Source organism: Pseudomonas tensinigenes, assembly GCF_014268445.2.
Lineage (GTDB): Bacteria > Pseudomonadota > Gammaproteobacteria > Pseudomonadales > Pseudomonadaceae > Aquipseudomonas > Aquipseudomonas tensinigenes.
The window spans coordinates 1,047,501-1,105,171 of sequence record NZ_CP077089.1; the positions used below are offsets into that span (position 1 = coordinate 1,047,501).

The window sequence follows — 57,671 nt, forward strand, 5'->3', positions numbered from 1 at the left end:
GGGTATGGCTGTTCGCCATTTAAAGTGGTACGCGAGCTGGGTTTAGAACGTCGTGAGACAGTTCGGTCCCTATCTGCCGTGGACGTTTGAGATTTGAGAGGGGCTGCTCCTAGTACGAGAGGACCGGAGTGGACGAACCTCTGGTGTTCCGGTTGTCACGCCAGTGGCATTGCCGGGTAGCTATGTTCGGGAAAGATAACCGCTGAAAGCATCTAAGCGGGAAACTTGCCTCAAGATGAGATCTCACTGGAACCTTGAGTTCCCTGAAGGGCCGTCGAAGACTACGACGTTGATAGGTTGGGTGTGTAAGCGCTGTGAGGCGTTGAGCTAACCAATACTAATTGCCCGTGAGGCTTGACCATATAACACCCAAGCAATTTGCTGACCTGAAAAGGCACCAGATTGCGGTGTGTGAAGACGAAACGAACCGAAAGTTCGACTGCACTTAAAAAAGCAGCACAAAACACCGAAAGCCATCACATACCCAATTTGCTGAAGCGAGGCCACTTGGCCACGACTCAGTACCCGAATTTCTTGACGACCATAGAGCGTTGGAACCACCTGATCCCATCCCGAACTCAGCAGTGAAACGATGCATCGCCGATGGTAGTGTGGGGTTTCCCCATGTGAGAGTAGGTCATCGTCAAGATTAAATTCCGAAACCCCAATTGCGAAAGCAGTTGGGGTTTTGTTTTGCCCGCAGGAAAGTTCTTACAGCATTCACAGGCGCCGTCCGGCTGTCACAACCTGCCGACAATGCTAAGGTTCTGCCCTGGCTTTCGTACTTTCCAAGGAATCCTTTATGCCGGACGCTCAGTCCCTCAACGCTGCATTCATGGTGGTCCAGAGCAACAGCCTGGACGAACTGCGCAGCCTTGTGATCAGCATCATGCGGCGTTATCCGCTGGCTCCCCTGGAAAACGAAATAGCTCTGGTGCAGAGCAACGGCATTGCCCAATGGCTAAAATTGGCCTTGGCCGAAGATCCTGAGGAAGACGACCTTGGCGGTTGCGGTATTGCCGCAGCGATTGATGTGCAACTGCCGGGCAGTTTCATGTGGCAGTTGTACCGCATGGTACTGGGGCGAGATGAAATCCCTCCCAAATCCCTGCTCGATAAAGCCCCGCTGACCTGGCGCCTCATGCGCCTGCTCCCTCAGGTCATTGATCGCCCGCATTTCGAGCCGTTGCAACGCTTCCTTACCCATGACACCGACCTGCGCAAGCGTTATCAATTGTCCGAACGATTGGCGGATCTGTTCGACCAGTATCAGGTGTACCGGGCTGACTGGCTTGAAGACTGGGCCGAAGGTCGGCATCAGTTGCGCAATGTCAGAGGTGAAGTAAAACCATTGCCCCCGACCAGTTGCTGGCAGGCGGAACTGTGGCGTGCGCTGCTGGATGACGTTGGCGAACAGGGGATGGCACAGAGTCGTGCCGGCGTTCACCAACGGTTCATCGAGCGCATCAACAATCTTGCCGAAGCTCCTGCGGGATTGCCTTCGCGAGTGATCGTTTTCGGTATTTCTTCGCTGCCAGCCCAGGTGCTTGAAGCACTGGCCGGGCTTGCGCGTTTCAGTCAGGTCCTGCTGTGTGTTCACAACCCGTGCCGCCACCACTGGGCCGATATTGTCGCCGACAAGGATTTGCTGCGGCACCAATACAAGCGGCAATCGCGCAAGACTGGAATGCCCACAGTGCTGGACCCTGATGCACTGCATCAACACGCTCATCCACTGTTGGCTGCATGGGGTAAACAAGGTCGGGACTACATCAACCTGCTCGACAGTTATGACGATCCCAATAGCTATCGGGCGGCTTTCCGCGACGGCCGCATAGACCTGTTCAGCGAAACTCAACCACACAATCTGCTCAATCAACTCCAGGACGACATTCTCGAGTTGCGCCCACTCAATGAGACTCGCGAACACTGGCCTGTAGTCGATCTGGTACAAGACGAGTCGATCCGTTTCCACATTGCCCACAGCGCTCAGCGTGAAGTCGAAATACTGCATGACCAGCTTCTGGCGCGGTTCAGTGCCAACCCGGATTTGCGTCCTCGCGATGTGATCGTAATGGTGCCTGACATCGATAGCTACGCCCCGCATATCCGCGCGGTGTTTGGTCAGCTTGACCGGCAGGACGAGCGGTTCATCCCCTTCACATTGGCGGATCAAGGGCAACGTGGTCGTGATCCACTGCTGATCGCAGTCGAACACCTGCTTAAGCTTCCCGAAAGCCGTTTTCCGGTCAGTGAAATCCTCGATTTGCTTGACGTTCCTGCACTTCGCGCTCGTTTCGGTGTGGAAGAACGCGACCTGCCAACACTGCACCACTGGATCGAGGGTGCCGGCGTGCGCTGGGGGATGAACGCCGAGCAGCGCGCGGGTCTGGGTTTACCTGACGAGCTTGAGCAGAACAGCTGGCATTTCGGTCTGCGCCGCATGCTCCTGGGCTATGCCGTTGGCAGCGCCAGAGCGTGTGAAGGGATCGAACCTTATGATGAAATCGGCGGTCTCGACGCCGCACTGATCGGGCCGTTGGTGGCTCTGCTCGATGCCTTGGAACTCGCCCATCAACAGCTCACTCAGCCTGCTCAACCCAAGGAGTGGGGGTATCGATTGCAAGCGCTGATGCAACTGTTCTTCAAAGCCAGCAACGAGCATGACGACTACTTGTTGACCCAACTCGAAGAGCTACGTGAGACCTGGCTGGAAACGTGCGAGGCAGTAGGCCTGGCGGATGAGCTACCACTGACTGTGGTTCGTGAAGCCTGGCTCGCGGGTCTGGATCAGGGGCGCTTGTCTCAGCGCTTTTTGGCCGGCGCCGTGAATTTTTGTACGCTGATGCCCATGCGCGCCATTCCATTCAAACTGGTCTGCCTGCTGGGTATGAACGACGGCGATTATCCCCGCGCGCAGCCGCCGCTGGATTTCGACCTCATGGGTAGCGACTACCGCCCGGGAGATCGTTCCCGGCGCGAAGACGACCGCTATCTTTTGCTTGAAGCGCTTTTGTCTGCGCGCAACCAGTTGTACATCAGTTGGGTTGGTCGCAGCATCCGCGATAACAGTGAGCGACCGGCTTCAGTGTTGATCGGCCAATTGCGCGATCACCTCGCAAGTGGCTGGCGATTGCTCGACGAAAATCGCGATCTGCTGAGTGCCATTACGCAAGAGCATCCACTGCAGCCATTCAGTGCGCGCTATTTTCATGAAGGAGATCACCTGTTCAGCTATGCCAGTGAATGGCAGGTTCTGCATCAACCGCATGAGTCTCAAAGCGAAGCACAGTTACTCAGCCCTTATGTACAAGAGGAGCCGCTGAGCCTGGCTTTGTTGCAGGACTTTTTACGCAACCCGGTCCGGCACTTTTTCACCCAGCGCCTCAAGGTTTATTTCGAGGCTGCCGAAGCGCCGCTAGCCGACGAAGAACCCTTCGTGCTGGATGCATTACAGCGTTACACGCTCAGCGACAGCTTGCTCGAAGCCGCTCTCAGGCAACCGGACAATGTCGATCAAGCACTGACAGCCCAGGCCCGGCGTCTGCAAAACAGTGGTCTGTTGCCAATGGCCGGGTTTGGCGAGTGCCTGCAACGTGAGCTGATCGAACCTTTGCCGGACTTGCTACAGCGTTATCAACAACTGCTGGCACTCTGGCCTACCCCTTTGAGCAGTGCGATGCCGGTCAACCTTGAATTGCAGGGCTTGCGTCTTGAAGGCTGGCTCGCGGGTTTGCACCAGCGCGCTGACGCAGGCCTGTTGTCGATCACGACCATTCCCAACAGTATCGGCTCAATCAAAAGCCGCAAATGGCATCGGCTGACCAAACCTTGGGTTAATCATTTGGTGGCCTGCGCCAGCGGACTTTCGCTGACGACAGCATTGGTCGCCAGCGACGATACATTGCTGCTTGAACCCATGGAGCCAGCACGAGCGATACGTTTCCTTGGTGACTTGCTCCTCGCTTGGCAGGCAGGCATGCGACAGCCACTGCCGATCGCGGTAAAAACCGCTTTTGCGTGGCTTTCCCAAACCGATCCGCTGAAGGCCGAAGCGGCAGCGCGTAAAGCCTATGAAGGTGACGGCCAGACCAGCGAAGGCGAGCGCCGTGAGAGCCCCGCGTTGTCCCGGCAATACGCCGACTTCGATGCATTGCTTGCAGATGAAACATTCTCCGGTTGGTGCGACGCGTTGTATCGCCCTCTGCTTGAAGCACCATGGCGTTCACTGTCCACTGAAGGGGCTCGCGCATGAGCACAAAAACACCCCTCGCACTGGCCTTTCCGCTACAGGGCAGTCAGTTGATCGAAGCCAGTGCCGGTACCGGCAAAACATTCACCATCTCAGCTTTGTATCTGCGACTTATTCTTGGGCACGGTGGCGAGTCGAGCGGCTTTGGTCGTGAATTGCTGCCACCACAGATTCTCGTCGTGACCTTCACCGATGCCGCGACCAAGGAACTGCGTGAGCGCATACGCACGCGTCTGGCTGAGGCAGCTCGATTCTTTCGTGACGAAACACCTGCCCCTGACGGGCTGATTGCTGAGCTGCGCGATCAATTCGAACCACAGCAGTGGCCCGGTTGTGCCAACCGCCTCGATGTCGCTGCGCAATGGATGGACGAGGCCGCTGTTTCGACCATCCACAGTTGGTGTCAGCGCATGCTCCGTGAACATGCGTTCGACAGCGGCAGCTTGTTCACCCAAACACTGGAAACCGATCACAGCGACTTGCTCGGAGAAGTGTTGCGCGATTACTGGCGGCTGTTCTGTTACCCGATGCAGGGCGATGCCTTGAGTTGGGTTCGCAGCAACTGGGGTGGGCCAGCAGCGTTGTTGCCTCGCGTGCGCGGTCTGTTCGCCAGTGAGCGCGACAGTGACGAGGGCAAGGCTCCGGCAGAGTTGATCGAGGAGTGCCTGCAAGAGCGCCGTGCGGCATTGATCGAACTGAAAATGCCCTGGCGCCAATGGGCAGACGAGTTGCTCGCCATCTGTCATCAAGGCGTCACTAGCAAAACCGTCGACGGGCGCAAAATGCAGGCACGTTACTTCGAACCGTGGTTCGAAAAGCTCAAGGCATGGGCTGAAGACGAGTCTCTGGAGCAACTGGATATCGGCACCGGTTTCACCCGACTGACCCCCGACGGCATGGCCGAAGCGTGGAAAGGTGAGGCCCCGAGCCACCCGGGTCTGGATGCCATGCCGAAACTCAAGTCGAGCCTCGATGCACTGCCCACTCCTGATGCCGCTGTGCTGCAACATGCCGCCAAATGGGTAGGCGCACGCTTTGAAGAAGAGAAGCGGCGTCGCGCCGAGATGGGCTTCGACGACATGTTGTTGCGCCTTGATGCAGCTTTGCAATCCGACGGTGGAGAACGTCTTGCGACGTTGATTCGCGAGCAGTTCCCGGTCGCGCTGATCGATGAGTTCCAGGACACCGACCCGGTGCAGTACCGAATCTTCGAGAGCATCTATCGCATCGAAGACAATAGCCCCGAGACCGGCCTGTTTCTGATCGGTGATCCTAAGCAGGCGATCTACGCCTTCCGCGGTGCAGACATCTACACCTACCTGCGCGCACGTCAGGCTACCACTGGCCGACTGCATACACTGGGCACTAACTTCCGTTCCAGCCATGGCATGGTCAACGCGGTCAATCATGTATTCGCACGTGCCGAGTCCCGAGAGCAGGGACGCGGCGCGTTTTTGTTCCGCGAGAAAAACGGCGACAACCCGGTACCGTTTCTTCCTGTCGAATCTCAAGGTCGCAAGGAACAACTGCAAGTTGCCGGGCAAGATGTCGCGGCGCTGAATATCTGGCATTTGCCTGCCGACCAGCCACTGTCCGGCGTGGTCTATCGCCAGCAATTGGCAGCCGCGTGCGCCAGCGAAATCACCGCGCGGCTCAATGGCGGGCAAAGCGCTGACGCGGGGTTCGTGCAGGATGGCAAAGACTTCAGAGGTCTGAGGCCGTCCGACATTGCGATTCTCGTGCGCGACGGCAAAGAAGCCCAGGCCGTACGCAGTGAACTCGCCGCCCGCGGCGTGCGCAGTGTTTATCTGTCGGACAAGGATTCGGTTTTCGCGGCGCAAGAGGCTCATGACCTGCTGTCCTGGCTCAAGGCCTGTGCCGAGCCGGATGTCGAACGTTCCCTGAAAGCCGCGCTGGCCTGCATCACCCTGAACCTGCCATTGGCAGAGCTGGAACGTCTGAACCAGGACGAACTGGTGTGGGAAACCCGGGTCATGCAGTTCCGTGGCTATCGCGAGCTATGGCGCAAACAAGGTGTACTGCCGATGTTGCGCCGCCTGCTGCATGACTTCCACCTGCCGCAAACCTTGATGAGACGCACAGATGGTGAGCGTGTACTGACCAACCTTTTGCACCTGTCGGAATTGATGCAGCAAGCGGCTGCGGAGCTGGACGGGGAACAAGCGCTGATTCGTCATTTGGCCGAACTGCTGGCAGTGTCCGGTCAGGCTGGCGAAGAGCAGATTCTACGTCTGGAAAGCGACGAGCAACTGGTCAAAGTCGTGACCATCCACAAGTCTAAAGGTCTGGAATATCCATTGGTGTTCTTGCCGTTCATTTGTTCGGCGAAACCCGTGGATGGCAGTCGATTGCCACTGCATTATCACGACGCCGAGGGCAAGGCTCAGATTAGCCTCAAGCCGACTGCCGAGCTGATCGCGCAAGCCGACGATGAGCGTCTGGCTGAAGACCTGCGCTTGCTCTACGTTGCTCTGACTCGCGCGCAGCACGCCTGCTGGTTGGGCGTAACGGACCTCAAACGCGGCAATAACAACAGTTCGGTGCTGCACCTTTCGGCACTGGGTTATCTACTCGGCGGTGGTGTATCTCTGGGTGAGTCCAGCGAACTGAAGCGCTGGCTTCAAGACCTGCAACAAGACTGCCCGGCCATCCACATCGATGAAATGCCGCAACCCACCGACGAGCATTACCAGCCGCCACGCAATGACGCCGTGCTGAGCGCCACGCTGTTGCCCAAGCGCAAGGCCAGTGAAAACTGGTGGATCGCCTCCTACAGCGCATTGCGCATCAGCGACGTATTGAGTGTCGGCAGCGATGAAGCGCCGGACAGCCCGCAAGCGCAAAAACTATTCGATGATGAGCGCCTCGATCCCGACGCCCCGCGAGAAATTATTGCCGGTGGCGCCGATATCCATCGCTTTCCTCGTGGCCCCAATCCAGGAACGTTTCTTCACGGTTTGCTGGAATGGGCCGGAGATGACGGCTTTGCCGTTACCCGCGAGGCGTTGGAGGATGCGATTGCCCGACGCTGTAACCTGCGTGGCTGGGAAGGCTGGATCACCACCCTGAGCGACTGGCTGCAGCACCTGCTCAAATCGTCACTGCCGATTGCTGGCGGGCAACTACCGGTTGTTCTTGAGCAACTGAAGCAATATCGGGTCGAGATGGAGTTCTGGTTCGCCAGCCATAAAGTCGATGTCCTCAAACTCGACGAACTGGTGCGTCAGCACACTCACAGGGGCGTGGCCCGTGTGGCGGCAGAACCAGTGCAACTCAACGGCATGTTCAAAGGCTTCATCGACCTGACCTTTGAACACAATGGCCGTTACTACGTGGCCGATTACAAGTCCAACTGGCTCGGCGTGGATGATCTGGCCTATACCGAGCAGGCCATGGAGCAGTCGATCCTCGACAACCGTTATGACCTGCAATACGTGTTGTACCTGCTGGCGTTGCATCGCCAGCTCAAGGCCCGGCTGCCTGATTATGACTACGACCGGCATGTCGGCGGGGCGTTGTATCTGTTTCTGCGCGGTACTCGCGCCGATAGTCGCGGTGTCTATTTTGTACGTCCGCCCCGTGAGCTGATCGAGCGTCTCGACCGGATGTTCCAAGGCAAACCCGAACCCAAGACCGAGCCCGCCTGGGAACAGGGAGTCCTGCTATGAGCCGCACCTTTGCCGATCTGCTCCCTACGCCGCTGGCTGCTGACAGTCTGTCGAGGTTATCGCCCCTGACCAGCGCCGACGACCTGTTGATATTGCTGACCCGGTGGGTCGAGCGCGGCTGGTTGCGTGCGCTGGACAAAGCGTTTGTCGGGTTCCTGCACGAACTTGAACGCAACACGGATCCGCTGGTGTTGCTTGCTGCTGCCCTGACCAGTCATCAACTTGGCCACGGTCATGTCTGTCTCGATCTGTATGAAACCCTGAAAGCGCCCGACTTCGCTCTTTCGCTGCCCCCCGAAGGGGACGTGCAAGGTGGTGTCTTGTTGCTACCTTCGCAATTGCTCGAGGCGCTCGATGGTGCTCACTGGTGCAAGGTTCTAGCGGGCAGCTCTCTGATCGCGCTGGCGGCGGATAGCAGCGATTCAGCACAACAACGCCCGTTGGTGTTGGCGGGCAAACGCCTGTATCTGCGACGCTACTGGGCCTACGAGCGGCGCATCGATACGGCATTGCGTCAGCGTCTGCAGCAAGTCGAGCCGACGCCGGACGATCTGCCGCAGCGCTTGAACGAGCTGTTCGGATCAGCGAAAACGGGTGAGGTGATCGACTGGCAGAAACTCGCCTGCGCCCTCGCAACTCGTGGCGCTTTCAGCATCGTCACCGGCGGTCCGGGCACCGGCAAAACCACCACCGTGGTGCGTTTGCTGGCCCTGCTTCAAGCGCCTGCGGTTGCCACCGGTCATCCGCTGCGAATTCGTCTGGCGGCACCGACGGGCAAGGCCGCGGCGCGGCTGACCGAGTCCATCAGCCAGCAAGTGCAGTCGTTGGAAGTCAGCGAAGCGGTGCGGGCGAAAATCCCTTGCGACGTCACCACCGTGCATCGCCTGCTGGGCAGCCGTCCCGGCACCCGACACTTCCGTCACCACGCCGGCAATCGCTTGCCGCTGGATGTGCTGGTGGTCGACGAAGCCTCGATGATCGACCTGGAAATGATGGCCAACCTGCTGGATGCCTTGCCACCCCATGCACGACTGGTCTTGCTGGGCGACAAGGATCAACTGGCCTCCGTGGAAGCCGGCGCGGTGCTGGGGGATTTGTGTCGAGACGCCGAGAGTGGCTGGTACAACCCGCAGACCCGACGGTGGCTGGAGTCGGTCAGCGGTGAGTCGCTGCAGGACAGTGGCTTGCATGAAGACGTCGATGGCACCCACCCGCTGGCCCAGCAAGTGGTGATGCTGCGCCACTCCCGGCGCTTCGGCGAGGGCAGTGGGATTGGTCAGCTCGCGCGTCGGGTCAACCAACAGTTGCCGGATGAAGCGCGCCAGTTGCTCACGGCCGGGCACTATGACGATGTGTATTCGCTGCCGCTCAAGGGCGAGCACGATCACACGCTGGAGCGACTGTTGCTGGAGGGGCATGGCGACGGCCCACAAGGCTATCGCCATTATCTGAGCGTGCTGCGTGATCAGCGTCCACCCTCGGGCCGGCCACTCGAACATCCGGACTGGGTCATTTGGGCCCGTGAAGTCTTGCAGGCGTTCGACACTTTCCAGTTGCTGTGCGCCGTGCGCAAAGGGCCGTGGGGTGTCGAAGGTCTGAATCAACGCATCACCGCCGCGCTGCTCAAAGCACGTCTGATCGAAAATGATCAGCAATGGTACGAAGGCCGCCCGGTATTGATGACTCGCAACGACTACGGTCTGGGTTTGATGAACGGCGATATCGGCATCGCCCTCAAGCTGCCCGAGCGTGAAGGCCCTGACGCAGGCAAACCGGTGTTACGCGTGGCTTTCCCGCGCAACGACGGCCAGGGCGGCGTTCGCTTCGTATTGCCAAGCCGCCTCAACGATGTTGAAACCGTCTACGCCATGACGGTGCACAAGTCCCAGGGCTCGGAGTTTGCCCACACGGCGCTGATCCTGCCGGATGCCTTGAACCCGGTACTGAACAAAGAACTGATCTACACCGGCATTACCCGGGCTAAACATTGGTTCACCTTGATCGAATCCCGCTCCGGCGTGTTTGAAGAAGCGGTGCAGCGCAGGGTCAAACGCCTGAGCGGGCTGATGCTGGAACTGGAGGAGGGCGCCGCGCCTCGGGGGTGAAAATCCAGACGATTGGCGGCGTTTACTGACCAACCGGTCAGAGGTCGCTGTCTCGCTGGTGTTTCACTGCTGTGCTATCGTTGCGGCATCATTTCGCTACGATCCAAGAGAATCCTTGCATGAAGGTGTCTGTCTGGGCGACAGGGCGCGTAGTTGTCTGCAAGCACGCGTTGCTTGTTGTTCTGCTCTGGTTGTTGACGGGTGCGGCTTTCGCGCAACCACAAGCGCCGACAGGCATGGCCGAACAGCGGGCCAAATCTGTCACGCAGGTAGTTCTTGGCATTCTCAGCTACGCGCGCTGGCCGGTTGAGCCGGCGCAATTGCGCCTGTGCATCGTCGGCCCCACCGAATACACCGACGACCTGGTCAAAGGCACCACGCAAGCCACCGGCCGGCCGGTCGCCGTACGTCGCCTGCTGGCCGACAACCCGGCCATCGTCAGCGAATGCGATGCGGTGTACATCGGCAAACTCACGCCCGATGAACGCACTCGCTTGTTCGCTTCGCTGATTGGTCATCCAGTACTGAGCATCAGTGAAGGTGGCGATCAATGCACGGTCGGTAGCCTGTTCTGTCTGCGCGTTGGCGATGAGCAAGTGTCCTTCGAGGTCAATCTCGACTCCGTTGCCCGTAGCGGCGTGCGCATTCACCCCAGCGTGCTGCAATTGTCGCGTCGCAAATCGGCGGCGCCATGAACCTGTTCAGATCGAATAGCCGCCCAACGCTGGGTTCGGTCATTGGCCGAGGGCATTTGACGGTCGCGCTGGTGGGCGTGGCGATGGCCAGTGTTTCGCTGACGTTGCTCGGCGTACTGGCATTACGGGTGTACGCCGATCACAACCTGCACTTGATCGCCCGTTCGATCAGCTACACCGTGGAAGCCGCGGTGGTGTTCAACGACAAGTCGGCCGCCAATGAATCGCTGGCGCTGATTGCTTCCTCCGAAGAGGTCGCTGACGCCCAGGTGCTGGACAGCCAAGGGCAACTGCTCGCGCATTGGCAACGCCCGGAAAACGGTTTGTTCTCTGAGCTGGAAATGCAGATCACCCGCGCCCTCCTGGAAAAACCCATCAGCCTGCCGATCGAGCATCAGGACCGTGAAATCGGTCGTGTGCTGCTCACCGGCCATGGTGGCAGCCTGATGCGCTTTCTGCTCAGCGGTCTGGCGGGGATCATTCTCTGTACCGCTATCAGCGCCTGGGTGGCGCTCTACCTGGCGCGCCGGCAGTTACGCGCGATTACCGGTCCTCTGCGCAGTCTGGCGAATGTGGCCCACGCCGCGCGCAGCGAACGAGCGCTGGATCGCCGCGTGCCGCCAGCGCAGATCGCCGAACTCGACAACCTCGGCAATGACTTCAACGCCTTGCTCGATGAACTGGAGTCGTGGCAAACCCACCTGCAAAACGAAAACGAAACCCTCGCTCACCAGGCCAGTCACGACAGCCTGACCGGTCTGCCGAACCGAGCGTTTTTCGAAGGGCGCTTGATCCGCGCGTTGCGCAATGCCAGCAAACACGATGAACGTGTTGCCGTGTTGTTTCTCGACAGTGACCGCTTCAAAGGCATCAACGACAACTTTGGCCACGCGGCGGGTGATGCGGTGCTGGTGGCGGTGGCCAACCGCGTTCGTGCGCAATTGCGCGAAGAGGATCTGGTGGCGCGGCTGGGCGGTGACGAGTTCGCTGTTCTGCTCACGCCGCTGCACAAGGTCGAAGATGCCGAGCGCATTGCCGACAAGATCCTCGCCAGCATGGACATGCCCATCGCGCTGCCGGGCGACACCAGTGTCGTGACCTCGCTCAGTATCGGCATTGCGGTTTTTCCCGATCATGGTGTCACGCCGGGGGCCTTGCTCGATGCCGCCGATGCGGCGATGTATCAAGCCAAGCGTCTGTCGCGCGGCGCCCAATTCACGGCCGGGGCGGAGCACCTGGTCGATTCCGTTCAAACCAGGAGCTGACTCTCGTGTTCACACTGTCCATTCGATCTTTTTACGCTGTGCTGTTGATGGCCGTACTGGCCCTGACCGGTTGCCAGACCGCCCCGCAAAAAGGCCTGACCCCGGCGCAAGTCGCGGTCCTCAAACAACAGGGCTTTGAACTGACTGACGAGGGCTGGGAGTTTGGCCTGTCCGGCAAAGTGCTGTTTGGCAGCGACGTCGAAAGCCTGAACCAGCCAAGCACCGAGATCGTCGAACGCATCGGCAAGGCCCTGCTGGGTGTCGGCATCGAGCGCGTGCGCGTCGATGGCCACACCGACGCATCGGGCAAAGAGACGTACAACCAGCAACTGTCCCTGCGCCGTGCGAAAAGTGTCGCCAACGTGCTGGGCACGGTTGGTATGAAACAAGAGAACATCCAGTTGCAAGGCCTGGGTAGCAAAGAACCGGTGGCGTCCAACGATACGGCGGCCGGTCGCACCGAAAACCGCCGGGTTTCGATTGTGGTCAGCGCCGACTAGTCGGCGAACTGCATCTCGCGGGTTTGCCCCATTAGCAGACCCTGATTACGCTCGGTCACCTCACGAATGTAATCCCACAACAAAGTGATCCGTTTCAACTTCCTCAGATCCTCCCGGCAGTACATCCAGAACTGCCGGGTAATATCGATTTCCTCCGGCAACACGGGCAGCAGGCGCGGATCCTGCGCGGCGAGGAAGCACGGCAGAATCGCCAGTGAGCGCCCTTGCTGCGCCGCGACGAATTGCGCGATCACGCTGGTGCTGCGCAAGTTGGCGCTGGCGCCGGGCAGCACGTTCGCCAGGTAGAGCAGCTCCGAGCTGAACGCCAGGTCATCCACATAACTGATGAATTGATGCTTGCCCAAGTCTGCCGGGCGGCGGATCGGTGGGTGTTTGTCGAGATATTCCTGGGTCGCGTAGAGCTGCAAGCGGTAGTCGCAGAGTTTGCAGCACACGTACGGCCCGTGTTCCGGCCGTTCCAGGGCGATGACGATATCGGCCTCGCGCTTGGACAGGCTGATGAAGTGCGGCAGCGGCAGGATGTCCACCGAGATCGCCGGGTAGGCGTCGACGAAATGGCTTAGCTGCGGGGTGATGAAAAAACTGCCGAAACCTTCGGTGCAACCCATGCGCACATGCCCGGAGAGTGCCACACCGGAACCTGACACCTGCTCGCAGGCCATGTGCAATGTGCTTTCGATCGACTCGGCATAACCGAGCAAGCGCTGACCTTCGCTGGTCAGCACGAAACCGCTGGTGCGCGACTTTTCAAACAACAGCGTACCGAGTGCCGCTTCCAGCGAACTGATGCGCCGCGAAACGGTTGTGTAGTCGACAGCCAGCCGTTTGGCGGCGGTGCTGGCCTTGCGGGTGCGGGCGACTTCAAGGAAAAACTTGAGGTCGTCCCAGTTCAGCGAGCCTAGAGAGGTGATGTTTTTTTGCATGATGGACGGGCTTATATGTGCGTTCTTATTAGAAGTTTGCACATCTATACTCCAAAAACAGTCCGACAACCAATTCGTGACACACGCCTCATCTCAAGGCGAACCTTTCGCCTTGGCTCCTACGATAAAAACAAGTTTCGGAGACCAGCATGAACGCATCGCTTACGCCCAACGACACCACGGTCCAGAAGGTCAAGCTGCTGATCGACGGCGAATGGGTCGAGTCGCAGACCACCGAATGGCACGACATCGTCAACCCGGCGACCCAGCAAGTGCTGGCCAAAGTCCCGTTCGCTACCGCCGCTGAAGTCGATGCTGCCGTCAGCGCCGCCCAGCGCGCCTTCCAGGCCTGGAAACTGACCCCGATCGGCGCACGCATGCGCATCATGCTCAAGCTGCAAGCGCTGATCCGCGAACACTCCAAACGCATTGCCGTGGTCCTCAGTGCCGAGCAGGGCAAAACCATTGCCGACGCCGAGGGCGATATTTTCCGTGGCCTGGAAGTGGTCGAGCACGCCTGCTCCATCGGCAGCCTGCAAATGGGCGAATTTGCCGAAAACGTCGCCGGCGGCGTTGATACTTACACCCTGCGCCAGCCGATCGGCGTATGCGCCGGCATCACGCCGTTCAACTTCCCGGCGATGATTCCGCTGTGGATGTTCCCGATGGCCATCGCCTGCGGCAACACCTTCGTCTTGAAGCCTTCGGAACAGGATCCGCTGTCGACCATGTTGCTGGTCGAACTGGCGATCGAGGCCGGCGTTCCGGCGGGCGTGTTGAACGTGGTTCACGGCGGTAAAGACGTGGTCGATGGCCTGTGCACGCACAAGGACATCAAAGCCGTGTCCTTCGTCGGCTCGACTGCGGTTGGCACCCACGTTTATGACCTGGCCGGCAAGCACGGCAAACGCGTGCAATCGATGATGGGCGCGAAGAACCACGCCGTGGTGCTGGCCGATGCCAATCGCGAACAAGCGCTGAATGCGCTGGTCGGCGCCGGTTTCGGTGCGGCCGGGCAACGTTGCATGGCCACTTCGGTGGTGGTGTTGGTCGGCGCGGCGAAACAATGGCTGCCGGATCTGAAAGCGCTGGCGCAGAAACTCACCGTCAACGCCGGTAACGAGCCGGGCACCGATGTCGGCCCGGTGATCTCGAAGAAAGCCAAGGCACGAATTCTCGATCTGATCGAAAGCGGCATCAAGGAAGGCGCCAAGCTGGAACTGGACGGTCGCGACATCAAGGTGCCGGGTTACGAGCAAGGCAACTTTGTCGGCCCGACCCTGTTCTCGGGCGTGACCACCGACATGCAGATCTATACCCAGGAAATCTTCGGCCCGGTGCTGGTGGTGCTGGAAGTCGACACCCTTGATCAGGCGATTGCGCTGGTCAACGCCAACCCGTTCGGCAACGGCACCGGCCTGTTCACCCAGAGCGGTGCAGCGGCGCGCAAGTTCCAGACTGAAATCGACGTTGGCCAGGTCGGCATCAATATCCCGATTCCAGTGCCGGTGCCGTTCTTCAGCTTCACCGGTTCGCGCGGTTCGAAACTCGGCGACCTCGGCCCGTACGGCAAGCAAGTGGTGCAGTTCTACACGCAGACCAAAACGGTCACGGCGCGCTGGTTCGATGATGACAGCGTCAACGACGGCGTGAACACCACCATCAACCTGCGCTGAGGAATCGATCATGAAAATCGCATTTATCGGTCTGGGCAACATGGGCGCGCCGATGGCGCGCAACCTGATCAAGGCTGGCCACTCGCTGAATCTGGTCGATCTGAATAAAACCGTGCTGGCAGAACTGGAGCAACTGGGTGGCAACATTCGCGCTTCGGCCCGTGAAGCCGCCGAAGACGCCGAACTGGTAATCACCATGCTGCCGGCGGCTGTGCATGTGCGCAGCGTCTGGCTCGGTGAGGACGGTGTGCTGGCTGGCATTCGCCAAGCTGTTCCAGCGGTGGATTGCAGCACCATCGATCCGCAGACGGCCCGCGATGTAGCGGCCGCTGCGGCGAAACAAGGCGTGGCCATGGCCGATGCACCGGTCTCCGGCGGCACGGGCGGTGCGACCGCCGGCACGCTGACCTTTATGGTTGGCGCCACCCCGGAACTGTTCGCCACCCTGCAACCGGTGCTGGCGCAGATGGGTCGCAACATTGTGCATTGCGGTGAAGTCGGCACCGGGCAGATCGCCAAGATCTGCAACAACCTGCTGCTGGCGATCTCGATGGTCGGCGTCAGCGAGGCGATGGCACTGGGTGATGCGCTGGGTATCGACACGACTGTGCTGGCCGGGATCATCAACAGCTCGACCGGGCGTTGCTGGAGTTCGGAGATGTACAATCCGTGGCCGGGGATTGTTGAAACGGCGCCGGCATCGCGCGGTTATACCGGTGGTTTTGGTGCCGAGCTGATGCTCAAGGATCTGGGCTTGGCGACCGAAGCGGCGCGTCAGGCGCATCAACCGGTGGTGCTCGGCGCGGTGGCGCAGCAGTTGTATCAGGCGATGAGTCAGCGTGGGGATGGCGGGAAGGATTTCTCGGCGATCATCAACAGCTATCGCAAGCCTGCAATAGAAGGACAGCGCTGAACAAATTGTGGGAGCGAGCCTGCCCGCGATGACGGCGGTCGCTTCAACTACGAAGTGACTGACCGTACGCTTTCGCGAGCAGGCTCGCTCCCACAGGGGATTTGCGTATATCAGACATTGTTTGCCGGGAAATCACGTCGGGTGATCTCCCGGCTTTTTTGCATCAGGCAAACACGAAATATTTGCGCACGGTCTCGACCACTTCCCACGTGCCCTTCATGCCCGGCTCAATCACGAAGATATCGCCAGCACGCAGATGAATCGGCGCCATGCCGTCCGGGGTGATTACGCAGTAGCCTTCCTGGAAATGGCAGTATTCCCACTTCACGTATTCAACGCGCCACTTGCCCGGCGTGCAGATCCACGTGCCCATGATCTTGCTGCCGTCTTCGCTGGTGTAGGCGTTGAGGTTGACGGTGTGCGGGTCGCCTTCGAGTTTTTCCCATTTGCAGGCATCGAGTACCGGCAGCGGATGGGTGTCGCGTAGAACGGTGATAGGGGCGGTCATGTGTCGGCTCCAGACAAGGCGATCAAACGGAAGCTGCACCCTATAGCGCCGCGCCTTGGCCCAGATGTCTGTGTTCGACATTCAGATATCCATAAACGCTGCCAGGTTTTACGGATGGGGGAGTAAACCTTCCAGCAAATTCAATTAACGTCAGTACTGACCTAAAACAAAGGTTATGAAGTTATAACTATTTTACTTGTCTGGTTTTTACTTTTAGTACGTCTGTTCCGTTGCTTCCTTAGTTGCTTTCGATAGTCGGCCTGCCTGATACCGCGGGCGCCCCACCTTACCCCGTCTTTGTTAAGTAAATAAGTCGTTCACCGCACCAAGGAGGTGCGGCGTCTGTGGGGTTTTGCAGACTTTTTTCGACTTGTAAAAAAACCTTGAATAGTTCGTTGACTCTCCCCTTAAGGGCAGAGTTTAGATTCCCGCCGCGTGAGAAGTTGCTGTGGGAAAAGTTACTTTTCATAAGTCGAATTCATGAAGTAGTCACGACATATAGGGAGATAGAAATGAACAATCCATTGGACTTGGAACATGTCGTTGCCAGCACTCGCGAAATCCTCGCACAGCTGTTGGTGATGGATGCGAATGACATCGAAGAAAACAGCAGCATTGTCGAAGACCTCGGTGCCGACTCGCTGGACATCGTCGACCTGAGCTTCCAGCTGGGCCGCCAATATGGCTGCACACTGCCGAAAACCAGCGTGCTCGACCATGCAGTGGCGGTTTGCGGTGATGCCAGCGAATTTCTCGCCAACGGTCGCATTACCGAAAGCGGCAAAAGCCTGCTTGAGCAAAGCCTGAGCGCCTACACCCCGGATCAACTGAAGGCGGGCATGCAACCGGCTCAGGTGTTCGCCGCGACCACCGTGCGTAACTGGGCCAACCAGTGCCGCAATCTCTTCAACTACCTGCCGGCAACGTGCCCTGATTGCAATGCTCATCAGGCGATTCTGAACGAGCGCCAACAAGTGGTCTGCGGCGTGTGCAGTGCGCGTCTGGTGCCGGCGGATGGCGATGAAGTGTCGCGTCAATTGGTTGAGCAGTTTGTCGCCACTCACGCCAAAGAAGCGGTGTAGGAGTTCTCATGCGGGCACGAGAAGTCTATGTGAGCGGGTTCGGTCTGGTGGCGCCCATGGCGCTGGACGCTGCCACGTTGTTCGAGCGGATTTGCCGGAAGCAATCCTGTGTCCGCGAACATCCTCGGTTCAAGGCGTTGGGATTCAGCAACAGCGCTGCCGGGTTTATTGATGACGCGCAGTGGCAGCAGATCGGTGCCGGTTTCGGCGGCAATGCGGCGCTGCACCCGCGACAAAGTGTGCTGGCCGAGTACGTCGCCCGGCAGGCGCTGGAGCACGCCGGCCTGACGCCGGCAGACTTTGCCCACAGTCGCAGCGGTCTGTTTCTGGGCGCCAACAAGTACTGTGCCGACAGCCATGATCTGCAGCGGCTCAGCCGTTGCATGGATAAGGCCGGACGCGTCGACCTCGACCGTCTGCTGGACAGTCCGGCACCTTCCAGCGCGACCTTCACCCGGCGGGTCGATCAACAGACGCAACACCTGGCCGATCGGCTCGGCATTCGCGATCACATCTCGACCCATTCCGATGCCTGTGCCGCCGGCACCATGGCCATCGGCAGTGCTTACCGGGCCATCGAGCGCGGAGAGATCGATCTGGCTATTTGCGGCGCCGTCGAACTGATGGCCAACGAACTGCCTTATTACATGTTCAACAGCCTCGGCGCGCTCTGTCAGGCCGACTTGCCGGCGAGCGAACAGAGCCGCCCGTTCATGCCCGACCGTAGCGGTTTTGTCCTCAGCGAAGGCTCGGCGATGGTCATTCTCGAATCCGCTGAACACGCGCAGCGGCGCAAGGCTGCGCCACTGGGCCGAGTGTTGGGTTACGCGAATGTCTGCGAGGCGCAGAAAATGACCTCCAGCAGTCGCGACGGCAGTAAATACGAGGAATGCATGGAAGCAGCAATCGAAGACGCCGGGCTGCTGCGCAGCGCCGTGCAACACGTCAACACCCACGGCACCTCCACACAGGCCAATGACAGTTGTGAAGCGTTGGCGCTGCAGCGGTTGTTTGGCGGCTGCCAAGATTTCATGACCTTCACCGCCAACAAGTCCGCCATCGGTCATTCCCTGGCAGGCAGTGGCGCGATCGAAGCGGTGCTGTCGCTGATGAGTCTGCGTGACGGTGTGCTGTTGCCCACCCTGAATTACGACCCCGAGCGTGCCGAATACCCTTCGCTGAAGTTCTTGAGCGAGCCGGTGCGCCAGTCGATCAACGTGGTGATGTCCAACTCGTTCGGCTTTGGCGGCATCAACAGCTCGCTGGTTTTGGGGAGGGCATGAGATGAACCGAGCCATCTATCTCAATGCCGCAGCGGTGCTGAATGTGGCAGGCAGTGAATGCGCTGACTTGCTCGGCACACCCTGTGCGGCGCAACCGCTGGCATTTGACGCACAGCGTCAGGCGTTTGCATTACCGGTGCCGCGACTGGCCAGTGACCTGTTTGATCGCAAGATCCAGCGCAGCGTCGAACCGCAGGGCTTGCGCCTGTTGCATTGCGCCGCACGGCTGGCGCCAGCGCTGTCGGCGCTGCAATTGCCCGCGTCACGCATTGCCCTGACAGCGGCCATTCCTGAAGTCGACGCGCCGAGTCCTTGCTGGGATGCGGTGCAGGCGATCATCGAACAGCCGCAAAAACAACTGGCGCAGTTATTGGCCAACACACCGCCCCTGCATGCGCTGACCCTGCTCAACAGCAGCGTCATGGCCTATGTGGCTGAAGCATTGAATTGCCATGGGCCAATGGGTGGATTTTGTTCTCAGGACAACGCCGGGCTGGATGCGCTGATCGAAGCTTGCCAGCAGATTGGCGAGCGACATGCCGACGCCGCGTTGGTGGTCAGCAGCAGCCCGAACCTGACCCCGGCCCTGTATCTGCGCGAGCCCGATCAGGCGAACGAAGCGATTTTCGGTGAGGGCGCCGCCGCGCTGTTGCTGGCGTCGACACCGCCGCCGGGTGCGGCACACGCCGTGCGCATCGCCGGGTTTGCCCGTGGTTACAGCACCGATCCGCAACGGTCTGTGGCGGTGGGTCGGCGCGTGATCGACCAAGTCCTGAGTGTCGAGAAACTGCGGGTCGGCGACGTCGAGCATATCGTCGGCAATTGCGCTGACGGGCAAGTGATGAAGCTGCTCGAAGCCTTCCCGCGCGAGATTCGCAGCACCCGCGCCATGACCGGTGAACTGGGCGCCAGCGGTTTGCTGACAGAAGTCGCACTGACACTGCACCTGAGCTGTGAAGTCGCGGCGACGCCGGGCTACACGTTGCTTGTCAGCCACACTCGCGCCGGTCACTGGGGCGCATTGCTGTTGGCCAGTGAAACCATGGAGAAGCACGCATGAGTGCGACACGGATTGTGATCACCGGCATGGGCGCCGTCACCGGTTTCGGTTTCGAATGGCAGACCCTCTGGGAAAAAATGCTCGGCGCCGAACATTGCGTGCGGCCATGGCAGCCGGACGACGTGCAAGAGGCGTCGTTCGCGGTGCGTTATGCAGCGCCTGTCGACATGCGCCTGTTGCCGGAAAAACTGCACAGCCATCCGGCCTGGACGATGCCGCTGGAAAAGCGCAGCCGCTTTGGCTGGGTCGCCGCCACGCAAGCCGTCAACGACAGCGGCTTGCAGCCTGAACAGTTGCTGGGCGCAGCGGTGCTGTGTGCCTCGGGCGCACCGCAGCACATGCTCGCCGACATGCTGCTGACCGAAGCCCCGAATGGCGGCACCCCGAGCTGGTCATACCTGATGTCGCGGGCCGGGCAAGTGAATGCCGATGGCTCGCTACGCCAGAGCAACGACCGTCTGGCGCGGGTAATCGCCGACGACCTGGGCTGTGAAGGGCCGGTGATCAACATCAGCAGTGCCTGTGCCGGTGCTTCGCAAGCCATTGGCAATGCCTTTCAGATGATTCGTCGCGGAGAAGTCAGCGTTGCGCTGGCGGGTGGCGCCGACTCGGTGCTCAACCTCGACACCATGGCGGCGTTGTATCTGTTGGGTGCCGCTTCGGGCGAGCAACGCTGGGGCGCGGATCTGTGTCGCCCGTTCGATCGTGATCGCAGCGGTCTGATTGCCGGCGAGGGCGGTGGTTTCGTCGTGCTGGAAAGCCTCGAACATGCCTTGGCCCGTGGCGCCACGCCGTATGCCGAGGTGTTGGGTTTCGGCAGCAGTCTGGACGCCTACAAAGTCACCGCACCGCAACCCGAAGGACGCGGTGCGGCACTGGCGATGCAGGCCGCGCTCGACGACGCCGGGCTACGCCCGCAGCAGATCGATCTGATCAACGCCCACGGCACTTCGACACCGCTCAACGACGTTGCCGAAACCCTGGCGATCAAAAGTGTGTTCGCCGAGCACAAGCATTATCAAGCCTTGGCGGTCAGCGCCAACAAATCACAGTTCGGTCACCTGATCGCAGCCGCTGGCGCCCCTGAATGCATCGTCACCGCGTTGGCCTGCCTCAACGATCTGGTCACGCCAACGGTGAACCTGCATGACGCCGACGAACAGTGCGATCTGGATTACTGCGCCGGTCAGGCGGTCAGCCGCCGAGTGGATTACGCGCTGAGTAATTCCTTCGGTTTCGGTGGCCTCAATACCTCGCTGGCCCTTGGCAAATATCGGGAGCACGGACAATGACTGTTGCCACTGTACCTGTCGCGATCGCCGGCAGCGGCTGTGTGTTGCCCACCGGCTGGGGCGTTGAGGGTTTCTGGTCGGCGGCCCGCGAAGGGCGTAGCGCGATCTCGCCCCTGAACTCGTCGTTGTTCCACAGCGAGCGGGTCACTGCATTCGGACACATCGCTGATCGAGATCATCAACGTAGCCGTCAGGACGTTGCGCAAAACCTCCAGCGTTACTGTCCGCCGGCGGTGATCTGGGGTGTCAGTGCGGTGCGCCAGGCGTTGGCAGAAGCCGGGCTTGAACCGGGCCGCGACAGCGTGCGTTTTGGTCTCTATTGCTGCCAGGGCGGTTACACCCATCCGTCGCTCGCGTCTTACGGCGAACTGCTGCACGAGTGTCAGACCGAGACTGGTGCCGACATGCAGCGTCTGGCCAAACGCGTGTTGCAGGAGCGCGCACTCGATCCGTTCCTGGTGCTCAAGAGCCTGAGCAACGGTTTGCTCGGCGTCGTCAGTCTGGCCTTGAAGCTTGAGTGCGAATGCAACGCCTACATGCAAGGCGTGGCCGGCAATTTGGCGGCGCTGCGCGAGGCCTGCGCGGCGTTGCAAAGCGGTCGGATCGACGCAGCCATTGTGGTGGGCGCCGGCAGTGAACTGGATCCGCTGGCGCTTGCCGCACTGGCCGAGGCGGGGGTGATCAGCACCGACGGTTCGCCAAGCCTGCGTGCCTTTGATCGCCAAGGCAGTGGCGGCATTGCCGGCGAAGGTGCGGCGGCGCTGGTACTGCGCCGCGCCGATGATCTGCCGGCGGGCCCGAAAACCTGCCTGACAGCACTGTTCGCCCACCCTCGTCTGGATTCGCTGAACCTGCCGGATAAACAAGTGGATCTGCTGGTCAGCAGCGCCACTGGCGATCCGCACAAGGATGCCGATCTGGCTCGCACCCTGGCACGAACCGGCGCCGCACACATCACCAGCAGCACAGCACTGACCGGCATTCTCAGCGGTGCGCCGAGCCTGGTTGATCTGATTCTCGCCAGGCAGGCGTTGCAGGCGCAAAGCATCCCGCCGGTCAGTGGTCTGGAACAACCTGTGGCTGCGCACCTGCCGTTCGTGATCGGCGGGCCGCGCGATGCCGTGCTCCACGATTGCCTGGTGATCAACCGCGACGACAACGGTTTCAGCACCGGTTACCAACTCGAATTTCACGCGGCCGACTGACCGTCGGCATGCAACGAAACGCAGCTGATTTTTTACTCAAGGGATAGAACTGTCATGGATTACCGCGATTACGTACGGCCGAAATTCGTTGAATTGATGCAGGCCCTGGGCCTCGAATGCCAGTTCCACAGAGCGCTGGGTAGCAAACTGTTTTACCGCGACCGCCAGGGCGATGAAGTGACCGTCACCGACTTCCTCGGCGGTTACGGCGCTGCGCTGTATGGCCACAACGATCCGCAATTTGTCGAGCAACTCGTCGACCTGTTGCGCGCCGATGTGCCGTTTAACGCGCAGATGTCGGTGCGCGGTGCGGCGGGGCAGTTGGGGCGTGAACTCAGTGAAGCGTTCAACCGTGAACTGAACAACAGCGAACGCTACATTTCGACCTTCTCCAACAGTGGCGCCGAGTCGGTGGAAATCGCCGTCAAGCACGCCGAATACCGTCGTCAGAAAAACCTGCAGAAGCAATTCGACGAGCGCGATTTCGCCCTCGCCAATCTGGTCGCCAGCGACAAGGCTTACGTCGAACTGGACATCGACGATCTCGATTTGCCAGCCGGTCTGCTGCCGCAGAATCTGTCCTGCGTCACCGTGCGCCAAGTGGCCGAAGCGGTGCGTCAGCACAACCTGGCGCAGTTGCATGTCGAGCCGGTATTCCTCGCTGTGCGCGGCAGCTTCCACGGCAAACTGGTGAACACCGTTCAACTGACGTACGGCAAGCAGTACCGCAAGCCGTTCGCCCGTTTCGGCCTCAACGTCGAGTTCATCGACCCACAACAGCCACAGCAATTGCAGGAGCTGCCGGCCCGTCATATTCGTCACTGGCTGAGCCTGGAATGGAGCGGCGAAACCCTGCAGGTGCGCCGCGAAGCATTCAGTGCGATCACGGCGGTATTGCTCGAACCGATTCAGGGCGAGGGCGGGATCAACGAGTTCGCCAATGAGTTTTATCTGGGCCTGCGGCGTCTGTGCAACGAACAGCAATGCCCGCTGATCATCGACGAAGTGCAATCGGGCTTCGGCCGCACCGGCACTTTGCTGGGTGCCAGCCATTTCAACTTGCAGGGCGATTACTACTGCCTGTCGAAAGCGCTGGGCGGTGGCTTGATGAAAATCGCCGCGACGGTAATCCGCGCCAGCCACTACGAAAACGATTTCAGCTACATCCACAGTTCGACCTTTGCCGAAGATGATGCGTCCTGCCATATCGCCCTGTCGGCCTTGCGCCGTCTGTTCGAAAACGACAGCGCGATGCTCAAGGACGTGAACAAAAAGGGCGAGTACCTCAAGGCTTCGCTGCTGGAACTCAAAGCGGCCTATCCGGACGTCATCGCCGACGTGCGTGGGCGCGGCTTGCTGCTGGGCTTCGAACTGCACGACCTGACCGGCACCAGTTCGCTGGTTCAGGCATCGGCGCAGTACAACGATGCGCTGGGCTACATCATCGCCGGCTACCTGCTGCAATTCGAATCCCTGCGCGTGGCGCCGTCGGGCAGCAACGCCAATGTGATCCGACTGGAACCGCCGGTGTGCATCACCTTCGAAGAGATCGATGGACTGATCGCGTCCTTGCAGAAAGTCTGCGACATGCTGCGCCGCCGCGACGCCTTCCCGCTGGCCGCCGGAGTGTGCGCCGACAGCATCGCTGACGTGCCGGCGCGCGAGGTCAGCTTCAAGGAGAGCGAAACCCGCCCAAAGTCTGACGAGAACGTGCGTGTGGTGGCTCGCGTGGCGTTCATCAACCATCTGATTGATTCGGACATGCTCAGCGACGTCGATCCTTCATTGTCGACCCTGAGCGCTGAACAGAAACGCGAGTTCATCAAACGCATGGCCCCCGAGCGCCGTGCCGCGCCCATCGGCCCGGTGCAGATTCGCTCGAAACTCGGCACTGCCGTGGAGTTCACCCTGTACCCGCTGTGCATGGATTCCGATGCCATGGCGGCGTATATCGCCAGCGGCGATCTGCAGACCATCCGCGAAGAAGTCGGCAATCGCATCAAGGATGCCCGCGCCGATGGCTACACCGTCGCTGGGCTGGGCATGTACACCTCGATCGTCACCAACAACTGCCAGGCCTTGCAGATTCCTGACATGGCGCTGACCTCCGGTAACGCGCTGACCATCGGCATGGGCCTGGAAGCTATCGAGCAGGGCTGCAAGCAGCAAGGCCTTGAGCTGGGCGAGCAGACTGCCGCAGTGGTCGGTGCCGCCGGCAACATCGCCTCGACCTACGCCTCGCTGCTGTCGACCAGTGTCGAGCACCTGATCCTCATCGGCAGCGGCCGCGACGGTTCCCTGCGTCGTCTGGAAAAAACCGCGCAACAGATTTATGCCGAAGCCGCCCGCGCGATTCTCAAGGGCGTCGCCGAGCACGACCGTCTTGCCCGTCGCTTGCAGCAAATCGACGGTATTGATGCGCTGTTGCAGGCCCATGGCAGCAGTGCCGATCTAGGCGTGCGCGTGGCGAAACTGGTCGAAGAACGCTTGGGCGCGAACGCCTTCATCACCGTCAGCAACGATCTTGATGTGCTGAAACAGGCACGCATCGTGCTCTGCGCGGCGAACGCACCGCAGCCGTTTCTTTTTGCCGAGCACTTCGCCGAAAACAGTGTGATCTGCGACATCGCCGTTCCGCTGAACGTTGACCAGAACCTCGCCAGCCAACGCAGCGACGTGCTCTACATGCACGGCGGCATCGTGCAGACGCCGCTGGGTGATGGCCTGGTGAAAAACGTTCGCGCCTATCTCAAGCAAGGTCAGTTGTACGCGTGCATGGCCGAGTCGGTGCTGATGGGCCTGTCCGGGATGAAACAGCACTACTCCTACGGCGACATCAGCCGCGAGCAAGTGCAGCAGATTCGTGCACTGGCGGCGACTCACGGCTTCAGCCTCGCCCAGTTCAAAACCGACAACTCGCTCTAAGGAACGGTCATGCCGAATAAAGTAGCAGTGGTGACCGGTGGCAGTCGTGGCATCGGTCGGGCGATTGTCCAGACCCTGGCCGGGGCGGGTTATCAGATCGCGTTCAGTTACGTGCGCGATGAAGTCGCGGCAATGGCCTTGCGCGATGAGGTTCAGGCGTCGGGGATCGATTGCCTGGCGTTGCAGTGCGATGTCAGCAGCGGCGACAGCATCAAGGTGTTTTTTGAGCGGGTCGATCAGCATTTTCAGCGTATCGATCTGTTGGTCAATAACGCCGGCATCACCCGCGATGGTTTGCTGGCGACGATGTCAGCGCGCGACCTGGTCGAGGTGATCCAGACCAACCTGATTGGCACGATGCTTTGCTGTCAGCAGGTGGTGCCGGGCATGTTGCGCCAGCGCAGCGGTTGCATCGTCAACATCAGTTCGGTGGCGGCGCAGAAGCCCGGCAAAGGCCAAAGCAACTATGCCGCTGCCAAGGGCGGGGTCGAATCCTTGACCCGTGCCTTGGCGGTGGAGCTGGCGCCGCGCAACATTCGCGTCAACGCGGTCGCCCCGGGCATCGTCAAGACCGAGATGAGTACGGCGCTGATCGGCAGTCAGGAAGAAGAAATCCAGTCGCGCCTGCTGATCAAACGCTACGCCGAACCGGAGGAAATTGCCGAAGCGGTGCTGTACCTCGCCGATCGCGGTTTGTACCTGACCGGGGAGGTCCTGTCGGTCAACGGCGGGTTGAAAATGCCATGAGCCGAACCATTCTGATCACCGGTGCGGCCAAAGGCATCGGCCGCGCGGTCGCCGAGAACTTTGCCGCCGACGCCGACAATCGCCTGATCCTGCTGGATCTCGATCTGGCCGAACTGCAGCGCTGGGTCGACGAGCAGCAGGAGCAGATCAAGGCGCGGGTCGAAACCCATGCGGCGAACATTGCCGACCTGCCGGCCATGCAAGCGTTCTTTAAAACCCTCGGTTCGCAAGTCGATTACGTTGATGTGCTGGTCAACAGTGCCGGCATCTGCAACGAGAACGAGCCGGAGGATCTGCACAACTGGCACAAGGTGATTTCGGTCAATCTCAACGGTACGTTCTATGTGACCTCGTTGTGTCTGGCACTGATGCCCGACCGTGGGCGGATCATCAATATGTCGTCGATCCTCGGCCGTGCCGGCAAGGTGCGCAACACCGCGTACTGCGCGTCCAAGCACGGCATCGTCGGCATGACCAAGGCGCTGGCGCTGGATCTCGCTTCGCGGCAGATCACCGTCAATGCGATTCTGCCGGCGTGGATCGATACGCCGATGTTGCAGGGTGAACTGGCGACGCAAGCGGCGATTGCCGGTTTGACCCAGGAACAGATCGTGCGCAACGCGAAGAAGAAACTGCCGATGCGCCGTTTCATCCAGAGCGAAGAAGTGGCGGCGATGGTGCGTTACCTGGCCAGCCCCGAGGCTGGCGGGGTGACCGCGCAGAGTCTGGTGATTGATGGCGGTGTCGGGTTGGGAATGTAGCGATGCCTCGATTTCACAACAGTCACGTCGTGGGTGCGGTGTGGGCGTGCATGGCTGCGCCCACCGCGATGGCCGAATTTACCGTCGCTGATCTGAAGCCCGATTACGCCGACGGTGAAGTCGGCGTGGCCACGGCTTTGCGCCTGCACGGTGACGATCAGGTCACGCAGAAAGCCGTGTACTTCAAGGCCAACCTGGAAGACAACTGGGAGGGCGGTTACTACAAGGCCAAGGGCCGCGTGCGTTACGACGCGCGTTATGACGGCAACAATCCGTACAGCGAACGGGCGCGGGACAAGTACCGTTTCGACGCCGATTGGCGGCACCTCTACGTCGGCCATTCGCTGGGTGACGGTGAAGTGACAGTGGGCTGGCAGCAAGTGGTCTGGGGCCGCGCGGATGAATTGCGCGTGCTCGATCAGATCAACCCGCTGGACTATCGCGATGGCCTGACGCCGCTGCTCGAAGACAGTCGCATCGCCGTGCCCATGGTGCGTTTTGCACAACCGGTGGGCGAGTGGGAACTGGAGGCGCTGTGGATCACTGACTTCGTGAAAAACCGGGCGCCGGTTGAGGGCAGTGAGTTTGCCGCGCCACTGTTTGCTACGCCGGACCCGCAGTATTTCCTGGTCGATTCCAAACCCGGCTATGACGGCGACAAGGGCTATTCCTATGGCCTGAGCGCCAACGGCCGGATCGGCGCGGTGGACACCAGTTTTGTTGCCTTGAGCGCCCGTCAGCAAGACCCGGTGTACGCCGTCGAAGGCCTCGCCGATGACGGTCGCACGCGGCTGGAACGGCAGTTTCCCCGTTACACCATGGGCGGTGCCGGGCTGGCGATCGACGCCGGGCACAGCATCGTGGTGCGCAGCGAGGTCGCGTATTTCGACAACTGGCGAGTGACCAATCCGACGCGCGCCTACGGTGCCGACAGCACGCCGATGGTCAAGTCGCTGCTGGGCGTCGACTACCTGTTGCGCGACTGGCTGATCTCCGCGCAATGGCAGGAGCAGGTGTTGCTCGACTGGCAGGACGGCATGTTGCAGGACAAGCGCGAACCGCTGTTCACCCTGTCGGCCGAAGGCACCCATTGGCAGGATCGTCTCAAGAGTCGTCTGGTGGTCGCTGGCTCACCGCCGTTTCAGGACGACGCCTTGCTGCAAGGCATCTTCACCTACAAGCCGGTCGACTACATCAAGCTCGGCCTGGAAGTCGACGTGTTCTTCGGCAAGCCCGAGAAGACTTTCGGCGAGTACAGCAAGCGCGATCAAGTGCGGCTGTCGGCCGGTTATCTGTTCTGACCCATCACGCCTGCCGCTCTCGCGCAGGTGCACTCATCCAACGAAAAGGAAGTTGTTATGTTGCCGTTTTTGAAAAGTCTGACCACCGCCGCACTGATCCTCGGTAGCGCCTGCGCCAGTGCCGCCGAGGCTGGCAATGCCGATGAGATCATCCGTCAGGTACGCGATCGCAATGACGGGAACAGCTTCATGTCCCAGGTTTCGCTGATCCTGCATGACAAGAAAGGCAATACCCGGGTTCGCGAGTTCACCTACCTGCAAAAGGATTACCCGGACAGCGACAAGTTCAGCATGTACTTTTCCGCGCCGACTGACGTGCGTGACGTGGCCTTCCACATCGAAAACCCGCACGAAACCCTCGGCCTGGAAGACAGCCAGTGGATGTACCTGCCGGTCAGTCGCCAGACCCGCCGCATCTCCACCACCGACAAGCGCGGCTCGTTCATGGGCAGTGAGTACTCGTATGCCGATCTGGACAAGATCCGCGTCAAAGACTACTCGCAGAAACTCGTCGGCGAAGAACAGATCAAGGGCCGCGACTGCTACGTGATCGAGCGCGAACCAGCCTCCCCCGAGGTGCTGGCCAAGACCGGTTACAACAAGCTGAAGGTGTGGATCGACAAGCAGAATTTCCTGGTCATGCGTCAGGATTTCTTCGACGTCAAAGGTGTGCTGATCAAGCAGATGCGCACGCAGAAAGTCGCGACCATCGATTCGATCGACAGCATCGTGCTCAGTGAAACCGAGCATTTTATCGACGGCACGCGTTCGGAAATGCGCTTCAACCAGTTGCAGTACAACGTTTCTCTGGAAGACCGCCTGTTCACCCAGACCGCCATCAAGCGCGGGCTGAAAACCGGTGACCTGCCGGACTTTGCCGTGTCTGCCCGCTAAGCGCCGACCCCGACGACCTGGAACCGCATGATCATGGAAAGATATCTGAATTTCGTCGAGCGCTATGCGCGGGCGATTGTTTTCCTGCTGGTGGCGATTACGGCGTATTTCACTTATACGCTGGGCGCGCTGGTGTCCGACACCAACCCTTATCTGCTCAAGGAAAGCCACCCGGCGCGCAAGACCATCATCGATTTGCAGGGTGAATTCACCGGCACGTTCGACTCGGTCATGGTGGCGCTGAACAACCCGCAAACGGTATTCAACAAATCGACGCTCAACGCGCTGTTTTCGATGTCGCAATCAGTGCGCAAGATGATTCTGGCCAACGATGCCGACAAGGATCAGCTGGCGCAAATCGTCGCCCGCCATCCAGACGACAGCCGTGCGCAGTTGTTGACCCGGGACATTCTCGACGGCGGTTTTTCGCAGAACGATTACGCCAACGCCAAGGCTTTGCGTGATCATGCCCAGAGTCAGAACTGGGACTCCCATGATCAGCTGTTCCTGTCCTTTCTCGCCGAGCGGATCAACCCGATCCGCGAAATGGCCTCGATGGGCGACCTGGAAAACATCGTCTTGACCGACGACGGCGAACTGTTGATCCACAAAACCCTGAATGCCTATGACATGGATCCGGCGCTGGTCGAGTCGCAGATCATGGGCAACGAGTTGATGGTCGACGGGGTGGTGTCCAAGGACAAGAAAGTCGCGATGCTGGTGGCTGAGCTCGGCACCAAGCAGGACGACGCTCAGGCGCAACTGCGGGCTTATCAGATCGTGCGCGGCATCGTCGCGCAATATCAGGCCGAACACCCGGAGTACAAGGACGAAATCTTCATTGCCGGCATGCCGATCTTCATCGCCGCGCAACAGGAGATCATCGATCACGACCTGGCCGTGCTGTTTCCGATCGTGTTTCTGCTGATTACCTTGCTGCTGATTTTCTTCTTCCGCAAACCGCTGGGCGTGCTGCTGCCGCTGTTCAACATTCTGTTCTGCACCATCTGGACCTTGGGCCTGATGGCGCTGTTGCGGGTGCCGTTCGACCTGTTGACCAGTGTGCTGCCGGTGTTCCTGTTCACCATTTGCTGCTCGGATGCGATCCACGTGATGGCTGAGTATTACGAGCAGAAAAACGCCGGCAAGAGCAATCGCGAGGCCAACCGCGAAACCCAGCGCTTGATGGTGGTGCCGGTGGTGTTGACGACCGTGACGACCATCGCCACGTTCATGATTTCCACCACCAACAACATTGTCAGCATCCGTAATTTCGGCGTGTTCATGTCGATCGGTCTGACCGCGGCGCTGATCATTTCGCTGTTGCTGATTCCGGCGTGGATTTCCATCTGGGGCAAGGATCAGCCGCAGCAAGCCAAGGCTGTGGTGCACCAGGAATCGATCATCTCGCGCTATCTGGTGGCGTTCTGTGCCTGGATGATCCGCTTTCGCAAACCGATCCTGATGGTCATGCTGCCGCTGCTGGCGCTGGCCACCGTGTTCACCTTCCGCGTCGATATCGAAGACTCCGGCATTGCTTACTTCAAGCCGGAAAGCCACATTCGCGTGTCCGATCAGTTCATCAACCACGCCAAAGTAGCGGGCACGGCGCCGGGCTGGATCGCCATCGACAGCAAGGAGCCGCGCGGCGTGCTGACCACCGAAGTGGTGCAGTTCATCGACAAGCTCGACCACTTCATCAAACAGCAACCGAACGTCAGTTACGGCTACTCACTGGCCACGTACGTCAAGCGTATGAACCTGGTGCTCAACGACATGAACCCGGAGTATCTGCGGGTGCCGAATGCCGTGGAGAAGGTCACTTCGGTCAATGACGACGGGCAGGTCGAGCGTTTTGAAGTGCCGGGCAATTCGCTGATCGAGCAGCACGTGATGCTGTTCGAAAACGGTGGCGGTTCCGACCTGAACAACGTGCTCAACGCCGATTTCTCCAAGGCCTTGACCCTGTACACCATGACCTCGTCGGTCGCCAGCGACTATCAGGGCATGCTCGACCGCCTCGATGCCTGGCTGCTGGTGAACAAACCGGCCAACCTGGAAGTGACCCACGCCGGCACGCCGTTGATCTGGACCGGGGTGTTGCAGGAAATCACTCAGGGCCAGGTGCTGAGTTTTTCCCTGGCCTTGCTGGTCGTCACGCTGATGATGATGTACTGGCTCAAATCGGTGCGCCTCGGGGTGCTCGGCATGCTGACCTTGCTGACCACCTCGGTGACGGTCTACGGCTTCATGTTCCTGTTCGGCATCGAGCTGAACATCGGCACGACGCTGGTGACGTTCCTGGTGGTCGGTGTGGTCGATTACGCAGTGCACCTGCTGTCGCGCATCAAGTTGCTGGTGCAGCAGGGCATTGAGATCGACGCGGCTATTTTGCAGGCGATGCACAGCGTCGGTCGTTCGACGGTGATCAACGTGGTGATCTTCTCTGTCGGCTTCATGGCGCTGCTGTTTTCCGACTTCAAGCCGATTGTCGATCTCGGTGCACTGGTGGCGATGGCGCTGTTTTCCAGCGGGGTCATGACCATTGTCCTGGTGACGCTGGTGTCACCGTGGTTCTTTGCGGCGATTGCGCCGGTGCATGCGCCGGTTCCAGCACTGCATACAGAGGGAGAGACGGTGCCGGGCTGATTCGCCAACGACCGGGCGCGCCTGCCCTGAGGCGGCAGGCGAGCTTGGTCATGCGGCGCAGCAGGGTTTTCAGTTCAGAGTAGTGCCCGGGTTTTTTTCGCCATAACGGGCGATGCGTTCGAACTGACATTCCTGGCGGGCGTCGTTGAGGTTGTGTTCAAACGCCTCGAGGCCATCATGCAATTGCTGCAAATCGCCGATCTGGGTCACCAGTTCGGCTTTTTTTTCGGCGATGGCTCGTTGCGCCATGTCCCACGGGAATTCGTCGCCGCGGTAGTTGTTGAGGATCACCTGCAGCTCTTTGAGCTTGAAGCCCAGTTGCTGGGCGCACTTGATGAACGTCAACACCTCGACACTTTGCTGGCTGTAGATGCGGTATTTGCCTTCACGCTTGGGCTCGGGCAACAGGCCGATTTCTTCGTAATGGCGAATGCTTTTGACAGTGGTGCCCGACAGCTGGGCGGCTTTGCCGATATACATAAAGGTCCGTCTCGATGGTCAAACATAGCGTAGCGCGATCGGGCGTCATGCCGGATCGGCGGCGATTATATGTCCAATACCATCTGAAAATTGCAACTGCGCGTAAATGACGTGCACAGGCGACGGACGGGCTCGTGAAGGGAACCCGAAGAGGCACTGACGGCGGCAGGTGCGCCGTCAGTTGAGGCGGCTGGAAAACCTTAGACGGCGGCGGTCACGCGCGCCTTTTCCAGCCAGGCATCGCGCTGGTTTGGCTTGGAGCCAAGGATCGGCCCGAAGGTCAGCGTCTTCAGTGGCTTGATGCCGCAGAATTCCAGCGTGGTCTTGCGCATCTGATTCAGCCCCGGCATGCCATAGATCCATTTGTAGTACCAGTACGGCGTGTCCATGGTCACCAGCAAATGCGCGGTGCGGCCCTTGAGCAGCTTGTCGGGGAAGGCTTTGCCTTCGCGGTATTTGAAAGCGAAACCCGGCAGGAAAATCCGGTCGACGAAGCCTTTCAACAGTGCCGGAATCCCGCCCCACCAGATCGGATAGACGAATGTCAGGTGCTCGGCCCAGGTGATATCGGCCTGCGCTTGCAGCAGGTCCGGCTCCAGTGGCTGCACCTTGTTGTAGCCTTCGTGCAGGACCGGGTCGAACTCCAGTGCATCCAGACGCAACAGCCGCACCTCATGCCCGGCGTCCTTGGCGGCCTGAACGTAAGTCTCACTCAATGCCCCGCAAAAGCTGTCGGTGGAGGGGTGACCCAGAATCACGAGCATTCGTTTGCTCATTGTGTGTACTCCTGAAATGAAGCGCACAGGATAGAGTCTGCCCCTAGCGGTAGAGTCAAGGCACCAGCGCATCAAACAAGGCCCGGGCGTAACCGGGCAGGTGGTCGAAGTCGCGTGCGCACAGTTGCAAGGTGCGATGCGCCCAGACTTCGTCCAGCGGCCGGCACGTTACCGAGTGCACTGCCGCCCAGCGCTCGATGGCCACCTTGGGCACGATGGCCAGCCCCGCACCTCGCGCCACCATGCGCATGACGCCCTCGAAGCCATCGGCGCGGATCCGGATCGACATGCGCTGGCCGATGTGCAGCGCTTGTTCCTCCAGGTGAATCGCCAGCGCGCTGTGGCTGCCAAGCGCGACATAGTCGTGCGCCAGGGTTTCACCAAACGTCAGTGACGGCCGACTCGCCAGAGCATGGTCAGGGGGCAGGATCAGTACCAATGGATCGTCGCGAAAGGGCCGGGTTTGCAGGCCATGGGTGTCGACCGCATCGGAGACAATCCCGAGGTCCGCCGCGCCTTGGCGCAAGGCGTGGGTGATGCGCGCGCTGGGCAGTTCCTGCAAGTCGATGTCGAGATTGGGATGATCGCGCAGGAAGTCCGCGAGTACTTCCGGCAGGTATTCGGTGATCGCGGTCGTGTTGCACAGCAAGCGCACCTGACCTTTGACGCCTTGGGCATAGTCGGCCAGATCCTGCTGCAGGCGTTCGGCTTGTTGCAGAAGGATGCGCGCATGCTGGGCGAGGGCTTTGCCGGCCGGTGTCGGCGTGACGCCACGGCGCCCGCGCTCGAGAAAATCGACGCCAAGCGAGGCTTCCATGGCGCGGATTCTGGCGCTGGCAGCGGCCAGGGATAAATGGCTGCGGGCGGCGCCGGCGGTGATGTTGCCGGTGTCGAGGATGTGCAGGTAGAGGCGCAGGTCGGTGAGGTCGAATTGCATGATTGGCAGCCTCTGGTTTTTGTGGTGTCTGGGCTGGCCCTTTCGCGAGCAGGCTCGCTCCCACAGGGGATTTGGTACGACACCCATCCAATGTGGGAGCGAGCCTGCTCGCGAATGGGCCAGAAGCCTCAATGGAAAAATCAGCCTCTTGCTAAAAGAGAGGCAGCCTCAGTATATGGCAGATTTTCAGCCAACTCCGACTGGCGCACAGTAGCGCCATGAACACGCTCACAGATTTCTACCAGCACCTCGGCCTGGCCCTGTCCCTGCTGGTCATCATGACCTTCATCCTCGCCGGTCTGATCAAAGGCGTCATCGGCCTCGGCCTGCCCACCGTCGCCATGGGCTTGCTCGGTCTGGCTATGGCGCCGTCGCAGGCAGCCGCGTTGCTGATCATCCCGGCAACCCTGACCAATGTCTGGCAACTCGCCTTTGGTGGTCACCTCAAAGGACTGATCAAGCGCCTGTGGCCAATGCTGCTGATGATCTTCCTCGGCACCGCTATCGGCACGTTGTCGATCGGCATGACGGGCGGGCATTGGGTGGTGCGCGGGTTGGGCGCGGCGCTGTTGCTTTATGCGTTGAGCGGTTTGTTTCTGCCAACGCTGAGCGTCAATCCACGCCATGAAGGTTGGCTGGGGCCGGCGTGCGGTTTGATCACCGGTGTCATCACCTCGGCCACCGGCGTGTTTGTGATTCCGGCGGTGCCGTACCTGCAAGCGCTGGGCTTGAATCGCGATCAACTGGTGCAGGCGCTGGGCCTGTCTTTCACCGTTTCGACGTTGGCGCTGGCCGCTGGATTGCTCTGGCGTGGCGCCCTCGGTGGCGGCGAACTGAGTGCTTCGCTGCTGGCGCTGATCCCGGCCATTCTCGGTATGTTGCTGGGCCAATGGCTGCGCGAACGGATCAGCGCCGTGTTGTTCAAACGGGTGTTCTTTGTCGGTATGGGCGCGCTCGGCGCGCACTTGTTGATCAGCGGTTAGCCGAGGCTTCGCTGAGCATTTCGATCTGGCGGATATCGAAATCGCGCTCCAGATAGTCCATGCGCTGTTCAAAGAAAGCCTTCATGTGCGGCAAATTCGAATGCACGTCCAGGTGCGCCTGGGAGGCCCAGATCTCGTAGAAGATAAACAGCGTCGGATCTTCCTTATCACGCAGCATGTGGTACTCGATGCAACCTGGCTCGGCGCGGCTCGGTTCGACGTAGGCGCGAAACAGCGCTTCGAAAGCCTCGGACTGTTCCGGTCGGGTCTTGGCGTGCAGGATAAAACCCAAGCGTTCACTCATCACAACGACTCCTCACATTCAGAATGCTGCGGATGTTATTGCAACAATCGGCGATGGATTCGTGCTTTTTGATCAAATGTATTTTGCGCAATCGGGCCTTATTCCGCGCGAGGCGGATCGTTAATCTGCCGCCATTCCAGTTTCCCTTCTCCATCCAGCCCAATGGCTGCGCCGAGGCTTTCTCATGAAAAAAGTGCTGTTGCTCAATGGCGGTAAAAAATTCGCTCACTCCGACGGTCGCTACAACACCACCCTGCACGAAGCGGCGTTAAGCGTGCTCGATCGCGGCGGTGTCGACGTCAAGACCACCTTCATCGACGAGGGCTATGACGTCGCTGAAGAAGTGGCCAAATTTCTCTGGGCCGACGTGATCATTTATCAGATGCCCGGCTGGTGTATGGGCGCGCCGTGGACGGTGAAAAAGTACCTCGACGAAGTCTTCACCGAAGGCCACGGCAGCCTCTACGCCAGCGATGGCCGCACTCGTTCCGATGCTTCGCAGAAGTACGGCAGCGGTGGCCTGATTCAGGGTAAGCAATACATGCTGTCGCTGACCTGGAACGCACCGCAGCAGGCCTTCGATGACCCGACTGATTTCTTTGAGGCCAAAGGTGTTGATGCGGTGTACTTCCCGTTTCACAAGGCCAACGAGTTTCTCGGTATGACCGGGTTGCCGACGTTCCTCTGTGTCGACGTGATGAAACGGCCGAACATCGAGGCAGATGTGGCGCGTTATGAGCAGCATTTGACCGAGGTGTTTGGCCTCAAGGCTTGAGTGTTTCAAGCTACTATCGGTGGTAACAGCAAAAGATCGCAGCCTTCGGCAGCTCCTACAGGAACCCATTTCCATGTAGGAGCTGCCGAAGGCTGCGATCTTGGCGATCTCAAAGAGGACACCCGTGAAAGCCAGATCCGATGAGTTGCAGATTTTCGTCTGCGTGATCGAGTGCGGTTCGATCTCCGCCGCCGCCGAGCAGGTCGGGCAAACGCCTTCGGCGGTTAGCCGCACGTTGTCGAAGCTGGAAGCCAAGCTCGACACCACGCTGATCAACCGCACCACGCGGCGCATGGACCTGACCGAGGAGGGCAAGTATTTCTTCGAGCAAGCCAAGCTTATTCTCGATCAGATGGAGCAACTCGAAGAACGCCTGTCTTCGCGCCAGCAAACACCGTCCGGTCGCTTGCGAATCAACGCCGCATCACCGTTCATGCTCCATGCGGTGGTCCCGTACATCGACGAATTCCGTCGGCTCTATCCGGACATCCAGCTCGAACTCAACAGCAATGACCTGATCATTGACCTGCTGGAACAAAGCACCGACGTCGCCATCCGTATCGGCACCCTCGCTGACTCGACGCTGCACGCGCGCTCGCTCGGCTGCAGCCCGCTGCTGATCGTCGCCAGCCCCGCCTACCTGGAAAAACATGGCGCCCCGCAGCAAGTGGCCGATCTGAGCGAACACACCTTGCTCGGCTTCACCCAGAATGAAGGTCTCAACCAATGGCCGCTGCGCTATGTGCACGGCGACCGCTGGCCGATCACCCCGGCCATCAGCGCCTCCAGCGGCGAGACCGTGCGCCATCTGGCGCTGGAAGGGCAGGGCATCGCTTGCCTGTCGCACTTCATGACCATTGACGACATTCGTGCCGGGCGCCTGAAGGTCCTGCTCGGCGAATTCAACAGCGGTTATCGCCAGCCGATCAACGCCGTGTACTACCGTAACTCGCAACTGGCGCTGCGCATTCAGTGCTTCCTCGACTTTATCCAGAGCAAACTCGCTGCTTACGCCAGCGCCGATTTCAAGGGCTGATTCGTGACCTCTGCGCAAGAGTGAATTGGGCGAGGGCGGGTTTTTCCCTCCGACCCACAGGTCGATACTCGTCCCATCACTTACTCACGCAGGGAATTACTCCATGAACGTATTCGTCACCGGCGCTGCCGGTTTTATCGGCGGCTCGATCGCTACCGGTCTGGTCAAGGCCGGGCACAAAGTCACAGGCCTGGTGCGCAGCGCCGAACAGGCTGAAGAGCTGAAAGCCATCGGGATTACCCCGGTCATCGGCACTCTCGACGACAAGGCACTGCTCGCCGAACAGGCTCGCGCTGCCGACGCAGTGATCAACGCCGCCAGCAGTGACCATCGCGGTGCAGTCGAAGCCTTGCTCGACGCGTTGCGCGGCTCCAACAAAGTATTCCTGCACACCAGCGGTTCGAGCATCGTCGGTGATGCCTCGGGCGGTAAATCCAGCGATGTCATCTACTACGAGGACAATCTGCCGGAGCCGACCGTCGACAAGGCCGCCCGCGTGGCCATCGACAACCTGATCCTCGCGGCGGCGAAGGACGGCGTGAATTCCGCCGTTATCTGCAACACGCTGATCTACGGCCACAGCCTGGGCGTCAATCGCGACAGCGTGCAATTGCCACGACTGCTCAAGCAAGCACGCAAAAGCGGCGTGGTGCGCCACGTCGGTACCGGCCAGAACATCTGGTCCAACGTGCACATCGAAGACGTCGTCGCCCTCTACCTGCTGGCGCTGACCAAGAACGTACCGGGTACTTTCTACTTCGTCGAAAGCGGTGAAGCGTCGTTCATCGACATGACAACCGCCATGGCCGAAGCCCTCAATCTGGGCCAACCACAAGACTGGCCACTGAAAGACGCCGAAGCGGAATGGGGCTACGAAATGGCCAACTACGGCCTCGGCTCCAACAGCCGAGTGCGCGGCAAACACGCCCGCGAACTGCTGGGCTGGGTGCCGAAGCGCACGTCGGTGGTTGAATGGATTCGTAACGAAATGGTGTGATTGCCGTCTGGGCCGCGCTGGGCTTTGTGATCACCCTTTAGAACGGCTGCCATCGGGCAGCCGTTTTCGTTTCGGGCTTTGCGCTTGTGTCACGCCAGACCTATGGTGCTCTGAACATTGCCAGTTCAGCAGGTACAAGGATGATTGACCGTTATGACGCAGAAGGGGCGCAAAGCAGCTTTCAGCCCGGCTCGAATGAGCAAGTGCTGAGCAATAAACTGGGAATTATCGAACCCGAAGACATGGATGATGCAGAGCTGTTTTTGTTGGAAAAACTCTACCAATCTGTGCTCATCGAGCATTTGCCTGATCGATCAATCACTGTTCAGGATCTGAAGGATTGGCATCGACACTGGCTCGGGAACATCTATCCATGGGCGGGCGATGTCCGTGCGGTAAATTTGGGCAAGGATGGATTTTTCTTCGCTGCTGCGCCGCAGATTCCTCGATTGCTCGATGGATTTGAAAAGGACTGCCTGTCCAAATACACGCCATGTGGTCCCGATTTGGATGAGAACCTGATTCGCGCCATCGCTGTAACGCACGTCGAGTTCATCCTGATTCATCCCTTTCGTGAAGGTAACGGACGCTTGTCGCGATTACTGGCGGATGTCATGGCCGTACAGGCGGGCTACGTGCCGCTGGACTACAGCAGTTGGGAGCGAAACAAAGAGGCTTATTTTGCAGCCATCAACCAAGGGCTGAACTGCAACTACGAACCCATGGAGTATTGGGTCCGGCAGGCATTATGGACTTGAGGCGGGGCTACTTGGCCAAGGACAAGTGCAGGAACTTACTGGACCTGAGTTTGAGTTTGCGCTCAATGGTCTCCACGCTTTGACCCGTCTCGATGGCTGTCGAGCTGGCGATTGCGCGGATCAACGTTTCGGTTGTCAGTTTTTTTTTGGTGCGAGGCGTGGGGCTCATGGCAGGGACTCCGCGGAGGTTGTCAGGCGAGTATAGCGTTTGGCTGGATTTGAAAAATATAAGGTATGGCTGGACACCGAACCGGTGGGAGCTGGCTTGCCAGCGATAGCGGTCGGCCAGTCAGCATCTAAATTGAATGTGCAGCCATCATCGCTGGCAAGCCAGCTCCCACAGTTTTTGCACATTCTGTCTGACAGTGCGCGATCAAAACTGTGGGAGCGAGCCTGCTCGCGAAAGCGGTTTTTCAGTCGATAGAGATGTTGAATGTGAAGCCGCCTTCGCGAGCAGGCTCGCTCCCACATTGGTTTCTCGTTCACCGAAAAGCCATGTAAATCCCGCCCTACGATTTTCATTAATCACGACAAGACATATCCATTAGCGACACGTCTTGCCTCTCCACGAAAATTACTTTCATGCGGTTTGAAATCTCGATCTCGAAATGATTTATGAGTTTCACAACCCATTCGAACGTGACCCTTTCGAGGAGTACCGCATGACGCCTTCCTTCGGCTATTGGCTGCTGGTGTATGCCGCCGTTGCCATCATCGCGCTGATCGTGTTGATCGCCCGTTACCGGCTCAACCCGTTCATCGTCATCACCCTGATTTCCATTGGTCTTGCGCTGGTCGCGGGGATGCCGCCGTCGGGTGTGGTGGGGGCGTATGAGGCCGGGGTGGGCAAGACGCTGGGGCATATTGCGCTGGTGGTCGCGCTGGGGACGATGCTCGGCAAGATGATGGCCGAGTCCGGTGGTGCCGAGCAGATGGCGCGCACGCTGATCGATAAATTCGGCGAGAAGAACGCGCACTGGGCGATGGTCTGCATCGCCTTTCTGGTCGGGCTGCCGCTGTTCTTCGAGGTCGGTTTTGTGTTGCTGGTGCCGATTGCATTCACTGTGGCGCGGCGCGTTGGCGTGTCGATTCTGATGGTCGGTTTGCCGATGGTTGCCGGCCTCTCAGTGGTGCATGCGCTGGTGCCGCCACACCCGGCGGCGATGCTCGCGGTGCAGGCGTATCAGGCGTCGGTCGGGCAGACCTTGCTGTATGCGATCGCCATCGGCATTCCCACCGCGATCATTGCCGGGCCGCTGTACGCCAAATTCATCGTGCCGCGCATTCAGCTGCCGGCGGATAACCCGCTGGAAAAACAATTCCTCGACCGCGAACCGCGCGACAAACTACCGGGTTTCGGCATCACCATGGCGACCATTCTGTTGCCGGTGGTGTTGATGCTGATCGGTGGCTGGGCCAACCTGATTTCCACGCCGGGCAGCGGCTTCAACCAGTTCCTGTTGTTCATCGGCAACTCGGTGATTGCCTTGCTGCTGGCGACCTTGTTGAGTTTCTGGACACTGGGTATTGCTCAGGGTTTCAACCGCGAATCGATCCTCAAATTCACCAACGAATGCCTGGCGCCGACCGCCAGTATCACCCTGCTGGTGGGCGCTGGCGGTGGCTTGAACCGGATTCTGGTCGACGCTGGCGTCACCGATCAGATCGTCGGCCTCGCTCATGAATTTCACCTGTCGCCGCTGATCATGGGCTGGCTCTTCGCTGCGTTGATGCGCATCGCCACGGGTTCGGCGACCGTGGCCATGACCACCGCGTCCGGCGTGGTCGCGCCAGTGGCCATTGGTCTGGGTTATCCACACCCTGAACTGTTGGTGCTGGCGACCGGTGCTGGCTCGGTTATCTTTTCCCACGTCAACGACGGCGGCTTCTGGTTGATCAAGGAATACTTCAACATGACGGTCGCGCAGACGTTCAAGACCTGGACCGTGCTCGAGACGCTGATCTCGATAGTCGCGTTCGGCCTGACCGTCGGCCTTTCTTACCTGCTGTAACCGGAGCCCGCCGCCCATGGACATCCTCTACCAGATCCGCGCCCGTCAGGATTCCTTCAGCGCCGGTGAAGGCCGCATCGCCCGGCTGATGCTCGATGACGTTGGTTTCGCCGCCAGCGCCAGCCTCGAAGACCTCGCGCAACGCGCCGAAGTCAGCACCGCTACGCTGTCGCGTTTTGCCCGCACGGTCGGCTGTCGCGACCTGCGTGATCTGCGCCTGCAACTGGCTCAGGCCAGCGGCGTCGGCAGCCGTTTTCTCGACCCAGCGGGCACGCCTGAACAGTCGGCGTTCTATGGGCAGATTGTCGGCGACATCGAAACCACGCTGCGCCAGCATCTGGCCGGATTCGACGAGTCACGCTTTGCCGATGCGGTGAAGATGCTCGGCCAGGCACGAATGATTCACGCCTTCGGCCTGGGCGGTTGCTCGACCCTGTGTAGCGACGAATTGCAGGTTCGGCTGGTGCGCCTCGGCTACCCGATTGCCGTGTGCCATGACGCGGTGATGATGCGCGTCACCGCCGCCAGCCTGAACGCCGAGCAAGTGCTCATCGTTTGTTCGCTGACCGGCATCACTCCGGAGCTGCTCGAGACGGTCGAACTGGCGCGCAACTACGGCGCACGCATTCTAGCGATCACCCGCGCCGATTCGCCGCTGGCGCAACTGGCCGACATCGTCCTGCCGCTGCAAGGCGCAGAAACCTCGTTCATCTACAAACCGACGGCGGCGCGCTACGGCATGTTGCTCGCCATCGACGTGCTGGCGACCGAGCTGGCGCTGGCCAATCCTGAAGACAATCAAGAACGTCTGCGGCGGATCAAACTCGCCCTCGATGAATACCGTGGCGGCGACGATCACCTGCCGCTGGGAGACTGACATGCTGTACGACACCCTGATTCGCAATGCCCTGCTCATCGATGGCAGCAACATGCCCGGTTACCGCGCCGATGTTGCTATTCGCGCGGGCCGCATCGAGCGTATCGGCGACTTGCAAGATGCCACGGCGACCGAAGAAATCGACGCGGCCGGTCGTGTGCTGGCGCCGGGTTTCATCGATGTGCACACCCACGACGACACTGTGGTCATTCGCCAGCCGGAGATGTTGCCCAAACTCAGTCAAGGCGTGACCACGGTGATTGTCGGCAACTGCGGGATCAGCGCTTCGCCCGTGACACTGAAGGGCAATCCGCCGGATCCGATGAACCTGCTCGGTACAGCGGCGGCGTTTGTTTATCCACGCTTCAGTGATTATCGTGCGGCGGTGGAAGCGGCCAATACCACGTTGAACGTGGCTGCACTGATTGGCCATACGGCGCTGCGCAGCAATCATCTGGATGACCTGTTCCGCACAGCGACGCCAGAAGAAATCGCCGCGATGCGCGAGCAGTTACGCGAAAGCCTTGAGCACGGTGCGTTGGGTTTATCCACAGGTCTGGCGTACGCCAGCGCCTACAACGCCTCCACCGATGAAGTGATGCAACTGACCGAAGAACTGACGGCGTTCGGCGCGGTGTACACCACTCATTTACGCAGCGAATTCGCGCCGGTTCTGGAAGCGATGGATGAAGCGTTCAGCATCGGTCGACACTCGCGTTCACCGGTGATTATTTCCCACCTCAAATGTGCTGGCGTCGGTAATTGGGGGCGCAGTCCGCAATTGCTCGCCTCATTGGAGGAAGCAGCGAAAACTCACCCGGTCGGTTGCGATTGCTACCCGTATGCAGCGAGTTCATCGACGCTGGATTTGAAGCAAGTCACCGATGCGCATCGCATCACCATCACCTGGTCGACGCCGCACCCCGAGGTCAGCGGCCGTGACCTGATCGACATTGCCGCCGAATGGAACGTGCCACTGCTCGATGCCGCGAAATGCTTGCAACCGGCGGGTGCGGTGTATTACGGGATGGACGAGGCGGATGTCAGACGAATCCTCGCGCATCCGTTGTCGATGGTCGGTTCTGACGGACTGCCGGAAGACCCGTTCCCGCATCCGCGTCTGTGGGGCGCTTTCCCACGGGTGTTAGGACATTTCAGTCGCGACGTCGGCCTGTTTCCGCTGCACACCGCCGTGCACAAGATGACCGGGTTGTCGGCGGCGCGATTTGGGTTGAAGGAAAGAGGCGAGATTCGTGAAGGCTATTGGGCGGATCTGGTGTTGTTCAATCCGGCGACCGTGCGTGATGTCGCGGATTTCAATGATCCGCAACGGGCCGCGCAGGGGATTGATGGGGTTTGGATTAATGGCGTGTTGAGTTATCGCGACGGGCAGGCGAATGGTCGCAGGGAAGGGCGGTTTCTCGCACGCGATGGGAATTTACGCGACGGGTTTAAGTGATTCTGCTGACGTCAAAAGATCGCAGCCTTCGGCAGCTCCTACATGGGAATGCGACCTTCTGTAGGAGCTGCCGAAGGCTGCGATCTTTTGAACTGTGTCTCATAGTGGCACTGTGCAATTAAAGAAACGCCAGCCCAAGCCGAATTGCTGACATCCACCCCGTCTACACTGTGGGGCCAACCAGTCAGGGAGCACCCCATGAGCTTCGGCAAAACCACCCCGATCCTGCGGATCTTCGATGAAGCCAAGGCTGTCGAGTTTTACGTCGATTTTCTGGGTTTCAAGATCGACTGGCAGCATCGCTTCGAGGCGAATTTTCCGTTGTATCTGCAGGTGTCGCGCGGTGAATGTGTGCTGCATTTGTCCGAGCATCATGGCGATGCGTGCCCGGGTTCGGCGCTGCGTATCGAGACCGATGAGCTGGAGGCGTTTCAGCAACAGTTGGTGGCCAAGGATTACAAGTTTTCGCATCCGGGTATTCAGGCGATGCCGTGGGGGAGTCAGGACATGACCATCGTCGATCCGTTTGGTAATCGGTTGGTGTTCACCAATGCGATCAGCCTCTGAAGCGAAAAGCCCCTCACCCTAACCCTCTCCCAGAGGGAGAGGGGACTGACCGAGGTGTCTGGCGCTAGACATCGACCTGAAAGATCTGCATCGATTATGGATGGCCCTCACCCTAGCCCTCTCCCAGAGGGAGAGGGGACCGATTCGGGGATGCTTGAGAGATACACCGACCTGAACCTGCTCGGTCGAATCCATAATCGACTCGGTCATTCAGGTCGATGTCTAGCGCCAGACACCTCGGTCGGCCCCCTCTCCCTCCGGGAGAGGGCTGGGGTGAGGGGAAATGGCACACCGCAAAAAGAAGCCCGCCACCTAACCATCACAGTTGGGGTCGCGGGCTTTTTCGTTAGTCGGTCGGCACTAACCTGTCCAACACGCGATTGACGGCCATTTCCGCCACCATCACCACTTGCGCTGTGTTCCCTTTGTTGAGCGGCCACCCTTTGGCTACTAAACGAAAGGGTGGCAGCTGTACGCAGGTTAGTAGACCGGGGAACTCAGCTAAGCCGGCGCGCCGAAGCGCCCTGCGTACAGCCACCATCAAGCTCAGATACGCGAGTACCTGTGATGAATGTACGACCAGCAGAATTACCTCCGGGCTACTAAACCCGATCACTGGGAATCAGTGACGCAATCAAGTTACGCAGCATGCTCCGGGCGCACAAGCCGGCGGATTCTGGCGCAGGCGTAGGCAGTGGCGCAAGGATTTGTGGGCTGTTTCGCGTAACGCTGAGTGTCTTTAAACAACTGGGGTGCGGGATGTTTATTGCGCTCAAGTATCGAAGATTTACCTGTAGGAATTGGGTGCGGCAACTGGCGCATTCGCGAGCAGGCTCGCTCCCACAGTTGATCTCCGTTGTTCACAAAGTTGATGTTCACCGCCGACCCAATGTGGGAGCGAGCCTGCTCGCGAAGAGGCCCGAACATTCACCCCCGATGCATCTGCCGAAACTCCCCCGGCGGCATCCCTCGCCGACTCTTGAACGTGCGATGAAACGACCTCGGTTCGGTAAACCCCAGATACTGCGCAATGTCCTGAATCGGCAGCGTGCTGTTGAGCAAATAATGCTCAGCCAGTTCCTGGCGCAGATCATCGAGAATCTGCTGATACGACGTCCCCGCCTGATGCAACTGCCGCTGCAATGTGCGCACTGAAACGGCGAGCTGCTCGGCGACCTGCTCCTTGCGCGGCAAACCCTCCTTGAGCAACTGCCGCAGGATGTTCTTCACCTGCTGCTCAAGCGACGCATCCTCCAGCGTCGCCATCAATCCCAACGCATGTTCTTCCAGCGTGCGCAGCAACTGCGCATCCGCCTGACGCAACGGCAACTGCAAATACGCCAACGGCACGACCAGCGCTGAATACGGTTGATCAAACAACACCGGGCAATCGAAAAAAGCTTCGTACTGCGCCGGCGTGGCCTCGGCCGGGCATGAATGTTCCAGCCAGACCCCGGCCGGCGACATCTGCGTGTCGGCGATCCAGCGCGCGTATTGCAGCCACGAACCGAGGACATTCTCCACCAAGTGCCGACGAATCCGTGGGCGCTGATAGCGGCAGGTCCAGATCAGATGCACATGGCCGTCCTGCACCTCGGCGCGGCTGACGCCCATGTCGCCGACCAGTTTTTCGAACGGCATGATCCGGCTCATCGCATCGCCCAGCGTCGCGCAGTTCATGGTGATGTAACCGAGCACGCTCCACGAATTGGGCAGGACGAAATTCGCCGCGTTGAGGCCGAACAGCGGATCGCCCGAGTGTTCGCAGAAATAATCCAGCAAGCGTTCATGCGCCTCACCGGGCAAACGCAGGGTGTTGTCGCTCAACTGCTGCGCCTGCAAACCCGCCGCCGCCAATGCAGGTTCAATCGCCATGCCCAGGTGTTCGGCATGGCGCAGGTACTTGAGCAGCGGCGGAACCGAGGTGTAGCCAAGCGATTGCATGATCCCATTCCTTTGATCAATGGCGGCGGAGGCGGACGAATAGCCTGAAAGGTAATTTGAAACCCCGACTAAAGTAAATGGCTGACGCTTGCGCGACGTTTGACTCAATTGGCTACACGAACTGGCCGGATGCGACCGTGACACTTTGCGGCCGCTGGCTAGTATGGGGGCCTGAAATATCACTGATCTGACGGCAAAAAAGGACACACGCATGCGACGCTGGAACGGCTGGGGAGATGCAACCACGGTGGTCGAACTGCCGGCCCAGGGCGCGGAGTTTCTTCATGAGCGATTGGGCGAGGGGCGAGCGCTGCCCGACGCGACACTGGAGACCGCATTGGCCCGCGTGCCAGCCTCGCGATTGCCGGCGCACAGTTTGTACAGCGTCGATGCCCATGATCGTTTGCTGCATGCGCGGGGTCAGAGCCTGCCGGACTGGCTGGCGTTGCGCGAAGGTGCGCTGGGCAATTATCCGGATGCGGTGGCGTTCCCGGAGACGGCCGAACACATTCGCCAATTGCTGGCGCTCGCTCACGAACAGGACTTGTGCCTGATCCCGTACGGCGGCGGCACGTCGGTGGCCGGGCACATCAATCCGCCAGATTCGGCGCGGCCAGTGGTGACGGTGTCGCTGGCGCGGATGAATCGCCTGATCGACCTCGACGAACAAAGCCTGCTGGCAACGTTCGGCCCCGGCGCGAGTGGCCCGCAGGTGGAAAGTCAGTTGCGTGCGCGGGGCTACACGCTGGGGCATTTCCCGCAGTCGTGGGAGTTGTCGACGCTGGGCGGTTGGGTCGCCAGCCGTTCCAGTGGTCAGCAGTCGTTGCGCTATGGCCGGATCGAGCAATTGTTTGCGGGCGGAACCCTGGAAACCTTTGCCGGGCCTTTGGAAATTCCAACTTTCCCGGCCTCTGCCGCCGGGCCCGATCTGCGCGAAGTGGTGCTCGGTTGCGAGGGCCGTTTCGGGATCATTTCCGAGGTCAAGGTGCGGGTCAGCGCGCTGCCTGCCGATGAACGTTTTTACGGTGTGTTTCTCCCCGACTGGCCGCAAGCGCTAAGGGCGATCCGCCAATTGGCCCAGGCGCGCGTGCCGCTGTCGATGCTGCGCCTGTCCAACGCCGTGGAAACCGAAACGCAACTGGCGCTGGCCGGTCATCCGCAACAAATCGCCTGGCTGGAAAAGTACCTGAAGCTAAGGGGGGCGGCAGAGGGCAAATGCCTGCTGACCTTCGGCGTCACCGGCAATCGCCGACAAAATGCATTGTCGCTGACGCAGGCGCGGCAGCATCTGAAGGCCTTCGGCGGCGTATTCACCGGCACCTTGCTCGGCAAGAAATGGGCGCAGAACCGCTTCCGTTTCCCCTACCTGCGCGAGAACCTGTGGAACGCCGGTTACGTGGTCGACACCCTCGAAACCGCCACCGACTGGAGCAACGTCGACAACCTGCTCAACCTCATCGAAAACAGCCTGCGCGATGCCCTGGCCGCCGAAGGCGAACGCGTGCATGTGTTCACCCACCTGTCCCACGTCTACGGCGAAGGTTCGAGTATCTACACCACCTACGTGTTTCGCCCGTCGGCGGATTACCCCGCGACGCTGGCGCGCTGGAAAGCGCTCAAACATGCGGCCAGCCAGACCATCGTCGACAACCACGGCACCATCAGTCACCAACACGGTGTCGGCAAGGATCACGCGCCGTATCTGTTGCGTGAGAAGGGCGCGCTGGCGATGGATACCTTGCAGGCGCTGAGCAAACACTTCGATCCGGCCGGGCGCCTCAACCCCGGCACGCTGCTGCCGGAATGACGGCCATGAGTCAGGACTGGAACGCTGCGTGGCGCCAGCAGATTCTGCCGACGCTGGCCGAGGAAAGCTGGGATCTGATCGTCATCGGCGGCGGCATCAGCGGCGCCGGCATCCTGCGTGAAGCCGCACGTCGAGGTTGGCGCTGTCTGCTGCTGGAACAACGCGATTTCGCCTGGGGCACCTCAAGTCGATCATCGAAAATGGTCCATGGCGGTTTGCGTTACATCGCCAAGGGCCAGTGGCGCCTGACCCGTGATTCGGTGCGCGAACGTCAGCGCTTGCTCGACGAAGCGCCGGGGTTGGTCGAGCCGATGAGTTTCATGATGCCGCACTATCGTGGCGGCTTTCCCGGGCCTCGGGTGTTGGGTGGTTTGCTGAGCGTTTACGACGCTCTGGCCGGGCGTCGCAGCCATCGCTTTCATGATGCGCAACAGCTTCGATATCTGGCGCCGGGGGTGAAGGAAATCGACTTGCTCGGCGGCACCAGTTTTGTCGATGCGCTGACCGATGATGCGCGGCTGGTGATGCGTGTGTTGAGCGAGGCACGGGCGGATGGCGCTGTCGTGGTCAGTGGCGTTCGCGTCGAACATTTGCTGCGAGAAAACGGCCGTGTTTGCGGCGTTCAGATCGAAGATTGCGAGGCGGGCACAACCCTGAAATTGTGCTGCGACGTGCTCGCCGTGGCGACTGGCGCGTGGGCTGAACGCCTGCGGCCGACGGAGGCACCACGGCAATTGCGGCCGTTGCGCGGCAGTCATTTGTTACTGCCGGGTTGGCGTTTGCCGATGGCACAGGCGTTCACTTTTATGCATGAGCGTGATCGGCGACCGGTGTTTGTTTTCCCTTGGGAGGGCGCCACGGTGGTGGGCACCACGGACCTCGATCATCGCGAGGATCTGGATCAGAGCGCGAGCATCAGCGCTGAAGAACTCGACTATCTGCTGGCGGCCTGCACACAACAGTTTCCCGGTGCAGAAGTGACGGCGAATGATGTGCTGTCGACCTGGTCCGGCGTGCGTCCGGTGGTGGGCAGCGCAGGTGCGCATCACGACAAACCGTCGAATGAAACCCGCGAGCATGTGCTGTGGCAGGAACCCGGTTGCGTGACACTGGCCGGCGGCAAACTGACCACGTTTCGCCCTCAAGCCATCGAGGTGCTCAAGGCCTGCGCGAGCATGCTGGATCGTCCTTTCGTCGATGACGCCGCTCCAGTATTCGCCGCTGTACCTGCGTTGCCGATCCCGGCGCTGAGCAGCCATCAATGGCGACGTCTCGCCGGACGGCATGGCCGCGACCTGCCAAGGCTGGCGCAACTGCTCACGGAGATCGGCCACGCCACGGTCGGCGCCACGGACACTTTATGGGCGGAATTGGCCTTCGCCTGCGACGCAGAAATGGTCCTGCACCTCGACGATCTCCTGCTGCGCCGCACGCGGCTTGGCCTATTGTTGCCTCACGGTGGCGAAGAATACTTCAGCGCCATCCGCCAACTCTGCCAGCCACGACTGGCCTGGAGCGACGAACACTGGCAGCAGGAAGAACAGCGTTATCGGGCGTTGTGGCAACGCCATCATGGTTTGCCGGATGCCACGCCTTGATGCCCCTTGAAGAGAGCTCCATGGATAACCACCCGAACAAGCGTTACCTGCTGGCCATCGACAACGGCACCCAGAGCGTGCGCGCGCTGCTCTTCGATTTGCAGGGCAATCTGCTCGGCAAAGGCAAGGTTGAATTGCAGGCGTATTACTCGACGCAACCGGGCTGGGCCGAGCAGGATCCGGAGTATTACTGGGCGAAACTCGGCGAGGCTTGCCAGCAAGTGTGGGCGCAGACCGGCATCGACCGTTCGCAGATTGCCGGCGTTTCCCTGACCACGCAGCGCGGCACGGTGATCAATGTTGATGCCGAGGGTAAACCGTTGCGCCCGGCGATTCTGTGGCTCGATCAACGGCAGAGCGAAGTCGAGGGCGGGATCAAAGGGCCGTGGGGCTGGCTGTTCAAACTGGTCGGCGCCCAGGCGACTGTGGATTATTTTCGTGCCCAGGCTGAGGCGAACTGGATCGCCAAGCATCAGCCTGAAGTGTGGGCGGCAACAGACAAGTTTTTGCTGCTGTCCGGTTTTCTTACTCATCGACTGTGCGGGCGTTTTGTCGACTCCGTAGGCTGCTGCGTCGGCTATCTGCCGTTCGACTTCAAACGGCTGAAATGGGCCGCGCCGAGTGACTGGAAATGGCAGGCGCTGGCGGTGCGTCCCGAGCAATTGCCGAGCCTGCACAAACCCGGTGAAACCCTCGGCTACATCACCGCTGAAGCCGCTAGCCACACCGGCATTCCCGAGGGCTTGCCGCTGATTGCTGCCGGTGCCGACAAGGCTTGCGAAGTGGTCGGTGCCGGCGTGGTCGATGCGAGCACGGTGTGCCTGTCCTACGGCACCACGGCGACGATCACCAGCACCCGCTCGCGTTATCTGGAAATTGTCCCGTTGATCCCGCCATACCCCTCAGCGGTGCCCGATCAGTTCAACTGTGAGGTGATGATTTATCGCGGTTACTGGATGGTCAGCTGGTTCAAGAACGAGTTCGGTCTGCGCGAGATGCAGCAGGCCAAAGAGCAGGGCATCGAGCCGGAGCAGTTGTTCGATGCGCTGGTTGAGGCGGTGCCGCCTGGCTCGATGGGTTTGATGCTGCAACCGTACTGGTCGCCGGGGATTCGCGAGCCGGGTGTCGAGGCCAAAGGCGCGATGATCGGCTTCGGCGATGTGCACACTCGCGCGCATATTTACCGGGCGATTCTTGAGGGATTGGCGTATGCATTGCGCCAGGGCATGGAGAATATCGAGCGGCGTTCGAAGGTCTCGATCAAGCGGTTGCGCGTGGCCGGTGGTGGTTCGCAGAGTGATGCGGCGATGCAGCTGACGGCGAATATTTTCGGCCTGCCGGCGGAGCGTCCGCATGTGTATGAGGCGTCGGGTTTGGGGGCGGCGATTTGTTGTGCGGTGGGGTTGGGATTGCATGCGGATTTCCCTACGGCGATCGCGGCGATGACGCGGGTGGGTGCGGTTTTCATGCCGCAACCCGAGGCGCAGAAAATCTACGAGCAACTGTACAAAGAGGTCTACCTGCGCATGTACCGCCAGCTTAAACCGCTGTATCAAAGCATCCGCAAAATCACCGGTTATCCCGCCTGAAAGAACACTGTAGATCCCTGTGGGAGCGAGCCTGCTCGCGAATGCGGAGTGTCAGTCACCAATAATTTCACTGACCCACCGTATTCGCGAGCAGGCTCGCTCCCACAGGGGGACGGTGGCGTTTTTTATATTGCGTACTTGGCGCCATCGGAGAGCTTTTCTGGTGAGATCGGACAGTGTCAGCGGCGGGGTCGGTTGTTAGGCTCATCCCCCACGGCACCGCCAATAAGAACGAAAAGCAATGAAGCTGACTTTCCTCCTGTTGCTGCTTTGTGCAACGGCCCCGAGCGCCTGGGGCTGGTCGAACCATACGGTGGGCAGCTATCTGGCATTGCAGGAACTGCCGGCGTTGCGTGATGCACCGCAGGTTGAAGTAGAGCCATTGGAGCAGTTTCTCACCAAGCAATACCCGGCCGTGCTGGCGCTGCTGGAACAACAGGAAACCTTCGCCCGCGCGCACTTCGCTCAATACCCGCCACGCCCCGACAAGCTGAAATTGCCCGCAGTGCCAAGTGACAATCTGCGTCACGACTTCCTCACGGCGCTGCGCATCAATCCCGAGATTCATCTGGCGATGGTCATCCAGCCCTTGCCGGGTAAAGACCTGCCTGAGCGTGAGCACTTGCAGGCCAATCAGGTCATGGTCGAGCAAACCCTCTCTCCATGGAATCGCCAGCGCTTCATCGTTATCACCGAGCACGAAAAAGTCGCGCCTCTTGCGGTGCTCGCCAGCGCCGCCGACGAGCCGGATTACGGTCACGACATCAACCTGTTCAGCGACAACCCTGGCAATGTCGGTGCGCTGTACGGTTTCGGCCCGCAACCGTTCGGTGATGCGCGTTTCCAGTACAGCTCGCAGGCGCCGTTCCACATGGGCTTCTTCCACGAAAGCCCCGTGGTGTACGCCGCTGCCGGTTTCCTTGAACGCAGTTGGCCGGACTGGCGTGCGTATCAATACATGGGCCTGGCGCGATTGGCGTTTGCCAGCGGTCATCCGTATTGGGGTTATCGCTTTCTCGGCTGGGGCCTGCACCACATTCAGGACCTGACCCAGCCGTATCACGCCAAGCCGTTGCCCGGCGTCGACCTCGCCAGTCTTCTGTTGCTGGAAGGCAAGGCAATCGCCGGTTTCGCCGAGGATAAACAGGCCTCGATCGAGCGCGTCGCCACGCGGCACATGGAAGTGGAGAAGTACCAGTCGACCTGGCTGCGCCGATTGCTGCGCGCCGGCCAGCCGCATCCGATGCTTGCTGCCTACGTCGATGTAGCTCAGGACAAAACCTACCCGCCGTACTCGGTCGACTACCTGCGCGAAGTGGTCAGCGCCGAGTCCGTCAACGACTCCGCAGTCTTCGACGAGGCCATCGGGCAGTGGCTGGAAACCGCGCCGGTCAGCAGTGATTTCAGCAGCGGTAATCAGCTGCACCGAGAAGATTTCGACCATCCCGCACTCAACCAGCAACTGTTCAAGTTACTCGGGCATTTCGGCTCGCACAGCCGGATTTACGTCAGCGCGGGATTGGCGCCCTAGCCATCGCGGCAGGACAACAAAACAATAAAAAACAGGGAAGGAGGAAAACATGATCAACACTCGATTGCGCCTGACGGGCGCCGCGCTCCCCGGTGTCGGTCTGGCCGGGTTGCTGCAATTGTGCGCAGTCGATGCGGCGCACGCGGTGGAGTTCAGCTTCTTGGACAAACAGGTCACCGGTTCCCTCGACACGACCTTGTCCTACGGTCGTTTGTGGCGGGTGCAGGGCCGCGACAAGAGCAACGATGACGTCAACACCAACGACGGCAATCGCAACTTCGACACCGGGCTGGTTTCCGAGGTGTACAAGATCACCTCCGAGCTTGAAGCCAACTATCAGAACTACGGCGTGTTCGTGCGCGGCACCGCGTTTTACGACACGCAGCTGATGGACAAGCGCAACGACTACTACGACAACAACAGCCCGTCGCAACCGAGCCAGAGCTACCCGCAGGATGACCACTTCACCGGCCAGACTCGCGACATCGCCGGCAGCCGCATCGAGATGCTCGACGCCTATGTGCATGGCAGTTGGGACGTTGCGCAGATGCCGGTGACGGCGCGCGTCGGTCGGCAAGTGTTCAACTGGGGCGAGGGGATTTTCTATCGCGGCGGGATCAACACCACCAACCCGGTGGACGCCGCCAAGTACCGCTTGCCCGGCGCCGAAGTGAAGGAAGTGCTGGTGCCGGTCGAGGCGCTGAGCTTCAACATCGGCCTGACCGACTCGCTGACCATGGAGAGTTTCTACCAGACCAACTGGAAGGAAACCCGCATTGATCCGGTCGGCACCTTCTACTCGCAGACCGACCTGTTCGCCGACGGCGGCAACACCGGTTACAACAACTTTAGCGGCACGGCGCTTGATACCCCAGTGCCGGGGTTTGGCAACGTCATCGGTTTGTACAGCGCGCTGGGCAACAACCCGTTGCTGAGTTCGGCCCTGCAAAGCACCGGGTTGTACGCCAACGGCGTGACCCCGGCCTACGGCAATACGTTGAAAGTGGCGAGCATCGGCAAGGATTACAACGCGCGCAACGATGGGCAGTTTGGCTTTGCTTTTCGCTACATCGCCGAACAGCTCAACAGCACCGAGTTCGGGTTGTACATGGTCAATTACCACGCCAAGGAACCGACCATCGCTGCGGATCTGGGCGGGTACAAAGGCATCGACATGGATGCGCTGACCAATCTGCTGGCGGGGGTCGCTGGCAGTCAGGCCGGGGCGCTGGCCAATGGGTTGGCGACGGCCGACGTGATGGGCAATATCCAGGCGCATCGGCGTTACGCCGAAGACATTCGCATGTACGGCTTCAGCTTCAACACGACGTTGGGCGAGGCGTCGGTATTCGGTGAAATCGCTTATCGGCCGAACTTGCCGATCGGCGTCGCGGCCACCAATGATCTGATCGGTGACCTGGCCAACGGCGCAGCGGCAGCGGTCACCGGCAAGTCGATCAACGTCGGCGGGCAGATGGTGACGCTCGACAGCCAGATCAATAACGCCGAGCGCGTGGAAGCGTTCAACACCTCGCTGGGCACTATCTACAACTTCGGCCCCACGGCTTCGTTCGACTCGCTGTTCGGCATCTTCGAACTGGCCTCGGAGCACCTGCGCGGCAGCAGTCTGCAATACACCGCGTATGACGGTAGTCGTCGTTACTACGCCGGCACCGGTAACTATTCCTATGTGTCCGGCGGTGAGCGTGACGATCAGGTCAACCGCGATTCCTACAGCTACACGGCAATGCTCAACGGCACCTGGAACGACGTGTACGCCGGGGTCAACGTCTCGCCCTACATCGTTTACAAGGACGATTTCGAGGGCAACAGCTACCAGGCCGGCAACACCATCGAAGGTCGCAAGGCCTACACGCTGGGGATCAAGGCCAATTACCAGAACAAGCTCGAAGCCGAACTGCAATACACCGAGTTCTACGGCGGCGGGCAGAACAACGGCATCCGCGATCGCGACAACGTCGGGTTCAATCTCAAGTATTTCCTTTAAAGGCTACACACAGCTCCTGTGGGAGCGAGCCTGCTCGCGAAGAGGCCGGCACATTCAACATTGATGTCGACTGACCCACCGCTTTCGCGAGCAGGCTCGCTCCCACAGGTTTTGTATTTTTGGAGAAAGTCATGATTCACACTTCAAGACTGACAAAAACATCGCTAGCGCTGTTTCTGGGCCTGGCTGCCAGCACCGCTCTGGCCGCCATCACCCCGCAAAAAGCCGAACAACTGAAAACCACCCTGACCCCTATGGGCGCCGAGCGCGCGGGTAACTCAGCCGGCACCATCCCTGCGTGGACCGGCGGCATCACCCAGGTGCCCGCCGGCTACAAACCCGGCCAGCATCACCCCGATCCATACGCGGCCGACAAACCGCTGTTCACCATCACCAAAGCCAATCTCGACCAATACAAAGCCCACCTCAGCCCCGGCCAGATCGCCCTGTTCAACAGCTATCCCGACACCTTCCAGATGCCGATCTACCCATCCCGGCGATCTGGCTCGGCACCGCAGTGGCTGTACGACAACACCCTGAAAAACGCCACCTCGGCCAAGCTGCTCGAAGGCGGCAGCGGTTTCTCCGATGCCTACGGCGGCGTGCCGTTCCCGGTGCCCAAGGATGGCGTTGAAGTGCTGTGGAACCACATCACCCGCTACCGCGGCATCTACGTCGTGCGCCGCGCTTCCGAAGCACCGGTACAGCGCAACGGCAGCTTCGCGCTGGTGACCTCGCAGCAGGAAGCGCTGTTCAACTACTACCGCCCGAACGGCCAGTTCGCCGACCTGAAGAACATCCTGTTCTACTACCTCGCCTTCGTGAAGAGCCCCGCACGATTGGCCGGCGGTGCCGCCCTCGTGCACGAAACCCTCGACCAGCTCAAGGATGCGCGCCAGGCCTGGATCTACGACGCTGGCCAACGTCGCGTGCGCCGCGCACCGAATCTCGCCTACGACACGCCGATCGCATCCTCCGATGGCCTGCGCACCGCCGACGACACCGACCTGTTCAACGGCTCACCGGATCGCTACGAGTGGAAGCTCAAGGGCAAACAGGAAATCTACATCCCCTACAACAACTACAAAGTCGCCAGCCCTGACGTGAAATACGCGCAACTGCTCACCCCCGGCCACCTCAACCCGCAATACACCCGCTATGAACTGCACCGCGTGTGGGTGGTGGAAGGCAACTTGAAACCGGGTTCGCGGCATATCTATTCCAAGCGTGTGCTGTTTCTCGATGAAGACAGCTGGGGCGCGGCACTGGTCGATCAATACGATGGGCGAGGGGAGTTGTGGCGGGTGTCGATGGCCTACCTGAAAAACTTCTACGACCTGCCGACGACGTGGAGTGCGCTGGATGTTTTCCACGATTTGCAGGCGCGTCGTTATTACGTGCAGAACCTTGATAACGAAGAAGCGGAGACGGTGGATTTCGCGCAGCCGGTGCCGGAGGATGCTTACTTCATGCCGTCGGCGTTGCGGCAGCGTGGGACGCGCTAAGTGATTGCGCTGGCTGTTCTTGGGTGGATGGATGTTAGTCTCGATCAATGATTTTTGCTTGATAGCAGGAGGCATCATGGCCATCATCACAATTCGAAATGTTGATGGTCCGCTCATGGATCAGTTACGGATTAACGCGGCCCAGAACGGAAATTCCATCGAGGAAGAAGCTCGCATGATACTGGGGCGAGCATTGATTAGAAGGGATAGCGCTGGAGGCTTGGGTAGCCGGATTCGCCAGCGTTTTTCCTCGGTCGGAGGGATCGACCTTGCTCTGCCTTCACGGCAGGAAAAAGCCAGGATTATGGATTTTCCAGATTGCTGATGCTCGAAATGCGCACGCGCTGAAGAATACCTTCATGTAGGAGCTGCCGAAGGCTGCGATCTTTTGATCTGGCTTCTGATTTGTTCAAAAGCGAAGATCAAAAGATCGCAGCCTGCGGCAGCTCCTACATTAGGCGGAGTTTTTTCCGGGACATCGGGGTGATGGGGCGGACGCAATCGCGAGCAGGCTCACTCCTACAGGAGGATTGGCGTCGTTCACATAATCTGTGATCGACGCGTTACCTGTAGGCCTTCGCCTGCTCGCGATTCGCTTGTAGCTTCAGCGCGAAATCAAGATCAAACGCGGAAGTGGCTGACCATCTGCTGCAATTGACCACCCAGACGCGCCAGTTCAACACTCGACGCAGCCGTCTCATCACTCGCCGCAGCGGTCTGTTCCGACACGTCGCGCACGTTGATGATGCTGCGGCTGATCTCTTCGGCCACCGCGCTCTGCTGTTCGGCTGCGGCGGCGATCTGCTGGTTCATCGACTGGATGTTCGACACCGTGCGGGTGATGTTTTCCAGTGACGCGCCAGCCTTGCGCGTCAGCGCCACGCTGCTGTCGGTCAGGGCGCGGCTGTTGCTCATTACCGCCGAAACCTGCTGGGTGCCGTTCTGCAGACCGGCGACCAGGCCTTCGATTTCTTCGGTGGATTTCTGCGTACGCTGGGCCAGGCCACGAACTTCATCGGCAACCACGGCAAAACCACGACCGGCCTCACCGGCGCGCGCGGCTTCGATCGCAGCGTTGAGGGCCAGCAGGTTGGTCTGTTCGGCCACGGCTTTGATCACGTCCATGACGCTGCCGATCTTGTCGCTTTCCTGTTGCAGCACGCTCATGGCTTCGGTGGAACGCACCACTTCGCTGGCCAGACGCTCGATCTGCGCGATGGCTTCGTTGACCACTTTGTCGCCTTCACGGGCTTCGCCGTCAGCGGCGGCTGCGGCTTGCGAGGCTTCTTCGGCGTTGCGCGCGACTTCCTGCACGGTGGCAGTCATCTCGTGCATCGCGGTGGCAACCTGATCGGTTTCGACCTTCTGGCTGTTCACACCGGCGCTGGTCTGCTCGGTAACGGCGGACAGTTCTTCGGCAGCGCTGGCAATCTGGGTGACGCCGTCGCGGATGCCGCTGATCAAGTCGCGCAGGGTCACGCCCATGCGGGCGATGCCTTGTTGCAGCACGCCGAGTTCGTCGCGGCGGGTGACGGTGACGTTCTGGGTCAGGTCGCCGCTGGCGATGCGCTCGACCACAGCCAGGGTTTCTTGCAGCGGACGGGTGATCTGACGGGTGATGATCACCGCAGCAATCACGCCAACCAGCAATGCCAGCAGGGTGCTGATCAACTGGAAGGTGCGCGCCTGGGCACTTTCGATGTCGCGACGGTCGAGCTGGATCTGATACAGCTGCTCGCTCGTAGTGACGATGGCGGCGCCTTGATCAGTCATTTCCTTACGCGCCTGCACGGCGTCGGTGTTGGCATTTTTATACGCCATCAACGCGCTGCGATAGTTGACCAGTGCGGTTTCCAGCTGACGCAGGGCGTCTTGCTGCGAGTCAGCAAAATGCACGTTCAGTTGCTTGAGGCTGGCAATGGCGGCGTCAATCTGGCCGATGGCTTTCTGCTCGGTTTCGGCGTTGGTGGTGGCGGTGTAGC

General features: G+C 60.0%; 43 protein-coding genes, 2 rRNA genes and 1 pseudogene (2 of these 46 cut by a window edge). 37 read left to right on the plus strand and 9 right to left on the minus strand.

Features of this window, described 5'->3' with window-relative positions; translation table 11 throughout:
- From HU718_RS04495 to yfiB, 8 genes are all read left to right on the plus strand, one after another.
- A 23S ribosomal RNA gene (locus HU718_RS04495) occupies window positions 1-362 on the plus strand (it extends 2,532 nt beyond the left edge of the window).
- A gap of 171 nt (window positions 363-533) precedes the next feature.
- Window positions 534-649: ribosomal RNA gene (rrf, locus tag HU718_RS04500) — 5S ribosomal RNA — on the plus strand.
- A 153-nt stretch (window positions 650-802) separates the two neighbouring features.
- Window positions 803-4,255 (plus strand): exodeoxyribonuclease V subunit gamma, encoded by a 3,453-nt coding sequence (gene recC / locus HU718_RS04505; protein WP_186615868.1) that lies wholly within the window; start codon window positions 803-805, stop codon window positions 4,253-4,255.
- A complete protein-coding gene (recB, locus tag HU718_RS04510; protein ID WP_186615869.1) occupies window positions 4,252-7,941 on the plus strand; it encodes an exodeoxyribonuclease V subunit beta in 3,690 nt (1,229 codons plus the stop codon). Before recC ends, recB begins: the two co-directional genes overlap by 4 nt.
- A complete protein-coding gene (gene recD, locus HU718_RS04515; protein WP_186615870.1) occupies window positions 7,938-10,046 on the plus strand; it encodes an exodeoxyribonuclease V subunit alpha in 2,109 nt (702 codons plus the stop codon). The genes recB and recD overlap by 4 nt, the downstream gene beginning before the upstream one ends.
- A gap of 119 nt (window positions 10,047-10,165) precedes the next feature.
- Window positions 10,166-10,741, plus strand: a complete 576-nt coding sequence (yfiR, locus tag HU718_RS04520; protein ID WP_186615871.1) for a regulatory sequestration protein YfiR — start codon at window positions 10,166-10,168, stop codon at window positions 10,739-10,741.
- Window positions 10,738-12,006: a diguanylate cyclase DgcN/YfiN gene (dgcN, locus tag HU718_RS04525; protein ID WP_186615872.1), complete on the plus strand. Its 1,269-nt coding sequence runs from the start codon at window positions 10,738-10,740 to the stop codon at window positions 12,004-12,006. The genes yfiR and dgcN overlap by 4 nt, the downstream gene beginning before the upstream one ends.
- Window positions 12,007-12,011: 5 nt before the next feature.
- Window positions 12,012-12,506 (plus strand): outer membrane lipoprotein YfiB, encoded by a 495-nt coding sequence (gene yfiB, locus HU718_RS04530; RefSeq protein WP_095119590.1) that lies wholly within the window; start codon window positions 12,012-12,014, stop codon window positions 12,504-12,506.
- Here yfiB and HU718_RS04535 read toward each other — a convergent pair.
- Window positions 12,503-13,450, minus strand: a complete 948-nt coding sequence (locus HU718_RS04535) for a LysR family transcriptional regulator (RefSeq protein WP_186615873.1) — start codon at window positions 13,448-13,450, stop codon at window positions 12,503-12,505. The genes yfiB and HU718_RS04535 overlap by 4 nt on opposite strands.
- A gap of 149 nt (window positions 13,451-13,599) precedes the next feature.
- Between HU718_RS04535 and HU718_RS04540 the strand changes: the two genes are divergently transcribed.
- Both HU718_RS04540 and mmsB read left to right on the plus strand, forming a co-directional pair.
- Window positions 13,600-15,126: a CoA-acylating methylmalonate-semialdehyde dehydrogenase gene (locus HU718_RS04540; protein WP_186615874.1), complete on the plus strand. Its 1,527-nt coding sequence runs from the start codon at window positions 13,600-13,602 to the stop codon at window positions 15,124-15,126.
- Window positions 15,127-15,136: 10 nt separating this feature from the next.
- A complete protein-coding gene (gene mmsB / locus HU718_RS04545) occupies window positions 15,137-16,039 on the plus strand; it encodes a 3-hydroxyisobutyrate dehydrogenase (RefSeq protein ID WP_150705829.1) in 903 nt (300 codons plus the stop codon).
- A gap of 163 nt (window positions 16,040-16,202) precedes the next feature.
- On the opposite strand, the gene HU718_RS04550 is transcribed toward mmsB, so the two are convergent.
- Window positions 16,203-16,547 carry a cupin domain-containing protein gene (locus HU718_RS04550; protein ID WP_016987264.1) on the minus strand — a complete coding sequence of 115 codons (345 nt, stop codon included), beginning with the start codon at window positions 16,545-16,547 and terminating at the stop codon, window positions 16,203-16,205.
- Between the two features lie 512 nt (window positions 16,548-17,059).
- Here HU718_RS04550 and HU718_RS04555 point away from each other — a divergent pair.
- The 11 genes from HU718_RS04555 to HU718_RS04605 are packed head-to-tail and all read left to right on the plus strand — an operon-like array spanning window position 17,060 to window position 31,746.
- Window positions 17,060-17,629: an acyl carrier protein gene (locus HU718_RS04555; RefSeq protein ID WP_150705830.1), complete on the plus strand. Its 570-nt coding sequence runs from the start codon at window positions 17,060-17,062 to the stop codon at window positions 17,627-17,629.
- A gap of 8 nt (window positions 17,630-17,637) precedes the next feature.
- Window positions 17,638-18,912, plus strand: a complete 1,275-nt coding sequence (locus HU718_RS04560) for a beta-ketoacyl-[acyl-carrier-protein] synthase family protein (RefSeq protein WP_110718953.1) — start codon at window positions 17,638-17,640, stop codon at window positions 18,910-18,912.
- 1 nt (window position 18,913) lies between these two features.
- Entirely contained in the window at window positions 18,914-19,972 is a 1,059-nt protein-coding gene (locus tag HU718_RS04565) for a beta-ketoacyl-[acyl-carrier-protein] synthase family protein (protein WP_186615875.1), read from the plus strand.
- Complete coding sequence (locus HU718_RS04570; RefSeq protein WP_186615876.1) at window positions 19,969-21,264, plus strand: beta-ketoacyl-[acyl-carrier-protein] synthase family protein; 1,296 nt, start codon at window positions 19,969-19,971, stop codon at window positions 21,262-21,264. The genes HU718_RS04565 and HU718_RS04570 overlap by 4 nt, the downstream gene beginning before the upstream one ends.
- Complete coding sequence (locus HU718_RS04575) at window positions 21,261-22,469, plus strand: beta-ketoacyl synthase N-terminal-like domain-containing protein (RefSeq protein ID WP_186615877.1); 1,209 nt, start codon at window positions 21,261-21,263, stop codon at window positions 22,467-22,469. Before HU718_RS04570 ends, HU718_RS04575 begins: the two co-directional genes overlap by 4 nt.
- Window positions 22,470-22,523: 54 nt before the next feature.
- Window positions 22,524-25,394: an aminotransferase class III-fold pyridoxal phosphate-dependent enzyme gene (locus tag HU718_RS04580; protein ID WP_186615878.1), complete on the plus strand. Its 2,871-nt coding sequence runs from the start codon at window positions 22,524-22,526 to the stop codon at window positions 25,392-25,394.
- 9 nt (window positions 25,395-25,403) lie between these two features.
- A complete protein-coding gene (locus tag HU718_RS04585; RefSeq protein WP_186615879.1) occupies window positions 25,404-26,141 on the plus strand; it encodes a 3-oxoacyl-ACP reductase family protein in 738 nt (245 codons plus the stop codon).
- Complete coding sequence (locus tag HU718_RS04590) at window positions 26,138-26,902, plus strand: SDR family NAD(P)-dependent oxidoreductase (protein ID WP_186615880.1); 765 nt, start codon at window positions 26,138-26,140, stop codon at window positions 26,900-26,902. Before HU718_RS04585 ends, HU718_RS04590 begins: the two co-directional genes overlap by 4 nt.
- Before the next feature lie 2 nt (window positions 26,903-26,904).
- Window positions 26,905-28,203, plus strand: a complete 1,299-nt coding sequence (locus HU718_RS04595) for a DUF1302 family protein (RefSeq protein WP_186615881.1) — start codon at window positions 26,905-26,907, stop codon at window positions 28,201-28,203.
- 57 nt (window positions 28,204-28,260) lie between these two features.
- Window positions 28,261-29,097 carry an outer membrane lipoprotein-sorting protein gene (locus HU718_RS04600; RefSeq protein ID WP_093442334.1) on the plus strand — a complete coding sequence of 279 codons (837 nt, stop codon included), beginning with the start codon at window positions 28,261-28,263 and terminating at the stop codon, window positions 29,095-29,097.
- A gap of 33 nt (window positions 29,098-29,130) precedes the next feature.
- Window positions 29,131-31,746: an efflux RND transporter permease subunit gene (locus HU718_RS04605; protein ID WP_186615882.1), complete on the plus strand. Its 2,616-nt coding sequence runs from the start codon at window positions 29,131-29,133 to the stop codon at window positions 31,744-31,746.
- Window positions 31,747-31,815: 69 nt separating this feature from the next.
- On the opposite strand, the gene HU718_RS04610 is transcribed toward HU718_RS04605, so the two are convergent.
- From HU718_RS04610 to HU718_RS04620, 3 genes are all read right to left on the minus strand, one after another.
- Window positions 31,816-32,226 carry a MerR family transcriptional regulator gene (locus tag HU718_RS04610; RefSeq protein WP_095119576.1) on the minus strand — a complete coding sequence of 137 codons (411 nt, stop codon included), beginning with the start codon at window positions 32,224-32,226 and terminating at the stop codon, window positions 31,816-31,818.
- Between the two features lie 200 nt (window positions 32,227-32,426).
- Window positions 32,427-33,002, minus strand: coding sequence for an NAD(P)H-dependent oxidoreductase (locus HU718_RS04615; protein WP_034154374.1), 576 nt, complete (start codon window positions 33,000-33,002; stop codon window positions 32,427-32,429).
- A 55-nt stretch (window positions 33,003-33,057) separates the two neighbouring features.
- Window positions 33,058-33,939, minus strand: a complete 882-nt coding sequence (locus HU718_RS04620) for a LysR substrate-binding domain-containing protein (protein ID WP_186615883.1) — start codon at window positions 33,937-33,939, stop codon at window positions 33,058-33,060.
- A 218-nt stretch (window positions 33,940-34,157) separates the two neighbouring features.
- On the opposite strand from HU718_RS04620, the gene HU718_RS04625 reads away from it, so the two are divergent.
- On the plus strand, window positions 34,158-34,922 hold the full coding sequence (locus HU718_RS04625) for a sulfite exporter TauE/SafE family protein (protein WP_186615884.1): 765 nt from the start codon (window positions 34,158-34,160) through the stop codon (window positions 34,920-34,922).
- Here the strand turns inward: HU718_RS04625 and HU718_RS04630 are convergent.
- The gene (locus HU718_RS04630) at window positions 34,912-35,226 is read right to left on the minus strand and encodes a putative quinol monooxygenase (RefSeq protein WP_093442320.1); all 315 of its coding nucleotides are present in this window, start codon (window positions 35,224-35,226) and stop codon (window positions 34,912-34,914) included. The two genes, HU718_RS04625 and HU718_RS04630, sit on opposite strands and share 11 nt — an antisense overlap.
- Window positions 35,227-35,410: 184 nt before the next feature.
- Here HU718_RS04630 and mdaB point away from each other — a divergent pair, with 184 nt between their 5' ends.
- From mdaB to HU718_RS04670, 8 genes are all read left to right on the plus strand, one after another.
- Window positions 35,411-36,001, plus strand: a complete 591-nt coding sequence (gene mdaB / locus HU718_RS04635; protein ID WP_186615885.1) for an NADPH:quinone oxidoreductase MdaB — start codon at window positions 35,411-35,413, stop codon at window positions 35,999-36,001.
- 124 nt (window positions 36,002-36,125) lie between these two features.
- Complete coding sequence (locus HU718_RS04640; RefSeq protein WP_016984263.1) at window positions 36,126-37,037, plus strand: LysR family transcriptional regulator; 912 nt, start codon at window positions 36,126-36,128, stop codon at window positions 37,035-37,037.
- A 103-nt stretch (window positions 37,038-37,140) separates the two neighbouring features.
- A complete protein-coding gene (locus HU718_RS04645; protein ID WP_186615886.1) occupies window positions 37,141-38,034 on the plus strand; it encodes an NAD-dependent epimerase/dehydratase family protein in 894 nt (297 codons plus the stop codon).
- Window positions 38,035-38,174: 140 nt separating this feature from the next.
- Entirely contained in the window at window positions 38,175-38,792 is a 618-nt protein-coding gene (locus tag HU718_RS04650) for a Fic/DOC family protein (RefSeq protein ID WP_186615887.1), read from the plus strand.
- A 662-nt stretch (window positions 38,793-39,454) separates the two neighbouring features.
- On the plus strand, window positions 39,455-40,804 hold the full coding sequence (locus HU718_RS04655) for a GntP family permease (RefSeq protein ID WP_150705846.1): 1,350 nt from the start codon (window positions 39,455-39,457) through the stop codon (window positions 40,802-40,804).
- Window positions 40,805-40,820: 16 nt separating this feature from the next.
- Complete coding sequence (locus HU718_RS04660; protein WP_186615888.1) at window positions 40,821-41,681, plus strand: MurR/RpiR family transcriptional regulator; 861 nt, start codon at window positions 40,821-40,823, stop codon at window positions 41,679-41,681.
- Between the two features lies 1 nt (window position 41,682).
- Entirely contained in the window at window positions 41,683-43,140 is a 1,458-nt protein-coding gene (locus HU718_RS04665) for an N-acyl-D-amino-acid deacylase family protein (protein WP_186615889.1), read from the plus strand.
- A 198-nt stretch (window positions 43,141-43,338) separates the two neighbouring features.
- Window positions 43,339-43,707, plus strand: a complete 369-nt coding sequence (locus HU718_RS04670) for a glyoxalase superfamily protein (RefSeq protein WP_034154383.1) — start codon at window positions 43,339-43,341, stop codon at window positions 43,705-43,707.
- A gap of 927 nt (window positions 43,708-44,634) precedes the next feature.
- Here HU718_RS04670 and gliR read toward each other — a convergent pair.
- Window positions 44,635-45,651: an AraC family transcriptional regulator GliR gene (gliR, locus tag HU718_RS04675; RefSeq protein WP_150705848.1), complete on the minus strand. Its 1,017-nt coding sequence runs from the start codon at window positions 45,649-45,651 to the stop codon at window positions 44,635-44,637.
- A 211-nt stretch (window positions 45,652-45,862) separates the two neighbouring features.
- On the opposite strand from gliR, the gene HU718_RS04680 reads away from it, so the two are divergent.
- The 7 genes from HU718_RS04680 (at window position 45,863) to HU718_RS04710 (ending at window position 56,014) form a co-directional block, all read left to right on the plus strand.
- Window positions 45,863-47,458 (plus strand): FAD-binding oxidoreductase, encoded by a 1,596-nt coding sequence (locus HU718_RS04680; RefSeq protein WP_150731438.1) that lies wholly within the window; start codon window positions 45,863-45,865, stop codon window positions 47,456-47,458.
- A 5-nt stretch (window positions 47,459-47,463) separates the two neighbouring features.
- Entirely contained in the window at window positions 47,464-49,056 is a 1,593-nt protein-coding gene (locus tag HU718_RS04685; protein ID WP_186615890.1) for a glycerol-3-phosphate dehydrogenase/oxidase, read from the plus strand.
- 20 nt (window positions 49,057-49,076) lie between these two features.
- Entirely contained in the window at window positions 49,077-50,645 is a 1,569-nt protein-coding gene (locus HU718_RS04690) for an FGGY-family carbohydrate kinase (protein ID WP_186615891.1), read from the plus strand.
- A 241-nt stretch (window positions 50,646-50,886) separates the two neighbouring features.
- The gene (locus tag HU718_RS04695) at window positions 50,887-52,176 is read left to right on the plus strand and encodes a phospholipase C/P1 nuclease family protein (RefSeq protein ID WP_186615892.1); all 1,290 of its coding nucleotides are present in this window, start codon (window positions 50,887-50,889) and stop codon (window positions 52,174-52,176) included.
- 49 nt (window positions 52,177-52,225) lie between these two features.
- Window positions 52,226-54,184, plus strand: a complete 1,959-nt coding sequence (locus HU718_RS04700; protein ID WP_186615893.1) for a DUF1302 domain-containing protein — start codon at window positions 52,226-52,228, stop codon at window positions 54,182-54,184.
- Window positions 54,185-54,315: 131 nt separating this feature from the next.
- Entirely contained in the window at window positions 54,316-55,689 is a 1,374-nt protein-coding gene (locus HU718_RS04705; protein WP_150705854.1) for a DUF1329 domain-containing protein, read from the plus strand.
- 76 nt (window positions 55,690-55,765) lie between these two features.
- The gene (locus HU718_RS04710; RefSeq protein ID WP_186615894.1) at window positions 55,766-56,014 is read left to right on the plus strand and encodes a FitA-like ribbon-helix-helix domain-containing protein; all 249 of its coding nucleotides are present in this window, start codon (window positions 55,766-55,768) and stop codon (window positions 56,012-56,014) included.
- A 296-nt stretch (window positions 56,015-56,310) separates the two neighbouring features.
- On the opposite strand, the gene HU718_RS29960 is transcribed toward HU718_RS04710, so the two are convergent.
- Together HU718_RS29960 and HU718_RS29965 are read right to left on the minus strand one after the other, a co-directional pair.
- Window positions 56,311-57,174: a methyl-accepting chemotaxis protein gene (locus HU718_RS29960; protein WP_371748303.1), complete on the minus strand. Its 864-nt coding sequence runs from the start codon at window positions 57,172-57,174 to the stop codon at window positions 56,311-56,313.
- A pseudogene (locus tag HU718_RS29965) lies at window positions 57,169-57,671 on the minus strand (methyl-accepting chemotaxis protein); its annotated part runs 559 nt beyond the window's last position; the annotation flags it as partial. The gene HU718_RS29960 and the pseudogene HU718_RS29965, both read right to left, overlap by 6 nt.

Coding starts and splice junctions, on each gene's coding strand:
- recC (WP_186615868.1), top strand. CDS start 803: ATGCCGGACGCTCAGTCCCTCAACGCTGCATTCATGGTGGTCCAGAGC.
- HU718_RS04550 (WP_016987264.1), bottom strand. CDS start 16,547: ATGACCGCCCCTATCACCGTTCTACGCGACACCCATCCGCTGCCGGTA.
- HU718_RS04700 (WP_186615893.1), top strand. CDS start 52,226: ATGATCAACACTCGATTGCGCCTGACGGGCGCCGCGCTCCCCGGTGTC.
- HU718_RS04630 (WP_093442320.1), bottom strand. CDS start 35,226: ATGAGTGAACGCTTGGGTTTTATCCTGCACGCCAAGACCCGACCGGAA.
- HU718_RS04670 (WP_034154383.1), top strand. CDS start 43,339: ATGAGCTTCGGCAAAACCACCCCGATCCTGCGGATCTTCGATGAAGCC.
- gliR (WP_150705848.1), bottom strand. CDS start 45,651: ATGCAATCGCTTGGCTACACCTCGGTTCCGCCGCTGCTCAAGTACCTG.
- yfiR (WP_186615871.1), top strand. CDS start 10,166: ATGAAGGTGTCTGTCTGGGCGACAGGGCGCGTAGTTGTCTGCAAGCAC.
- mmsB (WP_150705829.1), top strand. CDS start 15,137: ATGAAAATCGCATTTATCGGTCTGGGCAACATGGGCGCGCCGATGGCG.
- HU718_RS04620 (WP_186615883.1), bottom strand. CDS start 33,939: ATGCAATTCGACCTCACCGACCTGCGCCTCTACCTGCACATCCTCGAC.
- HU718_RS04645 (WP_186615886.1), top strand. CDS start 37,141: ATGAACGTATTCGTCACCGGCGCTGCCGGTTTTATCGGCGGCTCGATC.
- HU718_RS04570 (WP_186615876.1), top strand. CDS start 19,969: ATGAGTGCGACACGGATTGTGATCACCGGCATGGGCGCCGTCACCGGT.
- HU718_RS04665 (WP_186615889.1), top strand. CDS start 41,683: ATGCTGTACGACACCCTGATTCGCAATGCCCTGCTCATCGATGGCAGC.
- HU718_RS04655 (WP_150705846.1), top strand. CDS start 39,455: ATGACGCCTTCCTTCGGCTATTGGCTGCTGGTGTATGCCGCCGTTGCC.
- HU718_RS04540 (WP_186615874.1), top strand. CDS start 13,600: ATGAACGCATCGCTTACGCCCAACGACACCACGGTCCAGAAGGTCAAG.
- HU718_RS04575 (WP_186615877.1), top strand. CDS start 21,261: ATGACTGTTGCCACTGTACCTGTCGCGATCGCCGGCAGCGGCTGTGTG.
- HU718_RS04625 (WP_186615884.1), top strand. CDS start 34,158: ATGAACACGCTCACAGATTTCTACCAGCACCTCGGCCTGGCCCTGTCC.
- HU718_RS04600 (WP_093442334.1), top strand. CDS start 28,261: ATGTTGCCGTTTTTGAAAAGTCTGACCACCGCCGCACTGATCCTCGGT.
- HU718_RS04680 (WP_150731438.1), top strand. CDS start 45,863: ATGCGACGCTGGAACGGCTGGGGAGATGCAACCACGGTGGTCGAACTG.
- mdaB (WP_186615885.1), top strand. CDS start 35,411: ATGAAAAAAGTGCTGTTGCTCAATGGCGGTAAAAAATTCGCTCACTCC.
- HU718_RS04590 (WP_186615880.1), top strand. CDS start 26,138: ATGAGCCGAACCATTCTGATCACCGGTGCGGCCAAAGGCATCGGCCGC.
- HU718_RS04685 (WP_186615890.1), top strand. CDS start 47,464: ATGAGTCAGGACTGGAACGCTGCGTGGCGCCAGCAGATTCTGCCGACG.
- HU718_RS04615 (WP_034154374.1), bottom strand. CDS start 33,002: ATGAGCAAACGAATGCTCGTGATTCTGGGTCACCCCTCCACCGACAGC.
- HU718_RS04690 (WP_186615891.1), top strand. CDS start 49,077: ATGGATAACCACCCGAACAAGCGTTACCTGCTGGCCATCGACAACGGC.
- HU718_RS04605 (WP_186615882.1), top strand. CDS start 29,131: ATGGAAAGATATCTGAATTTCGTCGAGCGCTATGCGCGGGCGATTGTT.
- HU718_RS04580 (WP_186615878.1), top strand. CDS start 22,524: ATGGATTACCGCGATTACGTACGGCCGAAATTCGTTGAATTGATGCAG.
- HU718_RS04535 (WP_186615873.1), bottom strand. CDS start 13,450: ATGCAAAAAAACATCACCTCTCTAGGCTCGCTGAACTGGGACGACCTC.
- HU718_RS04660 (WP_186615888.1), top strand. CDS start 40,821: ATGGACATCCTCTACCAGATCCGCGCCCGTCAGGATTCCTTCAGCGCC.
- HU718_RS04565 (WP_186615875.1), top strand. CDS start 18,914: ATGAACCGAGCCATCTATCTCAATGCCGCAGCGGTGCTGAATGTGGCA.
- HU718_RS04710 (WP_186615894.1), top strand. CDS start 55,766: ATGGCCATCATCACAATTCGAAATGTTGATGGTCCGCTCATGGATCAG.
- HU718_RS04555 (WP_150705830.1), top strand. CDS start 17,060: ATGAACAATCCATTGGACTTGGAACATGTCGTTGCCAGCACTCGCGAA.
- HU718_RS04610 (WP_095119576.1), bottom strand. CDS start 32,226: ATGTATATCGGCAAAGCCGCCCAGCTGTCGGGCACCACTGTCAAAAGC.
- HU718_RS04560 (WP_110718953.1), top strand. CDS start 17,638: ATGCGGGCACGAGAAGTCTATGTGAGCGGGTTCGGTCTGGTGGCGCCC.
- HU718_RS04650 (WP_186615887.1), top strand. CDS start 38,175: ATGATTGACCGTTATGACGCAGAAGGGGCGCAAAGCAGCTTTCAGCCC.
- HU718_RS29960 (WP_371748303.1), bottom strand. CDS start 57,174: ATGGGCGTGACCCTGCGCGACTTGATCAGCGGCATCCGCGACGGCGTC.
- HU718_RS04705 (WP_150705854.1), top strand. CDS start 54,316: ATGATTCACACTTCAAGACTGACAAAAACATCGCTAGCGCTGTTTCTG.
- HU718_RS04585 (WP_186615879.1), top strand. CDS start 25,404: ATGCCGAATAAAGTAGCAGTGGTGACCGGTGGCAGTCGTGGCATCGGT.
- HU718_RS04695 (WP_186615892.1), top strand. CDS start 50,887: ATGAAGCTGACTTTCCTCCTGTTGCTGCTTTGTGCAACGGCCCCGAGC.
- recB (WP_186615869.1), top strand. CDS start 4,252: ATGAGCACAAAAACACCCCTCGCACTGGCCTTTCCGCTACAGGGCAGT.
- recD (WP_186615870.1), top strand. CDS start 7,938: ATGAGCCGCACCTTTGCCGATCTGCTCCCTACGCCGCTGGCTGCTGAC.
- HU718_RS04595 (WP_186615881.1), top strand. CDS start 26,905: ATGCCTCGATTTCACAACAGTCACGTCGTGGGTGCGGTGTGGGCGTGC.
- dgcN (WP_186615872.1), top strand. CDS start 10,738: ATGAACCTGTTCAGATCGAATAGCCGCCCAACGCTGGGTTCGGTCATT.